The organism is Chitinimonas sp. (assembly GCF_041904975.1).
Taxonomy (GTDB): domain Bacteria; phylum Pseudomonadota; class Gammaproteobacteria; order Burkholderiales; family Chitinimonadaceae; genus Chitinimonas.
On record NZ_JAYRLZ010000002.1, the window covers coordinates 1 to 49,148 of the forward strand.

The 49,148-nt window shown below is 61.4% G+C and carries 34 protein-coding genes; 16 read left to right on the top strand and 18 right to left on the bottom strand.

Annotation, left to right across the window (positions count from 1 at the left end; genetic code table 11):
* Positions 1–55: 55 nt before the first annotated feature.
* Positions 56–1,066 (bottom strand): zinc-binding alcohol dehydrogenase family protein, encoded by a 1,011-nt coding sequence (locus ACE3OH_RS00225; RefSeq protein WP_374346982.1) that lies wholly within the window; start codon positions 1,064–1,066, stop codon positions 56–58.
* Positions 1,067–1,158: 92 nt separating this feature from the next.
* On the opposite strand from ACE3OH_RS00225, the gene ACE3OH_RS00230 reads away from it, so the two are divergent.
* On the top strand, positions 1,159–2,082 hold the full coding sequence (locus ACE3OH_RS00230; RefSeq protein ID WP_374346984.1) for a LysR family transcriptional regulator: 924 nt from the start codon (positions 1,159–1,161) through the stop codon (positions 2,080–2,082).
* 130 nt (positions 2,083–2,212) lie between these two features.
* On the opposite strand, the gene ACE3OH_RS00235 is transcribed toward ACE3OH_RS00230, so the two are convergent.
* The 7 genes from ACE3OH_RS00235 to ACE3OH_RS00265 form a co-directional block, all read right to left on the bottom strand.
* Positions 2,213–2,386, bottom strand: coding sequence for a hypothetical protein (locus tag ACE3OH_RS00235; RefSeq protein WP_374346986.1), 174 nt, complete (start codon positions 2,384–2,386; stop codon positions 2,213–2,215).
* A gap of 12 nt (positions 2,387–2,398) precedes the next feature.
* A complete protein-coding gene (locus tag ACE3OH_RS00240) occupies positions 2,399–3,763 on the bottom strand; it encodes a DEAD/DEAH box helicase (protein ID WP_374346990.1) in 1,365 nt (454 codons plus the stop codon).
* A 568-nt stretch (positions 3,764–4,331) separates the two neighbouring features.
* Positions 4,332–6,614: an NADP-dependent malic enzyme gene (locus ACE3OH_RS00245; RefSeq protein WP_374346992.1), complete on the bottom strand. Its 2,283-nt coding sequence runs from the start codon at positions 6,612–6,614 to the stop codon at positions 4,332–4,334.
* Positions 6,615–6,764: 150 nt separating this feature from the next.
* The gene (locus ACE3OH_RS00250) at positions 6,765–7,709 is read right to left on the bottom strand and encodes a class I SAM-dependent methyltransferase (RefSeq protein ID WP_374346994.1); all 945 of its coding nucleotides are present in this window, start codon (positions 7,707–7,709) and stop codon (positions 6,765–6,767) included.
* Positions 7,710–7,950: 241 nt separating this feature from the next.
* Positions 7,951–8,964, bottom strand: coding sequence for a nucleoid-associated protein (locus tag ACE3OH_RS00255; RefSeq protein WP_374346996.1), 1,014 nt, complete (start codon positions 8,962–8,964; stop codon positions 7,951–7,953).
* 82 nt (positions 8,965–9,046) lie between these two features.
* Positions 9,047–10,687 carry an electron transfer flavoprotein-ubiquinone oxidoreductase gene (locus ACE3OH_RS00260; protein WP_374346997.1) on the bottom strand — a complete coding sequence of 547 codons (1,641 nt, stop codon included), beginning with the start codon at positions 10,685–10,687 and terminating at the stop codon, positions 9,047–9,049.
* Between the two features lie 263 nt (positions 10,688–10,950).
* Entirely contained in the window at positions 10,951–12,867 is a 1,917-nt protein-coding gene (locus tag ACE3OH_RS00265; protein ID WP_374346999.1) for a diguanylate cyclase, read from the bottom strand.
* A 300-nt stretch (positions 12,868–13,167) separates the two neighbouring features.
* Here ACE3OH_RS00265 and speB point away from each other — a divergent pair, with 300 nt between their 5' ends.
* Positions 13,168–14,130 (top strand): agmatinase, encoded by a 963-nt coding sequence (speB, locus tag ACE3OH_RS00270; RefSeq protein ID WP_374347001.1) that lies wholly within the window; start codon positions 13,168–13,170, stop codon positions 14,128–14,130.
* Positions 14,131–14,503: 373 nt separating this feature from the next.
* A complete protein-coding gene (locus tag ACE3OH_RS00275; protein WP_374347004.1) occupies positions 14,504–17,923 on the top strand; it encodes a carboxypeptidase regulatory-like domain-containing protein in 3,420 nt (1,139 codons plus the stop codon).
* Between the two features lie 217 nt (positions 17,924–18,140).
* Here ACE3OH_RS00275 and ACE3OH_RS00280 read toward each other — a convergent pair whose 3' ends face one another.
* Together ACE3OH_RS00280 and ACE3OH_RS00285 are read right to left on the bottom strand one after the other, a co-directional pair.
* Positions 18,141–19,934, bottom strand: a complete 1,794-nt coding sequence (locus ACE3OH_RS00280) for a bifunctional UDP-sugar hydrolase/5'-nucleotidase (RefSeq protein ID WP_374347006.1) — start codon at positions 19,932–19,934, stop codon at positions 18,141–18,143.
* A 332-nt stretch (positions 19,935–20,266) separates the two neighbouring features.
* Positions 20,267–20,767, bottom strand: a complete 501-nt coding sequence (locus ACE3OH_RS00285; RefSeq protein WP_374347008.1) for an Lrp/AsnC ligand binding domain-containing protein — start codon at positions 20,765–20,767, stop codon at positions 20,267–20,269.
* A 220-nt stretch (positions 20,768–20,987) separates the two neighbouring features.
* Between ACE3OH_RS00285 and putA the strand changes: the two genes are divergently transcribed.
* From putA to ACE3OH_RS00300, 3 genes are all read left to right on the top strand, one after another.
* A complete protein-coding gene (putA, locus tag ACE3OH_RS00290; RefSeq protein ID WP_374347010.1) occupies positions 20,988–24,116 on the top strand; it encodes a bifunctional proline dehydrogenase/L-glutamate gamma-semialdehyde dehydrogenase PutA in 3,129 nt (1,042 codons plus the stop codon).
* Between the two features lie 319 nt (positions 24,117–24,435).
* The gene (locus ACE3OH_RS00295) at positions 24,436–25,038 is read left to right on the top strand and encodes a peroxiredoxin (RefSeq protein ID WP_374347012.1); all 603 of its coding nucleotides are present in this window, start codon (positions 24,436–24,438) and stop codon (positions 25,036–25,038) included.
* A gap of 114 nt (positions 25,039–25,152) precedes the next feature.
* Positions 25,153–26,106, top strand: coding sequence for a substrate-binding domain-containing protein (locus ACE3OH_RS00300; protein ID WP_374347014.1), 954 nt, complete (start codon positions 25,153–25,155; stop codon positions 26,104–26,106).
* 10 nt (positions 26,107–26,116) lie between these two features.
* Here the strand turns inward: ACE3OH_RS00300 and ACE3OH_RS00305 are convergent, their stop codons facing one another.
* The 6 genes from ACE3OH_RS00305 to ACE3OH_RS00330 form a co-directional block, all read right to left on the bottom strand.
* The gene (locus ACE3OH_RS00305; RefSeq protein ID WP_374347016.1) at positions 26,117–26,737 is read right to left on the bottom strand and encodes an alpha/beta hydrolase; all 621 of its coding nucleotides are present in this window, start codon (positions 26,735–26,737) and stop codon (positions 26,117–26,119) included.
* Positions 26,738–26,745: 8 nt separating this feature from the next.
* Entirely contained in the window at positions 26,746–27,054 is a 309-nt protein-coding gene (locus ACE3OH_RS00310) for a ferredoxin (protein WP_374347018.1), read from the bottom strand.
* A 1-nt stretch (position 27,055) separates the two neighbouring features.
* Positions 27,056–28,162, bottom strand: a complete 1,107-nt coding sequence (locus ACE3OH_RS00315) for a hypothetical protein (protein ID WP_374347020.1) — start codon at positions 28,160–28,162, stop codon at positions 27,056–27,058.
* 424 nt (positions 28,163–28,586) lie between these two features.
* Positions 28,587–34,769 carry a filamentous hemagglutinin N-terminal domain-containing protein gene (locus ACE3OH_RS00320; RefSeq protein ID WP_374347022.1) on the bottom strand — a complete coding sequence of 2,061 codons (6,183 nt, stop codon included), beginning with the start codon at positions 34,767–34,769 and terminating at the stop codon, positions 28,587–28,589.
* Positions 34,769–36,430 carry a ShlB/FhaC/HecB family hemolysin secretion/activation protein gene (locus tag ACE3OH_RS00325; protein WP_374347024.1) on the bottom strand — a complete coding sequence of 554 codons (1,662 nt, stop codon included), beginning with the start codon at positions 36,428–36,430 and terminating at the stop codon, positions 34,769–34,771. The genes ACE3OH_RS00320 and ACE3OH_RS00325 overlap by 1 nt, the downstream gene beginning before the upstream one ends.
* Positions 36,431–38,257 (bottom strand): adenylate/guanylate cyclase domain-containing protein, encoded by a 1,827-nt coding sequence (locus tag ACE3OH_RS00330; protein WP_374347026.1) that lies wholly within the window; start codon positions 38,255–38,257, stop codon positions 36,431–36,433.
* A gap of 266 nt (positions 38,258–38,523) precedes the next feature.
* On the opposite strand from ACE3OH_RS00330, the gene ACE3OH_RS00335 reads away from it, so the two are divergent.
* Together ACE3OH_RS00335 and ACE3OH_RS00340 are read left to right on the top strand one after the other, a co-directional pair.
* A complete protein-coding gene (locus ACE3OH_RS00335; protein WP_374347028.1) occupies positions 38,524–38,976 on the top strand; it encodes a cyclic nucleotide-binding domain-containing protein in 453 nt (150 codons plus the stop codon).
* Entirely contained in the window at positions 38,973–39,434 is a 462-nt protein-coding gene (locus ACE3OH_RS00340; protein ID WP_374347030.1) for a cyclic nucleotide-binding domain-containing protein, read from the top strand. Before ACE3OH_RS00335 ends, ACE3OH_RS00340 begins: the two co-directional genes overlap by 4 nt.
* Before the next feature lie 47 nt (positions 39,435–39,481).
* On the opposite strand, the gene ACE3OH_RS00345 is transcribed toward ACE3OH_RS00340, so the two are convergent.
* Positions 39,482–40,096: an FMN-dependent NADH-azoreductase gene (locus ACE3OH_RS00345; RefSeq protein ID WP_374347032.1), complete on the bottom strand. Its 615-nt coding sequence runs from the start codon at positions 40,094–40,096 to the stop codon at positions 39,482–39,484.
* A 128-nt stretch (positions 40,097–40,224) separates the two neighbouring features.
* On the opposite strand from ACE3OH_RS00345, the gene ACE3OH_RS00350 reads away from it, so the two are divergent.
* Complete coding sequence (locus ACE3OH_RS00350) at positions 40,225–41,133, top strand: LysR substrate-binding domain-containing protein (RefSeq protein WP_374347034.1); 909 nt, start codon at positions 40,225–40,227, stop codon at positions 41,131–41,133.
* Between the two features lie 37 nt (positions 41,134–41,170).
* On the opposite strand, the gene ispH is transcribed toward ACE3OH_RS00350, so the two are convergent.
* Positions 41,171–42,100 carry a 4-hydroxy-3-methylbut-2-enyl diphosphate reductase gene (ispH, locus tag ACE3OH_RS00355; protein ID WP_374347039.1) on the bottom strand — a complete coding sequence of 310 codons (930 nt, stop codon included), beginning with the start codon at positions 42,098–42,100 and terminating at the stop codon, positions 41,171–41,173.
* A gap of 199 nt (positions 42,101–42,299) precedes the next feature.
* Between ispH and ACE3OH_RS00360 the strand changes: the two genes are divergently transcribed.
* From ACE3OH_RS00360 to ACE3OH_RS00390, 7 genes are all read left to right on the top strand, one after another.
* Positions 42,300–42,980, top strand: a complete 681-nt coding sequence (locus tag ACE3OH_RS00360; RefSeq protein ID WP_374347041.1) for a hypothetical protein — start codon at positions 42,300–42,302, stop codon at positions 42,978–42,980.
* A gap of 146 nt (positions 42,981–43,126) precedes the next feature.
* Positions 43,127–44,350, top strand: coding sequence for an esterase/lipase family protein (locus ACE3OH_RS00365; RefSeq protein ID WP_374347043.1), 1,224 nt, complete (start codon positions 43,127–43,129; stop codon positions 44,348–44,350).
* 106 nt (positions 44,351–44,456) lie between these two features.
* Positions 44,457–45,782, top strand: coding sequence for a sensor histidine kinase (locus ACE3OH_RS00370; RefSeq protein ID WP_374347045.1), 1,326 nt, complete (start codon positions 44,457–44,459; stop codon positions 45,780–45,782).
* 3 nt (positions 45,783–45,785) lie between these two features.
* Positions 45,786–46,544, top strand: coding sequence for a LytR/AlgR family response regulator transcription factor (locus ACE3OH_RS00375; protein ID WP_374347047.1), 759 nt, complete (start codon positions 45,786–45,788; stop codon positions 46,542–46,544).
* A 160-nt stretch (positions 46,545–46,704) separates the two neighbouring features.
* Positions 46,705–47,805: an extracellular solute-binding protein gene (locus tag ACE3OH_RS00380; RefSeq protein WP_374347049.1), complete on the top strand. Its 1,101-nt coding sequence runs from the start codon at positions 46,705–46,707 to the stop codon at positions 47,803–47,805.
* 128 nt (positions 47,806–47,933) lie between these two features.
* Complete coding sequence (locus tag ACE3OH_RS00385; RefSeq protein ID WP_374347051.1) at positions 47,934–48,596, top strand: glycerophosphodiester phosphodiesterase; 663 nt, start codon at positions 47,934–47,936, stop codon at positions 48,594–48,596.
* Positions 48,597–48,779: 183 nt separating this feature from the next.
* Positions 48,780–49,148: dihydrodipicolinate synthase family protein (locus tag ACE3OH_RS00390; protein ID WP_374347053.1), on the top strand; the 369-nt coding region annotated here is incomplete at its 3' end.

Sequence of the window (49,148 nt, forward strand, 5' to 3'; positions counted from 1 at the left end):
GTGATGCATCACGGGCCATTTTCAACGCTGCAATTGCCCGAAAGGGCGGCCCTGCCTAAAAGCCGCTCAGTACGATCTTGCCGCGCGACTGGCCGCTTTCCAGCAAGGCATGGGCGCGGCGCAAATTGGCGGCATTGATGGTGCCGAAATTGGCATTCACGGTGCTGCGCAATTTGCTGGCGTCGGCCAGCTCCGCCACCCGCGCCAGCAGCCGGCCTTGCTCGGCCATATCGCTGGTCTGGAACAGGCTGCGGGTGAACATCAGCTCCCAGTGCAGCGACAGGCTTTTGGCCTTCATCTTCATGATGTCGAGCGTGGCAAAGTCATCAATCAGCGCCAGTTTGCCTTGCGGCGCCAGGCTGTCGATCAGCTGGTCAAAATGCTGCGCGGTATGGGTGAGCGATGCGGCCAGCTGCACATTGGCAATGCCTGCGGCTTGCAGCTGTGGCACGAACGGCTCGTGATGGTTGATCACATGATGGGCGCCGAGCGATTTGACCCAATCACTGCTTTCCGGGCGCGAGGTGGTAGCCACCACGGTGAGCCGGGTCAGGGTGCGCGCCAGCTGGATCAGGATGGAGCCGACACCGCCCGCAGCCCCGGTAATCAACAGGGTTTGACCGGCGCCACCCCCTTCGCCGATGCCGAAGCGGCTGAACAGGATTTCCCAGGCGGTAATGCTGGTCAGCGGCAGGGCGGCGGCCTGTGCATCATCCAGCTCTTGCGGTGCATGGCTGGCGATGCGCGCGTCGACCAGCTGGAATTGCGCATTGCTGCCCGGGCGGTTGATGGCGCCGGCGTACCAGACCCGATCACCGATGGCAAAGCCGGTGACGGACTTACCCAGTGCATCCACCACACCCACTGCATCCCAGCCGAGGATTTCAGCCTGGCCCGCCTGCGGTTGGCGGCTATTGCGGATCTTGGTATCCACCGGGTTGACCGATACCGCAGCTACTTTCACGCGCAGATCATGCGGGCCGGGCTCCGGCATGGGCAATTCGAGATCCAGCAGGGCGTCGTCGCGGTTAATGCTGCCGGCGTGGTGATAGGCGATGGCTTTCATGTCGTGTCCTTTGTTCAAGTCGGTAGGGCAATATTGACTTAATCTGTTTCAAAGAAAAATATGCGAAATATTGAATAACTTTCCGCAAAACCATGAAAATAACCCGGCTGGATGATTTGCAAGTGTTTGTCGCCGCCTGCGATGGCGGCAGCTTTTCGATTGCCGCGCGGCGGCTGGATATCAGCCCGGCGCTGGCCAGTGCAGCGATCAAGCGGCTGGAAGACAGCCTGGGGCTGAGGCTGTTCGAGCGTACCACCCGGCGCTTACGCCTTAGCGATGCGGGTGAGCGATTGCTACCCCATGCCCGCAGTGCGCTGGCCAGCCTTGAACAGGGCGAGGCGGCACTGCTGACTGATGGAAGCCGCCTCAGCAGCCCATTGCGCTTGACCATGCCGTCTGACCTGGGGCGCAACCATTTGCTGGGCTGGCTGGAGCGCTATTTGCAGGATCAGCCCGAACTCAGGCTGGAATTGCATGTGAGTGACCGGGTGGCCGATCTGTACCAGCAACCGATTGATATGGCGATCCGCTATGGGCGGCCCGATGATTCGTCCTTGATCGCTTTGCCGCTGGCTGCCGACAACCGCCGCGTGCTGTGTGCGACGCCCGACTATCTGGCCCGGCGGGGCGAGCCGACCAGCCTGACAGAGCTGAGCCAGCATGACTGCCTGTGCTTTATGTTCGGCGATACGGTGAATGATCGTTGGTCGTTCGGTCCGAGTAATGCGCGGCAACTTTTTCGCGCCCAGGGCCGCCGCGTCGCCGATGATGCCGAGGTGGTGCACCGCTGGCTGCTGGACGGGCAGGGGATTGCCTACAAATCCGAGCTGGATGTGGCTGAAGATCTGCACAGCGGCAGGCTGCGGCGCCTGTTGCCGCAGCTGCAGGGCGAGAGCGTGCCGCTGATGCTGCTGGTAATCAACCGCAATCATCTGAATGAGGCAGTACGCCAGCTGGCAGCGGCGCTTACGCAGCAATGCGCCGCCCTGACCGCACTGGCGCGGGCAGTCGGCTAGTGGCCTCCATGGATCAGGCCGATGCGGTGAGATCGGTGTCGATTGGCTGACGGGGGCAAGAGCTGCCGCAAGGCGTCCCCTGCCAGCTCACTATCAGGCAAGCTGCCTTGGCAGCCTGCCCTGTGACGGATTACTTCAGCGCGCCTTGTTTCTTGAGCAGGGCGCCCATCAAGCCCTTGGGGGCCGGCTTGGGTGCGTCGGCGCTGGAGGCTTTGCCAAAGCGGGCCTTGGCAGATTCGCCAACCAGGTCGCGGGCCAATTTGCGTTCGGCCATTTTTTCGAGGTCAGTACGTTTCAAGGTCATGGTGGTTATCGCTTAGTGATGGCGTCCGGTAGGACGACGACCAACCGTGATGCTGCTACGGCTTTGATGGTTGCCGGCTTGTGATACCGGCTGGCGTGCCTGTGGCTTTTGCTGACGACCTTCGCCACTGCCGGCTGGCTGGCGGCGATCGCTATTGCCACCTTGCCGGCCACGTCCTTGGCCCTGGCGCGGGCCGGAAGAGCGCTGCTGGATCGGTTCGGGCTTGGCATGCGGATCGGGCTCGAAACCGGGCACGATCTCCTTGGGCAGCTCGCGCTTGATCAGGCGTTCGATATCGGCCAGCAGCTTCTTTTCATCGACACAGACCAGCGATACCGCCTCGCCTTCGGCGCCAGCACGGCCGGTACGGCCGATGCGGTGCACATAGTCTTCCGGCACATTGGGCAGCTCGTAATTCACTACATGCGGCAACTGGTCGATATCGATACCGCGCGCGGCAATATCGGTGGCGACTAGCACCTGCAGGCTGCCATCCTTGAATTCGCTAAGCGCACGGGTACGCGCACCCTGGCTCTTGTTGCCATGAATGGCCATGGCGCTGATGCCATCCTTCAGTAACTGCTCGGCCAGGCGATTGGCACCATGCTTGGTGCGGGTGAATACCAGTACCTGGAACCAGTTGTGTTCCTGGATCAGGTGGGCCAGCAATTGGCGTTTTTTGTCGCGATCAACCGGATGCACCTTCTGGGCAATGGTGTCGGCGGTGGCATTGCGGCGCGCCACTTCGATCAGCTCAGGGGACTTGAGCAGGCCATCGGCCAGCGCCTTGATCTCATCGGAGAAGGTGGCCGAAAACAGCAGGTTCTGGCGGCTCGAAGGCAGCAGGGTGAGGATGCGCTTGATGTCGCGGATAAAGCCCATATCCAGCATGCGGTCGGCTTCATCCAGCACCAGGATCTCGATCTGCGACAGATCGAGCGTGCCTTGCTGCACATGGTCGAGCAGCCGGCCCGGCGTGGCGACCAGGATGTCGACACGGCTACGCAGCTGCTTGATTTGCGGATTGATGCTGACGCCGCCAAACATGGTCATCGAGGTCAGCTTCAGATACTTGCCATAGTTGCGAACCGATTCTTCCACCTGGGCTGCCAGCTCGCGGGTAGGGGTGAGGATCAGAGCACGGATCGGCGGACGGCCGCTGGATGGGCCCTTGGTTTCGCGATTGGCCAGCCGATGAAGGATGGGCAGGGTAAAGCCTGCGGTCTTGCCGGTGCCGGTCTGGGCGCCGGCGAGCAGGTCGCGGCCGGTCAATACGGCGGGAATGGCTTGGGTCTGGATCGGGGTGGGTTCGGTATAACCGAGCTCAGTCACGGCGCGAACGATATCGTCGGCCAGGCCGAGGGCAGCAAAAGACATGGAGAACTCCGAAGGACATCAACCTTGCCCGCTTGGGCGCCAGTCTTCGGTAGATGGAATATTCTGGGTTTGACGCTGAAAAGCGAACGGGTGCGAAGACTGGAGCGCACCCGGAAGACGCAATTGTAACAGGATGTCGCTCTTTTGTACTTTCTTGCACTGCAGCAATGCTGTAAAATCAATCTGTTATCTTGAAAAAAGGTAGCAAAAGTGCGGCGCCATCCGGGCGCTGTGGGCCGGAGCAGGCGAGGATTCGATTGGCTGAATGCCTGTGGCCGGTGGTTGTCGTTCAAATAAGGCAAGGGTTGCAACCGCCCGCGTACAGCTAAACGGTTCTGTGATTGGCAGACGCCGTGATGCCGAAAGTGAAAGGAGCGTTCATTATGGGTTGGCTCGTCTACCTGTTCCGACGTTAAGCCCTCCGGGGCCGTGTGGCGCGTGATGTCCGCCGCCAACACGTAGTCGCATTCCGGCGCTTGCCGGGTTCCGACAAAAAAGCCGCGACGGCATGGCCGCGCGGCTTTTCTTTTAAGCAGCGGGCGACACTGCAAGCGTCGCCCCAGCCAGATCAACCCTGGCGCTGTGCCGCTTCCACCACTGCCAGTGCCGTCATATTGACGATACGGCGCACCGAGGCGGTCGGGGTGAGGATATGCACCGGCTTGGCCACGCCCAGCAGCATCGGACCGATGGTGACACCGTCGGCAGCGCTGACCTTGAGCAGGTTGAAGGCGATATTAGCGGCGTCCAGCGTTGGCATGACCAGAAGATTCGCATCACCCTTCAGTGTCGAATCCGGCATCACCATATCGCGGATTGCGCCACTCAAGGCGGCATCACCATGCATTTCCCCGTCCACTTCCAGCTCGGGGGCAGTGCGCTGCAAGATGGCCAGCACTTCGCGCATCTTGATCGAGGTTGGCGAATCCACCGAGCCGAAGCTCGAATGCGATAGCAGGGCCACCTTGGGGACGATACCGAAATTGCGCACGGTATTGGCGGCCATCAGGGTGATCTCGGCCAGCTGCTCGGCGGTCGGGTTCTGGTTCACATAGGTGTCGGTGATGAAGATATTGCCGCGCGGCAACATCAAGGCATTCATCGCGCCATAGGTGGTACTGCCTTCGCTGTGGCCGATCACCTGGCAGACAAAATCGAGATGCTGCTGGTAGTGGCCATAGGTACCGCAGATCATCGCGTCGGCTTCACCGCGACGCATGGCCAGGGCGCCGATCAGGGTGGTCTTGCGGCGCACTTCGCGCTTGGCGAATTCCTCGCTGACGCCACGGCGCTTCATGATCTGGTGATACTCGCTCCAGTACTCGCGATAGCGTGGGTCGTTCTCGTTATTGACCAGCTCGAAATCGATGCCGGGGCGGATGCGCAGGCCGAGCTTCTCGATGCGCATATCGATGACATTGGGGCGGCCGATCAGGATAGGGCGGGCCAGGTCCTGGTCGACCACTTCCTGCACCGCGTGCAGCACACGCTGATCTTCGCCCTCGGCATAGATCACCCGTTGTTTGGCGCGCTTGGCGGCCGAGAACACCGGCTTCATGAACAGGTTGGACTTGTAGACGAACTGCATCAGCGATTCGACATAGGCGCCCAGGTCAGCAATCGGCCGGGTGGCCACGCCGGAATCCATGGCTGCCTTGGCCACCGCCGGGGCGATCTTCACGATCAGGCGCGGGTCGAACGGCTTGGGGATGATGTAGTCCGGGCCAAAGGTCAGCGACTGGCCGCTATAGGCATCGGCTACCACATCGTTCTGCTCGGCCATCGCCAGATCGGCAATAGCGCGTACGCAGGCGAGCTTCATTTCATCGTTGATGGTGGTGGCACCGACATCGAGCGCACCACGGAAGATGAACGGGAAGCACAGGACATTGTTGACCTGGTTCGGATAGTCGGAGCGGCCGGTGCAGATAATGGCGTCCGGGCGCGCTTCCTTGGCCAAGGGCGGCAGGATTTCCGGCTCGGGGTTGGCCAGCGCCAGAATCAGCGGGTGCGGGCCCATGCTCTTCACCATCTCGGGCGACACCAGCTTGGGGCCGGACAGGCCGAGGAAGATGTCGGCGCCGACCATCGCGTCTTTCAGCGTCCGGTGCGGCGTTTCGACCGCATAGCGCTTTTTCGACTCATCGAGCTTGTCCCAGTCTTCGCGGGCGGTATGCACCACGCCTTTGGAATCGCAAGCAATGATGTTTTCGGGCTTGAGGCCGAGCTGCACCAAGAGGTTGAGGCAGGCAATGGCGGCAGCGCCGGCGCCCGACACCACCAGGCGCACCTTGGCGATGTCCTTGTCGACAATGCGCAGGCCGTTGAGCACCGCCGAAGCGGTAATGATGGCGGTGCCGTGCTGGTCGTCATGGAAAACCGGAATGCCCATGCGCTCGCGGCATTTTTGCTCGACGTAGAAACACTCGGGCGCCTTGATGTCTTCCAGATTGATGCCGCCAAAGGTCGGCTCCAGCGCGCAGATGATATCGACCAGCTTGTCCGGGTCGTTCTCGTTCACTTCGATATCGAATACATCGATACCGGCGAATTTCTTGAACAATACCCCCTTGCCTTCCATCACCGGCTTGCCGGCCAGGGCGCCGATATTGCCAAGGCCCAGCACCGCCGTGCCATTGGAAATCACCGCAACCAGATTGCCACGGGCGGTGTATTTGTAGGCATTCAGCGGGTCTTCAACGATGGCGTCGCAGGCGGCGGCGACGCCGGGAGAATAAGCGAGGGCGAGATCGCGTTGGCTGGAAAGGGGCTTGGTCGGGGCTACCTGGATTTTGCCAGGCTTGGGAAACTGGTGATATTCGAGCGCGCTTTTGCGCAGTTCTTCATCCATCTTGGGCTCCAACATTGTCTTTTTTGATCGGTCGGGCCCGATTATATGCCGGCCGCCCCCCGAGAGCACTGTGGAAAGCCGCAGCTAGGCGCGATGCAGCAAGATTGCGTCGCGCCTGGCTGCGCTTATTTGCGGTAACGGCGGTCCGGATTACTTGCTGGACCACACCACGAAGGTCAAGGCGGCGCCGCTTTCCCAGTAGTTGCCGGCATCAATCAGGGCCTTCGTGCCGTGGAGGCGGGCGGCCCGCTGCCGGTGATAGCGCTCGATAAAGTCGCTTGCAGCGGGGTCGTGCAGGGCGCTTACCCAGGCGCGCACCTGGCTTTCCCATAGCGAGCCGCGTGCTTTGCCCCAGCAATCCAGCGTTTCGTTCAAGTTGGCTTGCGCCTCTTCGCCGCGATAGGGCGGCAACAGGCAGCTGGCCTTGTCCGACAGACAGCTGCGGATGTCGCCAAAGCCGGCCTGTTGCATCAGCCTTGCCAGCTGATCGCCCAATGACAAAGTCCCTTCCCCGGCCGCCTGCTTGCCTTGCTCGCATAGCAAGGCATAGCGAAAGGCGTCGCAGCGCTCCTCGATCGACCAGTCGGCATTCAAAGCATTGCGGATGGCGGTCTGCGCCAGATTGCACGGCTCCACGCACACCACCATCCCGCCGGGGCGCACCACCCGGCGCATTTCGCGCAAGGCGGCGAGCGGATCGGGCAAGTGCATCAATACGGTTTGGCAGCTGACCAGATCAAACGCATTGTCGTCAAACGGGAGCTGCTGGGCGTCGCCATGCGCGAAACGCACGCTGGCGCCGATTTGGCCGAAGGCTGCGCGTATCGGCTCGCTGCCTGCAGCCCATTTCGGGTCGCGGTCGTAGGCCGTGATCTGCGCATGCGGTGCCATACGCGGTGCCAATTGCCGGCTCCAGTGACACTGGCCGCAACCGATATCGAGCAGGCTTTGGTATTGCGAAAGTTGCCAGCGTTGCGCCAGCAAATCGAGAAAATCGGCGTTCCACCAGTAGTCGCGCTGGGCGCCGAAGAATTCTTCCGAGTGGGCGAGAGTAGCAATTGGCGCGGTTGCGCCTTCAGATGTGCGAAGTTCCATGATGTATCCATTCGATCAAAGCGTAACGATGCACGCCGCAGGCGGCGTGAACGGGTTTTCGTAACGGTGTGATCGGGATTTACATCGGAGAGCGCTCGAATAAGGCCTTGCAAACGGCGGATGTTAAGCATCAGCACACCGCCTGGCAAGTGCCGGGCATTCGCTCTGTCGAGACAGCCTCGGGTGCAAAGAACGAGAGATCAAGGCCGTGCAAGGCGTGCCGGGTATGACCCGGCGCTATTTATTCAGGTTGATCGGCCGACAACGCACGCTTGAGATCGTCCGGTACATTGAACAGCACGATGGTGTCATTGCTACGGTTGTAGATCACATCACCGGAGCGCAGGCTACTGCGGTTGAACTCCAGTTTCCAGTTCGGCCCTGCCGCCTTGAAGCGCAGCAGTGGCCGGATGGCGCGGCGATCGGGAATGCAGCCATCCGACAGACCCAGCGTTTCGTCCTGCAAGGCCGAGCGCAGGGCTTCTGGCGCTGCTGGGCTTAGCTCCTTCACCACCGTATCCACACTCCACGGCAGATCATGCTCCCCGAGGTCATCCAGATAGCGATGGGCGTTTTCGAAAAGCTCGTTACGGGCATCCGGCGCCAGCTGTTCGCGCTCGGCAAACTGGGCTATGCCCTTGATCAGCTTCTGGGTTTCCTTCAAGGCCGCCACTACGTCGTTACAGCCGAGGAACAGCTTGAAGTAATCGGCGACTTCGGTGCGCCCCTTCAGAAAGCTGATATAGCGGCCGCTATCACTTTGCCAGGCCGCCAGATCGATGCGGCCAGCGACGCGCAGATTGGCCAGATCGAGATAGGGGCTGGCCACCATCTCCAATTCGCCATTCAAGGCAGTGCCTTGTGCCTCGGCGATGATGGCAACCAACAGGCTGTCGGATGCTGCGCTGTGCCGTTGCCGGGCGAACAGCACATAGCCGCCTCCGGCCAGGGCTTCGGACTGCACCCGGCTTAGCAGCTGTTCCATCATCTGCTGGCTAAGGGCGGTGAAGTCGAGTGTGCCGTCAACCACATGCTGGCGCAAAAGGCGCGGCAAGGGGAACGCCTGCTCATCCTCTTCGAACTTGCCATAGCCCTTGCTGCTGCGTGCGGCATACAGATCGGCCAATTGCTCGACCAGCGCATTGCTGAGCGGCGAGGGCGCGATATCGCGCTGGCGCAGCTCGATCGAGGCGGGGCCATGCGGCATCTTGCACAGTTTGTGGATGATCAGCTGGATGGTGGTGTCGGGATTCATGGCGCAGGCTAGTCAGTAGGCATTCAAAACATAACGGCGGCCACAGGGCCGCCGTTGCTTGCCGGGAGCGGAGCAAGCGTTTCTACATATTCGGATAGTTCGGCCCGCCGCCACCTTCCGGCACTACCCAGTTGATATTCTGGGTCGGGTCCTTGATATCGCAGGTTTTGCAATGCACGCAGTTCTGCGCATTGATCTGCAGCCGCGGCTGGCTTTCTTCCAGCCCGACATATTCATAGACGCCAGCTGGGCAAAAACGCTGTTCCGGGCCGGCATAGCGCGTCCAGTTCACCGCCACCGGCACACTGCTGTCCTTGAGGGTCAGATGGCTGGGCTGGTCTTCTTCGTGATTGGTGTTGGAGATGAATACCGAGCTGAGCTTGTCGAAGCTGATCTTGCCATCGGGCTTGGGGTAGCTGATCGGCGTGCATTCATCGGCCGGGCGCAGGGCCTCATGGTCGGCCGTGCCATGGCGGAAGGTCCAGGGCAGGCGGATGCCGAGCGAATGGCACCACATATCGAAGCCGCCATAGACCGTGCCGCCCCACATGCCGAACTTGCTCAGCGCCGGCTTGACATTGCGCACCGCGTCGAGATCGTCCCACACCCAGGAATTGCTGAGTTTTTGCTCATAGGCCACCAGCTCTTCATGGGTATTGGCACCACCGGCCAGGGCGTCGAAGGCCGCCTCGGCCGCCAGCATGCCGCTCTTCATGGCGTTGTGGCTGCCCTTGATGCGCGGCACATTGACAAAGCCGGCCGAGCAGCCGATCAAGGCGCCGCCCGGGAACACCAGCTTGGGAATCGACTGGATGCCGCCTTCATTGATGGCGCGAGCGCCATAAGCGACGCGCTTGCCGCCTTCAAAGAACCCGGCAATGGCCGGATGAGTCTTGAAGCGCTGGAACTCGTCGTAGGGGCTCAGATGCGGGTTTTCATAGTTCAGGTGCACGACGAAGCCGACCACTACCTGATTGTCGTCGAGGTGATACAGGAAGGATCCACCGCCGGCATTGCTGTTCAAGGGCCAGCCTTGCGAGTGCATGACGAGGCCTGGCTGATGCTTTTTCGGATCGACCTTCCACAATTCCTTGATGCCGATGCCGAATTTCTGCGGATCGGCATGGCGGCGCAGATCAAAGCGGGCCTGGATTTCCTTGGCCAGCGAGCCGCGCACCCCTTCGGCGATCAGGGTGTATTTGGCATGCAATTCCATGCCGCGTGCGTATTCGGGCTTGTGGCTGCCGTCCTTGGCAATGCCCATATCGCCGGTGGCCACGCCCTTGACCGAGCCATCGCCATGGTAGAGCACTTCGGCGGCGGCAAAGCCGGGGTAAATCTCCACACCGAGCGCCTCGGCCTGTTGCGCCAACCAGCGGCACACATTGCCCAGACTGACGATATAGTTGCCGTGGTTGTTCATCAGCGGCGGCAGCAGGAAGTTGGGAATGCGATAGCTTTCGTCTTCTTCCAGGATCAGGAAGCGATCTTCCGTCACCGGCACATTGAGCGGTGCGCCGCGTTCCTTCCAGTCCGGGAACAGCTCATTCATGGCGATCGGGTCGATCACGGCGCCAGACAGGATATGGGCGCCCACTTCCGAGCCTTTTTCCAGTACGCAGACGCTGACGTCGCTGCCTTTTTCTGCCGCCAGTTGCTTGAGCCGGATCGCGGCGGAGAGTCCGGCTGGGCCGGCGCCGACGATCACAACATCGTATTCCATGAATTCGCGTTCCACGCTGCTTCCTCGCTGTGGTGACAGGCGCTTGACTGCGCCCCGATACGTAAAGTCCCTAATGATGAAGGACAGGTGGGGCAGGCGTCAAAGCGCAGCAAGCGTATCAAGCAGCACAGGCCACCGAAAATGCGTCGGAGAATCAGCCGGGTATCTGCGCACTGCTACAGCAATGACTGGTTTGATTGCGCTCAGCGGTGCGGCCTTGTGCCGGGGCCAGGAAGTGCGTGTGCGACACGTCAAGGTAGAGCCTAGCCGTCCGGCTCGAATGCCGATGGCGGGATCGGCGGCACGTCCGCCAGCACCAGTTGATCGCGTCCGGACTGTTTGGCGCTGTACATGGCAGCGTCGGCGCGCGCCAGCAGGCGCTCGAACGATTCGCCCGCCTGGGCCTGTGCTACGCCCATGCTGAAGCTCAATTCGATGTCGCTGGCGATGGATGCGGGGCGCAGCAGCTGGAATTCGCTGCGTAGTCGCTCGAATACGCGATGCAGCTCATCTTGCTTGGCCGACGGCATCACCAGCAGCCATTCTTCGCCACCGAGGCGCCCAAGGCGGTCGCCGCGGCGCAATTCGCCTTGCGAGGCCTGGGCAAAGGCCTTCAAGGCGGCGTCGCCTGCCTCATGGCCACAGCGATCATTGATCGCTTTGAAATTGTCCAGATCGATCACCGCCAGCGAAAAATCGCTGCCTACCGAGCGGCAGGCTTCGAGCTGGCGCTGTGCATAGGCGATGATATGGCGCCGATTCGGGGCGCCAGTCAGTTCGTCCAGCATGGCAAGGTCGGCATAGCGCCGCTTTTGCCGCACCTGATACACCAGCAAGAAGGCGACTGCGCTGAGCATGGCCAGGCTGCTGGCAAGCCCGATCAATAGCAGCCAGTGACCATTGCGGCTGGCGTGCAATTCGGCAGCCTGGCGGCGTTGTTCCGACTTCAGCAGTGCGTTTTCGATTTCCTTTGCCTTCGCATCGAAGCGTACCTGCATTTCGGTAGCAGCCTGGCGATTGAATTGGGCGTCATTGGTTTGATCAGCCCTGACCCATTGTTCAAGCTCGGCGAGGGCGTCGGCATAGCGGCCCATGCGCTTGTACATTTTCGATCCGGCATCATGCAGGTCCATGCGCCGATACGGGGTTTCGATCAGGTGAAGCAGGCGGCGCGCCTCATCGAATGCCGCCATTGCGGCCGCCGCATCGGGCACGGCGAGCAATTGTGCCCGGTGCGTCTGCACATTGAACTGCTGGATAAAGTCGTCTGACTTCACAAATGCCGGCAAGGCGGCATCGTAATAGGCCAAGGCGGTTTTTTCCCAGCCGCGCTTTTCGGCGATGGTGCCGAGTCGATAGCGGATAAAGCCGATCATGGCGGCATCGCGCAGCTTCAGGGCATTGGCCAGCTCGCGGGTGAGAATGCGCTCGGCTTCATCGAGCTGGTTCAGGTTGAACAGGCTGCCGGCCAGGTTATAGCTGAGATTGGAGCGCGACATGGCATCACTGGCCTTGGTCAGGCCGTCGATGGCGCGGCGGTAATAGTCGACTGCCTGGGTCTCGTCACCAAGGCGTGCGTAGGCATCGGCCAGGGCGCCAAGGGTTTTGCTGACTTCGTTGGCCTTGTGCAGGCGTTCGAATATGCCATGAGCTTCGAACAATAGCGGCAGGGCATCATTGAAACGGCTTTGTTCCTGCAGGATGCGCGCTTTTTCGATCAATACACCAGCACGTTCTTCCTCAAAGCCATGCTCGCGAGCAAGCTTGAGCGCGGCATCAAAGTCTGCCAGCGCGGCAATATGGTCGCCACGCTGTTGCCTGATCTGGCCATGCGACCAGGTCAGCGACAGCAGGACTTTGGGCGCATCGAGGCTATGTGCCAGAGGCAAGCCGCGCTCGACCAGGGCAGAGGCTGTCGCATAGTCATTCAATGCCAGATTGGCATCCACCAGCACGGCCAAGGCTTCCAGCTCCTGGCGGCGATCTCCTGCACGATGGTACTGGTCGACATACTGCTGGGCCACGCTTTTCACGTGAGCAGCATCCCTTTCGGTTTCGCGATCGAGTGCTTCCCAGTCCGGGTTGGCGGCAAGGGCTGGCGTGCACAAGGCAAGCCAGACCAGGCTGGCGAGCAGGCGGGTCTTTACGCTATGCCGGCGGGAATCGGCGGGGAACGTCATGGCGGGGCTAGATTAACTGGTGTTGCGCGCCATGTCCGGAGTATCAGCTGATGATGATGCAGAAAGCTGACAGCGTGTCGCCTTATCGTGGCTATCTATCGCGGGTGATACGGCTATGGCGTCGGCGCAGCAGATCAGTTACCGTGTCGCCGCCTTGCCGGGTGGCATCATACCCGCGTCGCCGGTGCAGCTCCGGCGGCAGCCTTTACCCGTCGGCTGCACAAGATGGACGGGAGTCGTCCGGCCCTGGCCGGGCGCAAGGGCCGGGCGTAGCCCCGCCCAGCCGGGAGACCGCAAGCAATGACCCAGACGATACTTGGTGACGGTGCGATCCGTCGCGACAGCCTGTATGGCAGCAGCATTGAAAACACCTATGCCGGCGTGCTGAGCTTTATGCGCCGCAAATACACACGCGATCTGAGCGGCGCCGATGTGGTGATCAGCGGCATTCCGCTTGATCTTGCCGTGACCTTCCGCCCCGGCGCTCGCCTCGGGCCGGCTGCCGTACGTGCCGCCAGCGTGCAGCTGGCCGAACTCAAGCCCTTCCCCTGGGGCTTTGATCCATTCGATGATCTGGCGGTGATCGATTACGGCGACTGCTGGTTTGATGCGCACAACCCGCTCACCATCACCCCGACCATTGTCGAGCATGCACGCACCATTTTGGACAGCGGCGCCAAGATGCTCACTTTTGGCGGCGACCACTATGTGACCTATCCGCTCCTGAAAGCCCATGCCGAAAAGTATGGCAAACCATTGAGCCTGATCCATTTCGATGCCCATTGCGATACCTGGCCTGATGACAGCCCGGATAGCCTGAACCACGGCACCATGTTCTACAAGGCGATCAAGGAGGGTCTGATTGATCCGGCGCGCTCGGTGCAGATCGGCATCCGTACCTGGAACGACGACTTCATGGGCATGAATGTGCTCGATGCGCCGTGGGTACATGCCAATGGGGCACAGGCAACATTGGAGCGGATCATCGAAATAGTTGGCGATCATCCGACTTACCTGACCTTCGACATCGACTGCCTCGATCCTGCGTTTGCACCCGGCACCGGCACGCCGGTGCCGGCGGGGCTGAGCAGCGCGCAGGCCTTGCATATCATCCGTGGCATGGCACCGGTCAATCTGGTCGGCATGGATGTGGTGGAGGTGTCGCCACCGTTTGACCAGAGCGAAATCACCGCGCTGGCAGCTGCGCATATCGCGGCGGATCTGCTGTGCGTATTGCGCAATCAGAAACTGGCTGCAGGCTGAACTGCAGAAGCGGGGTAGCAAAAGGGACAGCGCTGCTGTCCCTTTTTGCATTTTCAGTGCGGGAATGGCGTGTTTCTGTCGCCCAAATGCGACATGCGCCGGAACTGTGTCAAAGCAGTTGAAATTCACAGCAGTGCGTTGGGTGGCTGCTTGTGGAGGGTTTTCTAATGCTTTGTTTTATAAGGATTGAATGGTGAGTTCATGTGTTGGCTATATGTTGCAAAAACGCTGTTGCACTGCAACATTTATCGCGCCAGACTGCATGACTATTAATATTTTTGTAATGTTTTCTGTAGAGTATCGGCCGACTTTCAGGTAACGCGCCCCCACGGCGCGGTGCACGATCCAATTTCCCGCCGGAGAACTTAGTACCATGAATCAATCTCACCTATTCGGGTTTTCCCGAAGCGCTATCAGCATTGCCGTTGCGGTGATGGTTGCGCCAGCCTTTGCGCAAGACACCACCTCGGCCCTCGGTGGCCGCATCACCACGCTGGATGGCAAGGCCATTGCCGGCGCGGCGGTGACGATTGTTCATGTGGAATCCGGCTCGACCACCACCACCAATACCAATGCCGATGGTCGCTATGTGGCCAAGGGTCTGCGCGTTGGCGGCCCGTACAAGGTGACGGTGTCCAAGGACGGTGCCAGCGATAGCCGCGACGGCCTGTATATCGAACTGGGTCAGTCGCTGGAAGTGGATGTGGCCTTGGGTCAGGCTACCGAGAAGATCCAGGTGACCGGCAAGGCACGCAGCGACAAGTTCAATAGCAGCAATATGGGCGCAGGTACCAGCCTGGGTCGCCGTGAGCTGGAAAACCAGGCCTCGATCAACCGCAATCTGCAAGACTATGCCCGTAACGACCCACGCCTGGCGCAGACCAGCAAGGATCGCGGCGAAGTGGCGGTGGCTGGTCAGAATAGCCGCTACAACTCGGTAACCGTTGATGGCATCACCATCAGCGACACCTTTGGCCTCGAGTCGAACAATCTGCCAACCGCCAAGCAGCCGATCTCCATCGATGCCATCCAGTCGGTACAGGTCAATGTGTCGAACTACGATGTGACCCAGGTCGGCTATACCGGCGCCAATATCAATGCGGTGACCAGGTCCGGCACCAATGATTTCAAGGGCAGCGTCTACTACGTTTACCGTGATGACAGCCTGGCTGGCGATCGCTACAACCGGGTCACCGACACTTATTTTGCACCGTCCAGCTTCAAGGAAGACACCAAGGGCTTTACGTTTGGCGGCCCGATCATCAAGGACAAGCTGTTCTTCTTTACCAATTACGAAGAACTGATCAGTACTCGCACCGCCCCGTCATTTGCGCCACTCGGTGTCAATAATGGCGGCACCACCGTTGGTATCACTCAATCGGCCATTGCCGGCGCACAGCAGATCGGCAAGCAGTTTGGTTTTGACGCTGGCTCCTTCGATGGCGCCAGCGCCAAGCTCAAGGTCAAGGACTACCTGGCCAAGCTGGACTGGAATATCAATGCCGACCACCGTGCAAGCCTGCGTTACACCAAAACCGAGCAGACCGAGCCGATCTATCCGAACTTCTTCCCGACCACCCTGTCGCTGAACAGCAACTGGTATACCCAGAACAAGACCATCGAGACGACGGTGGGGCAGTGGTTTGCCAACTGGAACGAAAAGTTCAATACCGAGGCGAAGCTGTCGCTGCGTGACTACGACAGCGTACCGAAGAACAATGCCTTCCTGCCGCAAATGACCCTGTCGTTCTCCGGTCCCTTGCCTGATGGATCGCCAGCCGGCACCGATAGCAGCCGCGCTCGCACCTTGATTTTCGGTACTGAACAGAGCCGCCATTTCAATCTGCTCAAGACCAAGACGCTGGATGGCTACTTTGCTGGCAACCTGCTGCTGGGCGAGCATGAAGTGAAGCTGGGTACGGATTTCAGCCGCAATGAAATCCAGAATGCCTTCCTGCAGAACACCTACGGCACTTACACCTTCAGCTGTCAGAACAGTACTGCAACCTACACCTATAGCTTCGGTGCGGTGAACTGCGGTACGGCCAATGCGAAGTTGATCGAGCAGGCAACGCTGGAAAACTTCCGCCGTGGCCGCCCCAGCGGCTACACCCTGCAAGTCGGCGCACCTGGCTATACGCTCAATGATGGTGTTGCCAACTGGACGTTGAGCAATACCGGCCTGTTTGCCCAGGATACCTGGACCATCAGCCCGAAACTCAATCTGCTGGCCGGTATCCGTATCGACAAGCTGAGCACCGGCGACAAGCCCTTGGCCAACGCTGCCGCTGCTGCACCGATGGTGCCGGGCGTGCTGGCCAGCAATACCCGCCAGAGCGGTGGCTTTGGTCTGAATAATGCTGAGACCATCGATGGCGCATCCCTGGTGCAGCCGCGCCTCGGCTTCAACTACCGCTTCAAGAACACCCTGCAAACCCAGGTGCGCGGTGGCTTCGGTCTGTTCCAGGGCGCCGCTGCCAATGTCTGGCTGACCAATCCTTACCAGAACACCGGTGTCGCCACCCGTATCGTCGGTTGTGGCGGCAGCTTCCCGGCTTGCCCGTCCACTGATGGTCTGTTCAACGCCGACCCGAACAAGCAGGTTAGCAATCTGGCCGGCAACCCGCCCGCTGCCAATGTCGACTTTATCGAAAACGGCTTGAACCAGCCTTCGGTCTGGAAGGCCAATCTGGCTATCGAGCAGGAGCTGCCATGGGGCGGCCTAGTGCTGAGCGCCGAGCATATCTACACCCGTGTCAACGATGGCCTCTACTATCGCCACTTGAACCTTGGCACTGCCACGCGCAAGGGTAGCGACGGCCGCGATCTGTACTACACCGCCCAAGGCTATGACACCGCTTGCTGGACCAGCACCGGTGCTTCGATCAGCAATGGCGCGTGTACCGGTTTCCGTACCCGTGCGCTGAACAATCCGCTGTTCAACGATGTGCTGATCGCTTCCAAGACCCATAAGGGCGACGGCAATGCCACTACGGTGCAGCTGAGCAAGCCATTCAGCAAGGGCTTTGGCTGGTCGCTGGCCTATACCCGCACTTCCGCTACCGAAGTGAGCGGCTTGACCTCGTCGGTATCGCGCTCCAACTGGATTGGCCGCGCATCGTTCGATCCGAATGCCGAAGAGGTGTCGGACTCGGCCTCGTTGATTCGCGACCGCCTCAGCGGCTCGCTGAGCTTCGAGCGGGTGTTCTTCAGCAATCTGAAGACCAAGATCGGCGTGTTCTATGAAGGTCGCACCGGTCGTCCGTACAGCTGGACCTATAGCAATGACTTGAACGGTGACGGTATTTCGGGTAACGACCTGATGTTCATCCCATCGGGTCCGCAGTCCGGTCAGGTGGTGTTCAAGGGTGATACCGCGGCGAGCCACCCGAACGAAGACCGCTTCTGGGCGATTGTCGATGCCAACGAGGGACTGCGCGGTTCCAAGGGCAGCCTGGTCAAGCGCAATAACGACCGCTCCGGCTGGGTCAATTCCATCGATATGCGCGTAACCCAGGAATTGCCGGCCTTTGCCAGCACCCACAAGGCCACGCTGACTTTCGACTTCCTCAATATCGGCAATATGCTGAACAAGAAGTGGGGTCGTATCGACGAAGTGGACTTCCAGGGCGTTGGCGGCGGCACCTCGCGTAGCTTTGTCAGCTATGCCGGTGTCGATGCGCAAGGCCGTTACATCTACAACGTCTTGCCAGCGGCAACCGACCAAGTTACCCGTCAGGCCAAGGGCGAATCGCAGTGGGCGGTACAAGCCACCATGCGTTACGAGTTCTAAGGCCTTACGCAGGCATGAAAAAGGCATGGCGCAAGCCATGCCTTTTTTGTTGCCGGTATTCTGTGCGTATCAGAGCGCTGCCGGGCAGGGGGGGCCGTACCGGGGGTATCTTGGATTGGTGCGAATAGCTTGCATCAAATGGGGCTGGGATTTCTTGCCCGATCGGCAAGTTTGTCTTGCCGATCGGGATGAAGACGGCAGCAGGAGTGCCGCAAAACTAGTCGAGCCGGCGAATCCGCTGGTCGTTCGGCGCGGCGACAAAGCCGCCACGGGCCTTGGCTTGGGCTAGCAGATAGCTCTCCAGCGCTTCGACATCGCCACCGAAATCACGTCGATCGGCACCTTGCCGGAACACGGTAAAGCCGTCACCGCCATCGGCCAGGAAGCGATTGACCACCACCGTGTAACGGGCCTGCCGATCGATCGGTTTGCCGTTTTTCAGCACTTCCACCACCTTGTTCCCGCTGCGACTGAGTTGCCAGCTATAGCTCAGGCCGGCTACATGGAGCTGTGGCCGCAGGTCCGGGTCGCTGGCGCGATTGCCGGAGAATTCCTGTTCCAGTAGCTCGTAGATTTGTTGCCCGCTCAGCGTTAGCTGGGTGAGGGAGTTGCCAAAGGGCTGTACGGCATACAGGTCGCGGAAGGTGACCGCACCCAAGGGGAGGCCGGCCTTGCCCAGGTTGGTTTTGGCACGCAAGTCATCGCGCAAGCTGCCGCGATTCAGGAAAGCGAAGTCGGTGCCGGCAGCCGCCAGTTGGGCGTCGACGGCAAGGCGCCCAAGGGCGGATTCGCCATTGCGATCCTGCTTGCGGTCGATATCGGACTGGATACGGGCTACGAGGCGATTGGCGGTCGGTCCGATCAAGGTCTCGGCCTTGGCAACCAGTTCGGCAGCCTGCGGGTCGGGTTGCAGGCCGGGGCCGGCATCGGCGTAGGCGGGAATCACCTCGGCGGTTTTGCTGAGCACGCGCTTGCTGACCGGGTCGATGGTCAGATCGATGCGTGCAAAGGCTGCGCTGTAGGAGAAGGCCTGGGTAACCAGCACCGGCTTGCCACTGGCATTGGGCAGCATGGCATTGCTGAAGGCATGGCTATGGCCGGAGACGACAACCGCCACATCGTCCTCGAGGCGCTTGACGATATCGACTATGGCACCGGTCAGGGCGGGCTTGCTGCTATCGGTCGGACCGGCATAGGGCGTCTGGTTGCCGCCCTGGTGAATCGTCAGTACCACCGCGTTCACCCCCTTGGCGCGCAGTTCCGGCAGGTAGTGGTTTACCGCCTCGGCTTCGTCGAGAAAGCGCAAGCGCGTGGTTGCTGCAGGCGACGTCAGCAAGGGGGTGCCTTTTACCGTGGCGCCGATAAACGCGAGCGGGACATCGCGCTCGCTGCCGTCAGCATCGCGGTAGCGGATCTTCTTGATCACATAGGGCGGCAATACCGGCTTGCCGCTATCTGCCCACACCACATTGGCCGACACCAGCGGAAACGATTCGCCCAGCCAGGGCTCGTTCCAGGCCTGCTCGCCATTGGCGCGGGGGCCGCCCAGATTCAGGCGCAGCAATTCCTGTAGGCCTTTGTCGAATTCGTGATTGCCCAGCGTGCCGACCATATTGCAGTCGGGGTCGAGCCGCTCGGCCGCCCGGCAGTGGCGATTGGCCAGCTGGTTAAGGAACTGGATGGTCGGTTCATCACGCAGCAGGGCCGAGGTGATCGGTGAGGCGCCCACCATATCGCCGGCATGCACGATCAGGGTGTGGCCCTCGGCGCCCCGCTGCGCATCGCGCAGCCAGGCCGCCAGCACTGCCGCGCCGCCAACCGGCCGATTGTCCATTTTGCGACCGGCCGGCAGTTGGCCGTGGAAATCATTCATCGCCAACAGGCGCACCGGAACAGGGCTTGGCGCCACCAGTGGCGCATTGGCAAGGCGCGGCGGTGTTGTCGTCGCAGGTGGCGTGGCGCAGGCGCCGAGCAAGGCGGCGGTGAGGGAAAGCAGGATAAATCGTGACATGGGGAGTGGGTCGCTTGAACGAATGGGATGGGTGCGATGCTAGCAAAGCTTGGCGTAAGGCGCGCTAGGCTCTGTTAACGTTTTGTCGACGGTCGCGCCGGGTCGAGTTTTGCGGCAAAGCAAGGCGGAATGAGCGCCGCATGGCGGGCCATGTCAGCGAATGACAACGCAGCCTTGCCGCAAAAATCGTCCCGGCCCTGTGGGTTTCGTCGGAAAACCGCCGTTTGCTGCGTTGTTGCACGCTGACGTAGATGAATACGCTGCGCATGCGACGCCTTGCACTCGGCGGTCTTCCGACGAAACGCGATCCGCCGACAAAACGTCATCAGTGCCTAGCTATGGGCGATATGAATGGCACTTTCGTGCTTGACCTCCTCCATTACCGCGTAGGTATGCGTCTCGCGCACGCCGGGCAGGCTGAGCAGCGCACTGCCGAGCAGGTCGCGATAGGCCTTCATATCGCGCACCCGAGCCTTGATCAGATAGTCAAAGCCACCGGCCACCATATGGCATTCCTGCACCTCGGGGCGATCGAGCACCGCCTGCTTGAAACGCTCGAATACCTCGGGTGTGGTGCGATCGAGCACCACCTCGACAAACACCAGCAGGCCGGCATCGAGCTTTTCCGGGTTGAGCCGTGCGCCGAAGCCGACGATATAGCCATCGCGGGTCAGTCGCTTGACTCGTTCCAGGCAAGCGGTGGCCGACAAGCCGACCAGGCGGGCGAGGTCTACATTGGCGATACGGCCATCGTCTTGCAGGGCACGGAGAATTTTGCGGTCGATCCGGTCAAGTTCAATGCTCATTGGATGAATATCCGGTGAATGCGTCATTTGCCGGATTTTATCCGGATGACGGGATGAAAAATAGCGGCACATTTGCCCGAACGCGCAGTACGATGCACGCCGTCCATTTACCGTTGTACGCCATCCGGCGGGCAATGATGGGCGAGGGCGGCGCAGCCACAAGCGCGCAGTGCCGATCGCGCTATGCCCGATGCCCAAACCTGCCGGCGCCACTATCCGCGGCGCCGGTTTTTACCTAAGGCAGCCTATGCAAACTCTTTATTCCGACTTGCCGACCAGCCTGCCGAGCTTTGCAGCCATATCAAGCAATCTGTTCCGCGACGAAGTCGAAGCGGTCAATGCCTTGCTGCCGCACGCGCGGCTCGATGATCTGGCGGAAAAAGCCGTGCATGTGCGGGCGCTGTCGCTGGCCCAGGGCGTGCGTCACGCCGCCAGCGGCAACCATTTCGAAGGCTTTTTGCAAAGCTATGGCCTCGGCAGCGAGGAAGGCCTGGCCCTGATGGCCTTGGCCGAGGCCCTGTTGCGCATACCCGATACCGATTGCCAGGACCGGCTGATCCGCGATCTGCTGGAAAACAAGGACTGGCGCCGCTCGCAAACCGCCACCTGGCTGGTCAGCGCCGCCAGCCGCGCCCTGCTGTTCACCGATAGCTGGATCGAGGCATCGGAAGGTCGGCACTGGTTCGACCGCCTGTTGCGCAAGATGGGGGAGCCGGTGCTGCGTACCGCCATGAAGGCCGGCATGAAGATCATGGCCGAGAATTTCGTGGTGGGTGAGACCATCGAGTCGGCCATGAAAAACGCCGACCCACGCTGGCGCTATTCCTACGACATGCTCGGTGAAGCGGCGCTCACCAATGCCGATGCCGAGGCCTATTTCCAGGCCTACCACCAGGCGATTGCCGCACTGGCCCGCAACCCCGACCCGCAAACCGGTTTTGCCCGCCAGTCGATCTCGGTCAAGCTGTCCGCCATCCATCCGCGCTATGAATTCGGCCAGTGGGAGCGGGTACGCACCGAGCTGTATGGTCGCCTGCTCGATCTGGCCCAGGCCGCAGTCAAGGCCGATCTGGTATTCAGCATCGATGCGGAAGAGAGCGAGCGGCTTGAGGTATCGCTATGGCTGTACGAGCGCCTGCTGCGCGAACCCAGCCTGAAGGACTGGCGCGGTTGCGGCCTGGTGGTGCAGGCCTATCAGAAGCGTGCACCGTTTGTGCTGGACTGGCTGGCCGAGTTGGCAGCGGATACCGGCCGGGTATTGCCGATCCGCCTGGTGAAGGGCGCCTATTGGGATAGCGAAATCAAGCGCGCCCAGCAAAACGGCCTGCCCGGCTACCCGGTGTACACCCGCAAGCATCACACCGATGTGGCCTATATGGCTTGTGCGCGCAAGATGCTCGATTACGGTAGCCAGCGCTTCTACCCGCAGTTTGCCAGCCACAATGCGCAAACCCTTGCCTGGATCATGGAAGCCACCCGTGGCGATGTCACCAAGCCAGGCGGGCGTCAGTTTGAAATCCAGCGCCTGCACGGCATGGGTGAGGCACTGCACGCCCAGTTGTACGAGCGCGAAGGCGTCGCCAGCCGTGTTTACGCACCGGTTGGCAAATTCCACGCCTTGCTGCCCTATCTGGTGCGCCGCCTGCTGGAAAATGGCGCCAATTCCTCATTTGTGCACCAGCTGGCCGATATTCGGGTGCCGCTGGAAAGCATCGCCGAAAACCCGGCGCAGCAAGTTGCCCGTCACGCTGTCAGCCCCGGCGTGAAAGCCCCTAGCGAAGTATTCGCCCCGCGTCAGAACAGCCAAGGATTCTCCATGACCGATACCCTCGCCCTCGAGCCACTGCGCCAAAAGCTCAATGCGCTGGAAGACCGGCAGTTTCATGCCAGCCCCATCGTTGGCGGCGAACGCCTCAGCGGCAATGCCCAGCCGCGTGTCAGCCCGATCAATAGCCAGCGCCAGATCGGCACCTTGGTGGCCAGCGATGCGGCTGCCATCGATGCCGCGCTGAGCCATGCCGATGCCGCGCAGGACGAGTGGGCCGAGCGCCCGGCTGCCGAACGTGCTGCCTTGCTGGACAAGGCGGCCGACTTGCTCGAAGCACGCCAGGATGAATTTTTGTGGCTGCTCAGTCGCGAAGCCGGCAAGACCTTGCCCGATGCACTAGGTGAGTTGCGCGAAGCGGTGGATTATTGCCGCTTCTATGCTCACGAAGCGCGCCGGCTGTTCGGCACACCGATCAGCCTGCCCGGCGTGACAGGCGAGTCGAATGAATTGCGCCTGACCGGCCGCGGCCCGTTTATCGCCATTGCGCCGTGGAACTTCCCGCTGGCGATCTTCCTGGGCCAGATCACCGCTGCGCTGGCCGCTGGCAACACCGTGATCGCCAAGCCGTCGCGCCGCACCCCCTTGATCGGCATGCGTGCCATCGAGGCCCTGCTCGATGCCGGCATCCCGGCCAAGGTGCTGCACTACCTGCCGGGCGAGTCCGGCGGTTTGTCGGACAAGCTGCTCGGTGACGCCCGCGTGGCCGGCGTGGCCTTTACCGGCTCGACCACTGCCGCCTGGAAGATCAACCGCACCCTGGCGGCCCGCAATAGCTGTATCGCCAGCCTGATCGCCGAAACCGGCGGCCTCAACGCCATGATTGCCGACAGCTCGGCCCATGTTGAGCAGCTGATCATCGACGTACTGATGAGCGCCTTCAATTCGGCCGGCCAGCGCTGTTCGGCCCTGCGAATCTTGCTGGTGCAGGATGATATTGCCGATAACGTGATCGCCCGCCTGGGCGACGCGATGAAGGAATTGCGCCTGGGCGACCCGATCTTCCTGGCCACCGATATCGGCCCGACCATCGATACGCTGTCGCAGCGTGATCTGCAGGCTTACTGCGACAAGCTGGCGCAATCTGCCCGCCAGATCGCGACTACGCCGTTGCCGGCTGGCCTGGAAAATGGCTGCTTCTTCGCACCGCATGCCTTTGAAGTGGCGCTGGATGCCTTGCCGACGGTGGAAACCTTCGGCCCGGTGCTGCATGTGGCCCGCTTCAAGAGCGACGGGTTGGAAGACGCGATCAAGCGCGTCAACGCCTTGGGCTTTGGCCTGACCATGGGCGTGCATACGCGTCTGGACAGCACGGTAGAGCTGGTGCGCCGCCATGCCAAGGTCGGCAATCTGTATATCAACCGTAACCAGATCGGCGCGGTGGTCGGCAGCCAGCCCTTCGGCGGCGAAGGCCTTAGCGGCACTGGCTTCAAGGCCGGCGGCCCGCACTATCTGCTGCGCTTTGCCTGCGAGCGCACCGTGACCATCAACACGGCGGCGGTGGGCGGTAATGTGAAGCTGATGGCGGGTGGCGAGGGCGAGAAGGCCTGAGCCAAACCGTGAGCAAAAGGGGCCAGCATGTGCAGGCCCCTTTTGTTTTGGGGAACACGCTGCCGCACCGGGTATGAGGCTGGCGTGGCCTTGGCAGCATCTGGGCACTGCACCCGGGTAAGGTTTTGTGCCCCGCGTGCTTGGCTGTTCAAGAAGCTGCTGCGAGCGCGCCCGAACTGACTAGAGACAGACTCATGGCGCACGCAGATTGCCATAGTGTCTTTCTATCGCAATCTTGGGCTGATTCAATTGGACGTGAGCGCGCTCTAGGCCTACATTTGAGCGTCTTTGTCCAACCCTGACACCGGAGAATCAAAAAATGGCCGTTCTCGTAAACAAGAAAGCCCCAGACTTTACCGCAGGCGCCGTATTGGGCAACGGTGAAATCGTTGATAGCTACACCCTGAGCGCCGCCACCAAGGGCAAGTATGCCGTGGTGTTCTTCTACCCGCTGGATTTCACCTTCGTCTGCCCGTCGGAGCTGATTGCCTTCGATCACCGTCTGGAAGAGTTCAAGGCACGCAATGTGGAAGTGATCGGCGTGTCGATCGACAGCGTATTCACCCACAGCGCCTGGCGCAACACCCCGGTGGAAAAGGGCGGTATCGGCCAGGTTGGCTACACCCTGGTGGCCGATATCAAGCATGAAATCGCCAAGGCTTACGATGTCGAGCATGACGATGGTGTCGCACTGCGCGGCTCCTTCCTGATCGACAAGAATGGCGTCGTACAGCACCAAGTGGTCAACAACCTGCCGCTGGGCCGTGATATCGACGAAATGCTGCGCGTGGTCGATGCGCTGCAGTTCACCGAAGAGCACGGCGAAGTCTGCCCGGCTGGCTGGAACAAGGGCAAGGCCGGCATGAAGGCCGACGCCGCCGGCGTGGCCAAGTACCTGGCCGAAAACGCCGCCAAGCTGTAAGTCGCAGCTGTCGCCTTAAACGATGCCCCGCTGGTCGGGGCATTGTCATTTGTATCGCCGCTTCGCTTATGTCTGCGCTTGGCTATGATGGTTGGGTCGGGGGGGGTGAGGCAGATGAACAAGCTCATGTACATTGCATCGCTGGCGGGTTGGCTGTTGCTGGGCGCCGCTGGCGCACATGCCGATGAAGCGCGCCCGCTTCGCTCGGTGGCCTTCAGTGTCGGCTCGATTTCCAATCCTTTCTTCGGCGCGCTGATTCGCGGCGCCGAAGCCAAGGCGCGCAGCATCAACCCGACAGTCAAGTTCGAGGTGTTGTCCAGCGACTACTCGATTCCAATCCAGTTGGCCCATCTGCAGAAGTTCACCAATGAGCATGTCGACCTGATACTGATCAACGCGGCCGACCCGCATCGGCTAAGCGCCGCAATTGAAAAGGCGCGTACTGGCGGCGCGGTAGTGGTGGCGGTCGATGTGCTGACCGATGGTGCCGATGCCTCGGTGCTGACCGATAACCGGCGCGCTGGCGAGTTGGCATGCACCTATCTGGCACAGGCGCTGGGCAAGCAGGGCAGGGTGGTGCTGCAAAGCGGACCGCAGGTATCGTCGGTGCTGGACCGGATGAAGGGTTGCCGAAGCGTACTCGGCAACTATCCGCAAATCCGCATTCTCAGCGACAGTGGCAATGGCATGGGCTCGCGCTGGGGCGGCATGCGCCAGATGCAGGCCGACATCAAGCGCTTTGGCCAGATCGATGGGGTGTTTGCCATCAATGATCCGCAAGCCATCGGAACCAATGAGGCGGCTCAGCAAGCCGGCATCAAGCAGCTGGTGGTGACGGCGGTCGACGGCTCGCCCGATATCGAAAAAGCGCTGCGCAGCCCGAGTTTCGTTGCCGCTTCCGCCAGCCAGGCGCCGTATCTGATGGCGCAGCGGGCGGTGGAAATCGGCTTTGACATTCTCAATGGTCATCGCCCGCCTTCACCGACCATCCTGCTGGAGCCGGGCCTGGTGGATCGCGACAGTATCAGCCGCTACCAGGGCTGGCAATCCAGTCTGCCGGTCCGCTGAACCCGGTCAGCTATAGCAGGCGATTGGCGATATCGGCCAGCAGGGGCAACTTGCCATGGAAGAAGTGCCCGGCACCGGGTATCACCATGACCGGCAAGCCCTGTGGCCGGGCCCAGTCGAACACCGCGGCCAGGGGCGCTACATCATCCTGTTCGCCATGTATCACCACGGTGTGTGGCGGCACATCCGGAAACGCCCACTTCTCGGTAGCAGGTGCAACCAGTAGCAGCCGGTCGATCTCGCCGACAGGCAGACGGGCGTAGAGCTGGCTCTGCACGAAGGTGCCAAAGGAAAATCCGGCCAATACCACTGGCAGGCCCGGGAACTGCGACTTGGCATGATCGAGGATGGCAGCCATATCGTCGACCTCGGCACGGCCGTGGTCATGCGCGCCATCGCTTTGGCCAACACCGCGCAGATTCGGGCAAAACACTACATGGCCGCGCCGCGAGCACACCTTGGCCAGGGTCTGCACCACCTTATTGGTATTGGTGCCGCCCTGGGTGGGATTCGGGTGCGCCACCAGGGTGATGCCGACCGGCGGACCATCGAGGGCACTGTCGAGTACCAAGGTATCGAGGCGGCCCGCCGGGCCGGCGATGAATTGCTGCAGAAATTGCGGTGACTTCACGACATGCCTCAGATCTTCAGGCGCTCGACTTCGCGACCGTGGACCAGGTGCTCCTGGATGATCTCTTCGACATCTTGTTGATCCACATACTGATACCAGACATTGTCCGGATAGATCACCATCACCGGGCCCTGGGCGCAGCGGTCCAGGCAGCCGGCCTTGTTGGTGCGTACCTTGCCGGGGCCTGCCAGGCCCAGTTCCTTCACCCGGTCCTTGGCATATTTATGCATGTCGGCGGCGGCGAAATCGGCGCAGCAGCTCTCGCCATTGGGGCGCTGGTTGGTGCAGAAGAATACATGGTGCTTGAAATAGCTCATGTCAATGCCTCGTCAGCGAGTCGGGCAACTCGGTCGGAATGGGGAAGTAGGGTAGCTGGTCCTTCATGGCCGGCAGTACATCGGGAATGATGCGGATATCGCTCTGGTGGCATTCCTGCAGCAGCTTCACCATATTTTGCTGAATCACGCCAACCCGATCGGAAGCGCCCAATGGCCAGATAAAGCCGGCCCATTCCTCGCCATTGCGCTCGGCACCGATGGTGACGCGCAATTCCTTGCCCTGGTGAGCCGATAGCACCGCCACCGGGGTTTCGCCTGCCTCGCGCAATTTGCGTAGTGCATTGCTGGCAAACACTTCAAAGCGGATCTGCTGCTGGGCCACCCGGCCATCGTCCAGCGCGGCCAGCCAGGCCTGCGGCGCACGCGGCAAGGGGAACAGGGTCAGGGCATCATGCTTGAGCTGCTCGCCCAAGAGCTTGCTCAGTGCCATCGCCCATGGGCCGGGGGCGGCATTGAGCTGCACGACTGGCGCGGCATCGCGCGGCTGCATGGCCACCCCGAGCAGGAAGCGCAGATACACGCCATCGCCATTGACGCTGATCGGGCTTTCCTGGAAGTCGTGCGGCAGTCCGGCGGAAGCGTATTGCAGCGCATCGCGCCAGCGCAGCAACTGGCTGGCGCTGATCTGTGCCATCTGTTCGGCATCGACAAGGCGTGCCGACAGGTGCAGGTCGGCTCCGCTCGCAAAAATGCCGTGTTCGATCAACAGGCTTTGCACGGCTGCCACATCGGGCAGTTTGCCGGGCAGGATATGCTGACCACGCACGCCGGCCACCAGCACGATAGGCAGGGCAAAGATCAGTGCGTGGTGGTCGGCGCCGGCTGCCGGTCGTGTCAACAGGGCGGCAAGGCGGCTGCGGATCACCTGCTCGACTGCCTGGTCGGGCATGCCATCGTGCATGGCTTGCCAGTCCATGGCTGCTTCGCTGTTCAACAGCTGCCACAGGGCTTCATCGAGCTCGGCCTCTGCCGCGACCATGCGGCCCAGTTCGCGCTCGGCAAGCACACGACGCGCACGCTCGTGCAGCGGGTGGCTATCACTACCCGGGTAGTGGCGTGGATCGGGCAAGGTGTTCAAGTCAGACATGGGCGTGCATCAGCAAAAAAGGGGCAAATTATAGCGAGGTTGCGATAACGATACTGTGTTTACTTGGCTGAGCTGCAGGTGGGGTGTTTGAACTTGACTGATGCATTGGGGTATGGCAACGACCATGGCAGGCAAGTCATATATGAATCAATTGATTAGCGAATTCTTGCGGCTATTAATTGGCATGAATACAACATTGCGGTTTTCCCGATTTGGCATTCTTGAATGGTTTTGTTTTGGCGAATCGCCGGAAATTCAATTGACACATTTGTACTAATAAACCGAAAATATCATTGTCGGTGAGTGCTCTAGGGCATTTATCGATGTTTCTCCTTTATTTCTCCTTTGTACTGACATGGTCTGGCCGCAACGCCAGGCCATTTTTTTATCCTGACTGCGGCCACCTTGCTTGCCGAGCCGCGCATCAGCGCCCGCGCTCGTCCTGCCGTATCGCGCCATTGCCTTTTCCGCGCTGGCAATCGCGGCGCACATTCACGCCGTCGCCTTGTACCTTGATCAGCCCGCTGCCATCGCTGAGATCAAGGCTGCCAGCATCCTTCTCGTCGACAATGCGGCGATTGAGCGGCATTTCCTCGCAGGGCAGGCCGGCTTGGCCGGCGCCGGCATTGCCGCCACCGTCCTGGCCGCCGCCTTGCCCATCCTTGCCTCCGTCGCCGCCATTTTTGCCAGAGCGGCCACCGGATGCGCCCTTGCCATCGCCACCACCTTGCCCATCGCTACGGCCATCATTGTCTGATTGACCGGATGGGCGACCGCTGCCGCTGCCAGCGGCGCCACTGCCTTCGTCGTGACCGGTGCCAGCCTGGCCATCCTCCTGGCCATTGATGCCGCCACCCTTGCCACTGCCGGCCTTGCCGCTGCCACTTCCGCCCTGATCCTGGCCTGTGCCATCTCCGGCTTGTCCGCCATCCTGGCCAGCGCCACTGCCGGCAGAGCCCGCTCCGCCGGTGTTCTCGCCGGGCGCACCGGAGCCTGATCCTTGCTTGCCCGACCCCTTGCCCGATCCGCTGCCGCCATCATCGCTACCGCCCGAGCCGCTACCATTGCCGCCATGGTCATTACCACCGCTGCCGTCACCGCTGCCGGAGCCGGCGCTGCCCGAACCTGCGTCGCCTTGCGTATTGCCATCGCCAGACCCGGCCGCGCCGGCACCGCCATTGCCGCTACCATCGCCCTGCGCATTGCCGGCTGATCCAGAACCGGAGCCACCATCTCCATTGCCACTGCCGCCGCTGCCGGCACCGCCATCGCCATTGCCGGAACCGGCATTGCCGCTACCCGAACCGCCACTTCCTGCGCCGCCAGCGCTATTGCCATTTCCGCTATCGCCGCTGCCCGAACCGGCTCCGCCGCTACCACCCTGGCCGCTGCCATCGCCATTGCCGCTTGCGCCGGAACCATTGCCATCAGCACCATTGCCGCTTCCGGCGCCGCCGGCGCCACCACCATTCTGATTGGCGCCATCGCCGCTTGTGCCACTGCCCGAACCGGCGCCGGAGCCTGCTCCGCCGGTTTGGTCCGAGCCGTTGCCGCTGCCATTGCCCGAACCGCCTGCTCCCGAATTGCCGCTACCATTGCCACTATCGGCGGTGCCGCTGCCACCGCTTCCCGCGCCACTAGCTCCCGTGCCGCTACCATCTCCGCCATTGCTGCTGCCATTCCCACCATTGCCAGAACCGGCAGCGCCGTTACCTGAGCCCGCGCCACCACTGCCCTGACCACCGCCGCCATCCCCTGCGCCGCTGCCATTGCCTGCACTGCCAGATCCGGCACCGCCCGAACCACTTCCATCGCCGCCGCTGCCGCTGCCGGCACTACCGGCTCCGCCACCACCGCTACCGCCGCCGCCATTGCCGCTGCCACTTCCGTCATTGCCATCACCGGCGCCTCCCGCGCCGCTGCCATTGCCGGCATTGCCATTGCCTGTGCCGCTTCCGCCCGAGCCGGAGTTGTCTCCACTGCTGCCGCTGCCCCCGCCATTGCTGCCATTGCCGCTATTGGCGCTGCCGTTGCCGCTGCTACCGGTATTGTTGGCGCTACCGCTGCTGCCATTGCCATTCGGCCCGGCGCCGTTGCCGTTACCGCCATTGCCGGTTCCGCTGCCACTGTTGCCGTTGCCACTGCCGTTGGCGCCGCCATTGCCATTGGTATTGCCAGTGCCAGTGCCGGAGTTTCCCGTGCCATTACCGGTATTGCCGGCACTGCCGCTGCTATTGCCGCCGCCGCTGCTGTCCGGGCCGGCGCTGGGGCCGGTATTGCTATTGTTGCCGCTACAGCCGCTGGCATTGCAGCCACTGGTGCCCGAGCCATTGCTGCCGCTGCCGCTGCCATTGCCGCTGGAGCCATTATTGTTGTTGCTGCCACTGCTGGCGCCGCCGCCCTTGCTGCCGGCACAGGCCGCATCGCCAATCGCGCAGCCCGAGGTATCGTAAAAGCCGCCCCACAGCCCACCGGCGGTACCGGTGTTGCCCTGTTGGGCAATATGGCCGACGGTCCAATTGTCGCTGGTGATGTTCTGGGTGGTGTCGAGCACCAGCTTGCGATTCCCGAGCTGTGCCATGGCACCATCCTGGTTCAGGTGGATATCGCCATAGGCCGGGTTGACGATCTTGATCGCGCCACCCTTGAATTTCATATCGGTGGTGCCGCTGATGATGATGGTGCTGCCGTCCCGGAATTTGCTGAGCAAGTCGCCTGAATACTGGGTTTCGCTGCCACTGGCGGCGCTGCCTGGGCGGATGCCCAGCCAGATGGTCTGATCGGTGGTATTGCGCAACACGATCTGGGTATTGGCGCCGGTCTGATAGAAGCTCGAAGCGCTCGATGGCATGCTCAGGGTGTTGCTGATGATATGCAGCTGGTCGCCGGTGGCATTGAAGGCATCGGCCACTACGTTTTCGGCGAAGAAACGCAAGTTGTAAAAGGCCGGTGTGTTATAGGCATGCAAATCGCCCAGCGTCTGTAGCGACAGGCTGCGCAAGCCCATATTCAGGCTGCCGACGCCATCCTGGCCGACCTGGATGGTGCCGCTTGATTGCGGAAAGTTGTAGCCGCGTGCCAGCAGGTCGGCGACAAAGCTGTCCTGGCGCATCGCATAGGGCAGGGCGCCAATATAAATCGTGGTGCCATTGAGGAATTTGCTGAGCAGATCCCAGGTATAGGTGGTGTTGCTGGTCACCCCGGTCTGGTAGCCGGTACCGACGATATATTGCTTGCGCAGATCGATGCTGCGATTGTCGTCAAATGGCGCCAGCAGCACGCGCTCATTGTCCTTGACGCTGACATCGAGCACCACGCTGACATTATTGGCGCGCAGCATGATGTTATTGCCGGTGCTCTTGAGGCGGATGATGCGCAGATCATCACCGGTGGTCAGGTAGAAATCCCCCACCGGCCGGTTGATGGCATCGATGGCCTGATTGGTCTGGTTGCCGCTGCTGTTTACATAGGTGATGTTCTGCGAGTCGCCCACCGCGCCGATGCCGAATGCCGACAACAGGCCTTTATAGCTGCCGTTGTCTATCCACATGTATTTGCCGCCACCGGCAAACAGTCCGCCCACCGTGGTCTGCAGATTGAAGGTGCCCTGGCCGGTCTGGCCGAGCACGCCGAGATTATTGGCGAGGATCTTGGCGCCGCTGATGGTCTGTACCAGAAAATCGCCGCCGAGGCCGATGGTGGTGGTGCCGCCCTGGTTATGGCTGTTGCGGCTGTCGATATTCTGGCTGATATCGAGCGGCGATGAAGAAGACAGCGAAATATCGTTGGCATTGTACAGCGCCTGCTGGGTGAGCTTGCCGCTGCCATCGTACTGGGCGGCTTTCACCAAGGTGTTGGAGGTGGTGGCAATGCCAGTAACGCCGTTGACCGTGCCGATGGTCAGCTTGCTGGCTGAATTGGCGCTGCCGGAGAAGCTGAACGAGCCATTGGCACGGCCGGCAATCTGGTCGGCCTTGTTGTACACATTGGTCAATTCGATATTGCCGGTGCCGCTGCCATTGATCAGGATGCGAGAGGCGCGGATCGCGCCATCCTGGGTGGATTGATTATTGGCATCGGTGCTTTGCTGCAGCACGCCGCCGCTGACATTGACGGTGAGCTGGCCAATGCTGCCGGCAGCCGCTTTCTGATTGTCCTTTTCCGGCCCGGCGCCATCGAACAGATTGACGAGGCCCGAGAAATACAGCGCCGCCGGGTTTTGCGAGCCATTGAGGAAAGGCGTGGTCTGCGGCTTGGTAAAGTCCTGGCTGGCGGTCAGCGTTGGCGTGCTGGTGGTAATGGTCAGATTGCCGTAGTCGAGTTCCAGTCCGGGCAGATTGACCACGACGCCCAGAATCGGCGCGGTGACGGTACCGATTTCCAGCCCGCCGCTTCGGCTGATGACGAGGCTGCCGTTGTCCAGCTTGCCGCCGACCTTGGTAAAGGTATTGCCGGGGTCGGTCAGCACCATCGATGTGGCGTTATTGCGCGCCGAGGTGCTGTTCCACAACTGCAAGGCATTGGCCCTGATCGGCGCGGTCTGGGCCAGATTGCCGCCCTTGGTGACCAATAGCGCATTGGCGGTGCCGGCGTCCACCGTGCGATCGATCTGCAGGCCGGCGCCTTCCAGGCGCATATGGTTATTGTGGCTGTTCACCCCGCTGATGCCGTCGACCGTGCCTATGGTCAGGCTGCCGCTGGTGGCATACCAGACCGAGCCGTTCACATCGGCGGCAAAGGTGGTATTGCCCGAGCCGCCACCGATGGTGATGGCGCCATTGCCGCGCATCACCACTGAGCCCGCATTCACGCTCAGGTTGTCGCCTATGATCTTGCCGCCATTGAAGTTAAGCCGTACCAAGCCAGAGCCGGCATTGAGCAGTCCATAAAAACTGGTGGCAGCGCTGCCGGCCGACTCCATGGTGATGGTGCCACCACCGGAGGTGATCTTGCCGATATTGCTGAGCACGCCGCTGCCTTGGGCACGCAGGGCAATGCTGCCGCCGCTGGTCTTGATTTCGGTGTTCTTGTCCTTGAAGGTAATCCCGCCGCTGCCGGTGGAAATGAATTCAACACTGCCGCCGGCCGGACGCGCCAGATCCAGCCGGTTATTGCTGAAATTGCTGTCAAAGGTGATCTGGCCGCTGGCCTGTACCGAGATATTGTTGCTGGCGGCCGCAGTTTGCAGTGCCGTTTGCGACAGGGTGCTGCCGGCTGCGCTGTCGGTGAGGCCGCCACTCGCCAGATTGGCATCGGCATCGCCCGCTGCATTGGTGATCAGCAGATTGGCCGGGTCGAGCAGCAGGCTGCCGAGCTTTCCCGCGCTGGCACTGGTATCGACCTGGCCGGCAAAACTCAGCCGGTGGCCGGAAACCTCCACCTGCCCGCCATTGCCGCCGGCGGCGCCGCCTCGGGCAAAGATGCTGCCCTGAAAACGGGTCTGGCCATCCGACCACACCACCACCTTGCCGCCATTGCCGTGCTCGCCGCCATCGACCAGCAGTCGGGCCGAGCCGGCAATATCGGTCTGGCTGGCATGGGGCGCACTGCCGCTACCCTGCCAATCGCCGCCGACCAGGATGCTGCCACCGCCGCTATTACCGCTGGCATCAAGCAGCGCGCCGTCGTGCAACGCGACCTGCTGGCCGAACAGGCTGATCTGGCCACCACCCGCCTGACTGCCCCGTGCCAGCACCGTGCCGGATATGCGGCTACCGGCATCGGACTGCAGGGTCACGTTTCCGCCGGCCGCGCCGGACACATCGATGCTGCCGCTGGAATCGACATCGCCGCCACTGGCCAGCAGTTCGACCACGCCATCATGGCTGCTGACGCCCCGCGCCTGGATCACGCCGCTATTGTTGACCGCACTGGCCGCCAGCTGGCGGGCAGTACGGGCGCTCAGCACCACCTTGCCGCCATCAGCCTCGATATGGCCGCTATTGATGGCGCCAGCCAGATGGCTGCCGGCTTCTTGCGTGAGTGCGTAGCCGATCAAGCCATCGCCGCTCAGATCCAGCTGCACCTGCCGGCCTGCCGCCAGCAAGACACTGCCAAGCCGCGCCTCTATGCGCCCCTGATTGCTGACTCGCTCGCCGAGCAGCGCAATCCGCCCGCCGGGCTGGCTGCGTAGCAAGCCTTCATTGCGTATTTCGCTCGTCTCGCCATTGCCGGTAAACAGATAGCGGCCGGCCAGGAAGTCGTCATTACGGATACCCAGGGTGCTGGCGATCAGGCCGTGCACATCAACACTGGCGCCAGCGCCGAAATAGATGCCATGCGGATTGACCAGGAACACCTGGCCATTGCCGCGCAGGCTGCCGAGGATGTGTGAAGGGTCGTTGCCCACCACCCGGTTCAACACCACCGAGTTGGCGCCGGGCTGCTGGAAAGTGAATTGTTTGCCGGCGCCGATATTGAACTGCTGCCAGTCGATGATCGCCTTGTCGCTGTACTGCAGCACCCCATTGCTGCCGATCTGTGCCTGTCCCGCCACCAGCGCGGGGCCGGCCGGCAGGCTGGATGCCGGGTCGGCCGCCACCCAAAGCGCCGCCAGGCAAGCGAGCGCCAGTAAAGCCGGGCGGGCGGGAAGGGCCGGATGGGACATCAGAAACTCGCGCTCAGGTTGAACCACAGGCGGACATGCTTACCATCGTCGGCACGGCGGCTGGTAAACGGCGTGGCGATTTCCACTTTAGCCGTGGTGGTCGCGCTCGGGTACACCGCCAGTCCGAGGCCAGCACCGCCGATTTCATCATTGCCATTGCGCAAGCCGGCCTGCTTGTAAACCACATGGGCATAGTCGACAAAGGCGGTGGCCTGCGCCATGCGGCCGAGAATGCTGAACGGCCGGCGTAGCTCCAGACTCAGCAATTCGCCGCTATCGCCGCGCAATTCCGATGGGCGATAGGCACGCACGCTGTCGGGGCCGCCGGCATCGAATTTATCGCTATCGGGCAGGCGCTGGCGGCTGTACACCGAATTGACCTTGGCAAACAGATCGAGGCGCGGCGCAATATTGGCGCTGGCATCGGCGGAAAAGTCGATGCGCAGCTGCTCGGCATCTTGACGCCGGCTATCGGCATTGGAGCGGCCATTGCTCGATAGCGCCAGACGCGTGCTCCAAGCGGTGCCTTCCTCATCGAACCAGCGCTCATTCCAGCTGGCGGTATAAACCGGCAGGCGGGTTTGCGAAATCACGACGCCGAGTGCGTCCTGACTGAGTTTGCGATAGCTGGCAGCAAGGCTCACGCTACGGTCGTGCTGGCGCGAGCGGATCAATGGGTGGTTCCAGCTAAGCTCCTTGGTGTCGGCCAATCCGCCCAGTTGCAGGGCGCCGACAGCACCGGCCACCCGGTAGCGCACTTTGGAGTAAGCCAGGGAGAGACGATCGCCACCGTGGCCGAGTGGCAGGTTGTAGCTGGCCTTGCCGTAATGCAGCAGCTTGTGTTCGCTGACTATGCCGCGCAGTGCCAGCTGGTCGCCGATACCGAGCGGGTTGTTCCAGCTCAGTGCGGCGTCGATACGGGTCTGGCCGATATCTTCGCGCGCCGCATTGGTCAGGGTCAGGTCCAGCGCCAACGGTCTTTCCACGATCTGCAGCAACAAATCCGAGCTGCCGTAGTCGCTACCCGCCTGCAAGGTGGCGCGCGCCTGCAAGCCGGGCTGATCATTGAGCAACAGCAGCTTGCGCTCCAGCAGCGGTAGATTGATCGGCTGGCCGGTCTGCAGGCTGCCACCGCGCTGCAGCAGGGTGTCGCTGCCATAGCGGCGGTTGCCGGCAAGGCGCACCTTACCCAGCACCCCTTCGGCCACTTCGATGCGCACCCGGCCATCGACCACTTTTTGCGCAGTTACCAGGGCACGCGCCAAGGGGTAGCCACGTTGCTGGTAAAAGGCATTCACCGCATCAGCCGCGCGCCCCAGGTCGTACAGATTCAGTTCGCGATCGACAAAGCGCTCTACGACGCGTTTGAGGCGAAAACCATCGAACACCGTGTTGCCGTGAAAATCGATGGCATTGATGCGAAAACGCGGGCCATTGGGGTCGTGTTCGCTTTCTGTGCCATCGCGGCGGAACAGTACTTCGGCCGGCCGCGTGCGTTGCGGTGGCGTTTGTTGCAGTGACTGCACCACGCTGCCAGGCGTGCTCGCCGGTATCGCCGCCAGGCTGGAAATCAGGCAGCCGGCCTGCAGCAGCAAGCGGTGATGGCCTGCTGGTTTGCGTCGCGCCTGATGGGCGCGGTACGGGTGTTTGGCTGCTGGCATCTAGTCGGCCCTGGAAATGGCGTACACATCGGTGGCTTCGCGGCGGCCCTTCAGCTGGTGGCTGCCCATGCCGGCCACCCGCACTTCCGGACGATTGGCAATGCCCTGGTAGGTGGCGCCGTTGACCAGGATGTCCTGCTTCAATTCCTTGGTGAGCGCTTCGAGGCGCGCTGCCACATTGACCGCATCGCCAATCACTGTGTACAGAAAGCGGTCCATCGAGCCGACTTGCCCCGCCACCACCGAGCCGGTGCTGATGCCGATGCCGCTTTCCAGTTTTTGTTCGCCACGCGCCGCGCGTGCAGCATTGAGTTGAGCCAGCCTGTCGCGCATATCCAGCGCCGCCGCGACTGCCGCCCATTCCCGGCCGGGTGCGGCGATGGGCGCGCCGAAGATCACCACGATGGCATCGCCGATAAAGTTGTTGATATACCCACCCCAGGGTTTGACTGCCTCGGCCATTTCGGTGAGGTATTCATTGAGAAAGCTCACCACCTGCTCGGCGCTCATCTGTTCCGAAATGGTGGAAAACTCGCGGATATCGGAAAACAGCACAGTCACCTTGAGGCTCTCGCCACCCAGCTTCACTTCGCCGGTCAGCAGCTTTTCGCGCACCTCGGGCGACACCACCCGGCCGAAGATATCGCGCTCGCGCTCGCGCTCCTTCACGCCGCGCACCATATCGTTAAAGGCATGGGCCAGCGCGCCGACTTCGTCCTGCCAGTAGCTTTCGGCACGCGCCTTGGCATAGTCGCCCTGGCGCATCGCCTCGGCGGCATCGGCCAGCGAATGGATGGGGCGCAACACTAACCGCGCCAGCAGTAAGGCCAGCAAGATGCAGACGATGGCAAGCACTGCCACCGCCGCCAGCACATTGGCGGACAGCCGCCGCAAGGGTTGGGCAAAGACCGATTCCGGCTCATTGACGCCAATAATCCAGCCATGGTGCAAGGGGGCATAGCCGGCAATTTCCAGCTCGCCACTGGCGGGCGAGCGATACACCACATTGCCGGGCTGATCGGCCGGCACCATGGCGCGCGCCAGTTCGGTCATGCCCAGGCTGTCGATCTTGTCGAGCATGAATTGGCGGCCGGCAACAATGCGCTGCTCGACCGATTCCGGCAGCGGCATCAGGCTGCGGTATTGCAGGCGAAAGTCCGGGTGACTGACGATGATGCCATCGCGATTGACCATAAAGGCATAGCGAAAATCGCTGTGCGCGGCTTCCAGTATCCGGGTGATGGCTTCCCCGCGCAGTTTCAGCACCGCCACGCCAGCCGTCTTGCCGTCGGCTCCGGGCACTGGCGCAGAAAAAAATACACCGGGTTGGCGGGTAAGGGCGCCGACTTCGATGTCGGAGATATACATGCTGCCGCGAAAGGCTTGCTGGAAGTAGTCACGATAGCGAAACACCTGGCCGAAAAACTGCGGTTTGGACGCGACCAGGGTGGTGCCCTCATGATCGAGCACCATCAATAGTTCGACATCCTTATTGGCATTGGCCAGCTTGCCCATCTCGGCAGCCACCACCTCGCGATTCGCCGGGCTTGGATCATCGATCAGGCGCGTGACCGCTTCGTGGACCGACAGATAGATCAGAAAGTGCTGGCTGTCGCTGATCAGTTGGTCGATGCGGCCGGCAAGGCTTGAAGCCAGTTGCTGCAGATTGCGCTGCTCGGTCGCCTCGATGCTGGCCAGGCTACCACGTAGCGTGTAGGCGGCACCGAGGCTCATCGGCAGCAGCGATGCCAGCAACAGCAGGCAGGCGAGCTTGGCGGCAACTGGCCAAGTGGTCGGATGGAGGAGGCGGGTGGCGGGCTTGATCACCGGTTTGCTTGCTAAGGCTAGTGTAGGTGCGTGGTAAGCACTGGCGCGGCAGGGGGCTGACCCTGCGCCGCGTCTGGCGTCAACCGTGCCTTTTTAGCTCAAATCGGCTGCGCATGCGCGCTCCGGCTGGATTCACTGCCGCGCTGTACCATAATTGACGACAATTGCCATCAGGCAAGCAGCCGTCCCGGTATCGCGCCGGCTTACCGACACCCGCTGTGCGGCATGATTCGCTGCAATGTTGAACCGTGCTCAGGAGTCAGATCATGAAAGAAGCGTTTATGAACGCCTTTCCCCGCTTGGCCAAGTCGCTGGGGGCCAGTCAGGTGGATGCATTGCTGCGTGTTACTCGCCTGGTCGATCTGCCGGCAGAGCGCATCCTGTTTCGTGACCGCATGCCGGTCGAGTCGATCTTTATGGTGCTCAGCGGCCGCCTGGCGGTAACGGTGGGAGAGGGCGAGCGCTCGGTAGCTCTGGGGGAGGTGGGCGCCGGTGAGTGGCTGGGCGAGGTGTCGGTGTTGTCAGGCAGTATGACTGCGGCGGCGACCGTACGCACCCTCAGCCCCTGCCGCGCCTTGAAGCTGCATTACCAGGATTTTGACCGGCTGATACGCGACAACGACCAATTGGCGAGTACCTTGCTTGCTGATCTGATCGAACTGCTGGCGGCCCGTTTGCGTGTATCGGCTGCGGCTACCGGCCAGCAATGGGGGGCATGATGGAGTTACACGCGTTTTTGCGGAATCTGCCGGCGTTCGAAGCGTTCAACGATACGCATCTGCACGCCTTGATGGCAGCCTTGCAGGTAGAGGACTGCCCTGATGGCTATGTATTCATCCACCAGGGCGAGAGCAATGGTGCCATGTTCATGATCTTGTCCGGCACCGTCGGGGTGATACGTGCCGATGCACCGGGCGAAACGCGCTATGCGGTCAGGGAGCTGCGCGATGGCGAAGTGTTCGGCCTGTTATCGCTGATTGACGATATGCCGGCCGCCGCTACCTGTGTGGCACAAGGTGCAGTGACCATCGCCGCCTTGACCCGGGAAGCGTTTGACTCCCTGGTCGAGCAAGCCCCGCCCATCGCCCACCAGCTGCGCTATATGATTGCGGTGCAGCTGGCGCGTGACCTGCAAGAGCAAAGCGAGTTCTTGCGCCGGCGCATGGCTGGCCAGTAACCCGGTCCTGCCCGGCAATGCCGCGCAGGCTCGGGTTGCCATCTGCCTCAAGCCGCTTGGGCAGCGGTCAGCGCAGCAATTTGTACCCGCGCAGCGGCAAACGCTGCATCACGCGTCTCGGCCCCCATGGCCAAGCCCTGGGCGTGGATTACCGTAATGCTGCGGATACCGACGAAGTTCAATACCGCTTTCAGATAGTCCTCATGTGCTGCGGCGCTTGGCGAGCCAGCATGCTTGCCGCCAGCTGTGGAAACGATAAACACCTGCTTGTCGGCCACCAGGCCTTCCGGGCCGTTGGCGCCATATTTGAAAGTCTTGCCGGCCACTACGATGCGGTCGATCCAGGCGCGCAGCTGGCTGGGAATGGCGAAGTTATACATTGGCGCGCCGATTACCAGCACATCAGCCTGCAAGAACTCGTTCAGCACCTGCTCGGACAAGGCTGCCTCATGCTGCTGGGCGATGGTGCGCAATTCGGCCGGGGTGCCGTTTGCGGCCAAGGTACTGCCGGCCAGGTGGCTGATGCTGTCGGCTGCGAGATCGCGGTAGTTCAGCTCGATGCCGCTATGGCGGCTGCGCAGAGCGGCAACGACTTCATTGCCGAGTTGGCGAGAGGCCGAGGCGTCGCCGAGGATGCTGGAGTCGAGGTGCAATACTTTCATGATGTTCTCCTGAGTGGTGCCGAAGTGGCGATTGGCTATGAACGAAGCTTACTGATGTGATGAAAAGCTGATTAGTCCGCAAAAATGCGATAGATTGTTCTACTCATGGGACAATAAGAGTGGTCGTCATGCAGGACCTGAATGATCTGCACTACTTTGCACGTGTGGTGGAGGCGGGCGGTTTCAGCGCGGCAGCCAGATTGCTTGGCCTGCCCAAATCAAGGTTGTCGCGGCGAGTAGCCGAGCTGGAAGTCAGGCTGGGCGCGCGTTTGCTGCAAAGAACAACAAGAAAGCTAGTGTTGACCGAGGTAGGCGGGCGCTTTTACCAGCATTGCCAGGCGATGTTGCAAGAGGCAGAGGCGGCCGAGCAGACCATTGCGGCCCTGACCGAGGTACCGCGTGGTCGCTTGCGCGTTTCGTGTCCGGTGGCTTTGGCACAGGGCGAGTTGTCGCGCTTTCTGCCTGAGTTCCTATCGCGCTACCCGCAGGTACGGCTGGAAATGCTGCTGGTCAATCGGCGCGTCGATCTGTTTGAAGAGGCGGTGGATGTGGCGCTACGGGTGCGCGCCGAGGGCGATGAAGATCCGGCCCTGGTATCGCGGCGCCTGCGGCCGGCGGAATCCATCCTGGTGGCGGCGCCCGGCCTGCTGGCCGGTAAAGCCATATCCACGCCGGCTGACTTGCAGGCTCTGCCGGTGCTCGGGGCGATCGAGGCGGATCGGCGCGTGCATTGGCGACTATTCGATGCTGATGGCGAGGTCGCCGATATCGCCGCCGAACCGCGACTCGCTGCCGACGATTTTGTCCTGCGCCGGGTGGCGGCTGTGGCCGGCCTGGGAGTGACCATGTTGCCAAGGGTGCTGTGTGCCGATGAGCTGGCCCAAGGCACGCTGCTGCAGGTATTGCCGAATTGGCGGCTATCGGGCGGCAATCTGCAGGCGGTGTATGCGCATCGCCGCGGCCTGTTGCCGGCAATGCGCGCCTTTATCGATTTCCTGGTGGAAGCCTATTCACGCGAGCCGGGGCGGGCGGTGTAGCTGCAAGCGCAGCTACAGTCCCGCTTTCCTTGCCGCCTTAGCTCAGGCCCTTGGGCAGCGAGAACACGATGCCCTCGGCAATGCCGTCCATATCACGCACCACCTGCGCGCCCAGCGCTTCGATGCGGGCAATGACCTCCTGCACCAGTACTTCAGGCGCCGATGCGCCAGCTGTCACGCCGATATTGCGCTTGCCGACAAACCAGGCGTCTTGCAATTCACCGGCATTGTCGACCAGATAGGCATCGAGGCCAGCGTTGGCTGCCACTTCACGCAGGCGGTTGGAATTGGAGCTATTGGTGGAGCCGACCACGATCACCAGATCTGTCTGGGTGCTGAGTTTCTTGACTGCATCCTGGCGATTCTGCGTGGCATAGCAAATATCGTCCTTCTTCGGTCCGACGATATGCGGGAAGTGTTGCTTCAGGGCGCTGACCACGGTAGCCGCATCGTCCACGCTCAAGGTGGTCTGGGTGACATAGGCAAGCTTTTCCGCGTTGGCCACCTGCAAGCTAGCCGCATCGTCGGCCGTTTCCACCAGATACATGCCGCCGTCCGACTGACCCATGGTGCCCTCGACTTCCGGATGGCCCTTGTGGCCGACCATGACGATTTCAAAGCCTTGCTCGCGCAGACGTTTGACTTCCAGATGCACCTTGGTGACCAGTGGACAGGTGGCATCGAACACGGTGAGTCCGCGTGCTTCGGCGTCGCGGCGCACTGCTTGCGGCACTCCATGCGCCGAAAAAATCAGGGTGGCGCCGGCTGGCACTTCATCGAGCGCTTCGATAAAGATGGCGCCTTTCTTTTTCAGGTCTTCCACCACGAATTTATTGTGCACCACCTCATGCCGCACATAGATCGGTGCGCCAAAGCGCTCCAGCGCCCGCTCGACAATGGCGATGGCCCGATCGACCCCTGCGCAGAAACCGCGTGGATTGGCGAGGATGACTTGCATGGTGCTCATGGTGGAATACCGCTTGCAGTGAAAAGAGCGCGCATTTTACCGGAAGCTGCGCGGAGGGCGGCAATCATTGCTGCTGGCGCAGCCCTGCATAGTTTAAGCAATCCACGCATGCCGATGGTTTGTGGCAGTAATACCAGCGCGCCGATACGGCTAGCCGACTAAAGTCAGGCTTCGCGCCTACTTCTAGCCGGATTTCACCATGTTCAAAGCCTCACCCTCTCTTGCTCTTGCACTGGCCAGTCTGGGCAGCTTCGCTGATCTTGTCGTTGGCAATGCCGCGGCGCCAGTTGACTTCGGCGCCTTGCCGGTGGCGCAAACCAGCATTCAGCAGCTGAGCATCAAAAACAGCGGCACCGCTGCCGAGACCATTGCTGACGCCACCATCCTGATCGACTTCGCCACCTGTTTGTCTACCGATTGCCCGGTAGGCGATGCCCAATCGTTCTACCTGCCAGGCAAGGGCAGCTCATGTATTGGCCAGAGCTTGGCCCCTGGCGCCAGCTGCGAACTCGCTGTGGCTTTCCGTCCGCGTCAGTCACGCAAATTGCTTGCGACGCTGGTGATCAAAGGCAGCAGCCAGACTGCTCGTGCCACGCTTGCCGGCACTGGTCAGCCCAATGATGTGGACTGTGTGCTTGACTGGGCCGAGCGCCAATACGCCAGCGCCTTTTCCGAGCCCTTGCAAGGCGTGACTAGCCTGCGCGAGCCGTTTTATGGTCGCTGTTACCTGAATGGCGCGCTGTGCTTGGGCGCAGATGTGTTCTACCCGCCAGGCGTGGCAACTTTTGCGCCACCGACCTTGTTTCTGGCAACGCCGCAGGGCAGCCAGCGCCTGGACTGGCTGGGGACCTTTGCCAAGGCAGCCAGTTGCAAGCAGTAGCAGTACAGCCCGATGCGAGCTGATTGTCGTGGCGGTTCAGGCGCCAGCGGCCACAGGCAAGCGCGCAAGTTTGCCCCCGATGGGCTGGTAGCGGGTATGCTGGCGCTGGCAATTGTGCCAGCCCGCTCGCGAATGGGTGGTAGACCATGGCAAAACCCGCGCACCTGCATGTATCGGACCTGCACCACGCCAGCCGTCTGGCGGTGGACGGCATTATCGGCGTGAGCCATATCGTCGAGTCCATGCATCGCAATATTGCTGCCCGACCCGGCTTGCTGGCGCCGATGCTGACCGGGCCCAGCAGCGGGCTGACCGGCTTTGTGTACCGCAGCATTCGTGCCATCACCTCACTAAGCGGCGGGTTGCTCACCCAGATATTGCGTCGCCTGCCAAAGCTTGAGCGCAGCGCCACACCGGAGCGTGATGCAGCGCTGTCCATTCTCAATGGCGTGATTGGCGATCACCTGGCCCACAGCGGCAATGCGCTCGCCATATCGATGCAATTTCGCCGCCAGGGCGAGGCTCTGCCAATGCAGCGCGAGGCGCTTTCCGCGCTATGGCCTGAGGCGAATAGTCGTCTGATGGTGTTTGTTCATGGTCTGTGCATGAACGATCGGCACTGGGCAAATGCGAGCGGCTCGCCGGCAGCGCGCCTGGCGGCAGATGCCGGCTTTATCGATATCTACCTGCACTACAACAGCGGTAGGCATATCTCCCACAACGGCCGCGACTTCGCTCGGCTGCTCGCTGCCTTGCTGGCGCAGTGGCCGAAGCCGGTGAGCGAATTGGTCATTATCGGTCACAGCATGGGCGGGCTGGTGGCGCGTAGCGCCTGTCATCATGCCAAGCAGGCACATCTGGACTGGCTGACCCGCTTGCGCGCGATGGTGTTTCTCGGCACGCCCCACCATGGTGCGCCCCTGGAGCGTGGCGGCAATGTCGTGGACCGTCTGCTGGCGGCCAGCCCCTATTCCGCACCGCTAGCTCGTCTTGGCAGGCTGCGCAGCGCTGGCATTACCGACTTGCGCCATGGTTATCTGCGCGACAGCGACTGGCAAGGCGAGGCGCCAGGCAGAGGGGCCGACGCGCCCAGCTCACTGCCCTTGCCGGCCGGCATTGCCTGCTTTGCCCTGGCCGCCACTTTGGGCAAGCGGGACGCCAGCCTGGCCGGCCGTCTGCTTGGTGATGGCCTGGTACCGATAGACAGTGCGCTGGGGCGGCACCAAGACCGCGCCCGTCAGCTGGCCTTTACTGCCGATCACTGCGCAGTCGTTCCCGAAACCGGTCATCTTGCAATGCTTGGCAGCGAAGCGGTGTTCGCGCAACTGGCGCGCTGGCTGGACGCGACATTGCCCGACACGGCGCGTTGATACCAGCATTCGCCAGTTTGGTAGCGGCAATGGCGCGTTCCATCGCACGCTTCCCCCAAGGGGCTGACGCATCTTATCCTTGGCGCCTTTCCTGACTTTGCGCGCCATGACTCAATCTGCCATTACTCTGAATGACCAGCCTATCCCGATGGAGGCCTCTGTCGAGGCGGCGGGTTGGCTAGGCCGCGCGCGGCATTACCCGGTGTTCAGCGTTACCTGGTATCGCTACCGGACGCTATCTACGGTTGCGCTGATGGTTGCACTGGAGTGCATCGTTGCCGTGGCGGCGGTGGCATCGGGCAGCGATGTGCAGACGGTGCTGGCTGTTCTGATTCCATCGGGTCTTGCTGGAGCCTTGTTGTGCGCTGTGGCGCCTGGCCTGGCCGTGTTGGTCAGACGACAACATCTGGCTCCGCGCAAAGAGGCAATTTCCATTGTTATGGCATTGGCAATCGGCTTCACCATTTCCGATCTATCCGGCGACGCCATTCACTATCTGTTCAAGCTGGGATTGATGGGAGATGGACATGCGCGCGCCCAGCTGGTCGGTAGTGGCTCGGTCAAGATCACGCCCGAAGCACCTGCGGCGAAAGCTGCCGATGTTGTTGGCCCGCCAGTGCCGGCCAAGGTATTGGCGCCTCGCGCTGAGCTGGCCGCCGAGGCAAGGAGCAATTACCTAGGTGCAGCGATCACCTGGGCGCTGAAGGTCTGGCTTGCCGGCGGCTGGAGCTTGATTGCCTATTTCGGCCAACGTCGGCGCATTGCCGAAGCCTTGCGCCAGCAAGCGCTGGCCAAGGCGCAGGCTGCGCGCAATGAAGCCGAGCTAAAGCTGTCGGTACTCGCCGCGCAGATCGAGCCGCACTTCCTGTTCAATACCCTGGCCGGTGTGCGTTCGGCGGTCGTGTCCGACCCGGAGCGAGCGGTAGTGATCATCGATCATCTCGTTGCCTATCTGCGCGCCACCATTCCCCAGCTGCGCAGCGAAGGCGGCAGCACCCAGGGCCGCCTGGGGAGCCAGGTGGATGCCGCTCGCGCTTATCTGGGCTTGATGCGGGCACGCATTCCACGGCTGGCATTCGATTTCGAGGTGGATGCCTCGGTCAATGATGCTCATTTGCCGCCGCTTACCCTGATTTCCCTGGTAGAAAATGCCGTCAAGCATGGCATCGAGCCGAAGATAGGACCAGGCCATATCACGGTGAGCGCGAAGCGCCTGTTCGACGGCAGCGCCGCCTTGCTGGTGGTCAGCGTCAGCGACGATGGTGTCGGATTTGGCGGCACCACAGCCGGCTCGGGCATCGGCCTTGCCAATATTCGCGAACGCTTCCGGGTGATTTATGGCGAAAAGGCCAGCCTGGTCCTAAAGGCCCGCCCCGATGGCGGCGTCATCGCCGAAGTACGCCTGCCTTTATTCATGGATTCGAGGAGTTGATCTATGCCAAACGCCATCATTGCTGATGATGAAGACCTGCCGCGCGATGAGCTGCGCCGTATGTTGGCGCAAGCCTGGCCGGAGCTAACGATACTGGCCGGTTGCGAGCATGGCGAAGAGGCCTTGCAGGCCATCACCCGCTTGCAGCCGGATATCGCCTTTCTCGATATCCGCATGCCTGGCCTATCCGGCATGGATGTGGCGCATGCGGTGCAGGGGCGTTGTCAGATCGTGTTTACCACGGCTTATGATCAGTACGCCGTCAATGCCTTTGAGGCGGGCGCGATCGACTACCTGCTCAAGCCGATTACCCAAGAGCGGTTGGACCAGGCGATCGCGCGGCTGAAACGTCGCCGCGCCGAGCCTACTGGCGCCGACAGTGATCTGTCGCAGCTGATGGCTGAGCTGGATCGCCGTCTGCGTGCGCCAGCGGCCGAGCGCATCCGCTGGATCAGCGCCAGCGTTGGCGACACCATCAAAATGTTTCCGGTCGAACAGATCCTGTTTTTCGAATCCGATGAAAAGTACACAAGGGTGGTGAGCACGGAAGACGAGGCTCATGTGCGCAAGCCGCTCAAGGAGTTGATCAATGGGCTGGATCCGGAGGATTTCTGGCAGATTCACCGTGGCGTGGTGGTGCGCGCCGATGCGATTTCACGGGCGCGGCGTGACGAGTTGGGCCGCATCACCGTGGAATTGCGTGGCCGCGATGAAAAGCTCAAGGTCAGTCAAGGCTATGCCTGGCGCTTCAAGACCATGTAGGGCTGCGTGTATTGCGACAGTGCGAATAAAATTTGCGCGACCGGCCCGTGCTTCGCATGGTCTAATACGGCCCGCCGAAAAACCGCTTCGGCACTGGTTCAGGGGGCACTACCGGGTGAGTGCCTTCCGGTTTGCAGACTCTTTTGGAGCAATTTACGCCATGACTCAACGCCGTCCCTCGCCGAAGCTGATCGGTCTCGCCCTCTCGCTTGCTTGCGCCTTCAGCGCCCAGGCCGCCGGTACGCTGAATGTGTACAACTGGAACGACTATATCGCCGATGACACCATCGCCAATTTCGAAAAGGCGACTGGCACCAAGGTGCATTACGATATGTACGACAGCAATGAGGTGCTGCAGGCCAAATTGCTGACCGGCAAGTCCGGCTATGACGTGGTTTACCCTTCGGCCGACTTTGCCGGCAACCAGATCAAGGCTGGCGTTTACCTCAAGCTCGACAAGTCCAAGCTGCCCAATCTGGCCAATCTGAATCCGGAATTCCTGAAGAAGCTGGAAACGGTAGACCCGGGCAACCAGTACCTCACGCCGTATATGTGGGGCACCATGGCTTTCGGCATCAATGTCGACAAGGTGAAGAAGGCGCTCGGCAATGAGCCGATGCCGGCCGATAGCTGGGAGTTGGTGTTCAATCCCAAGTACACCAGCAAGCTCAAGAGCTGCGGCATTTCCTTTATCGATATGCCGAAGAATCTGTTTGCCATGGTCAATGTCGCCAATGGCCGCAAAGCCAACGATTACTCGTCTGCCGCCATCGCTGCGAACCTCGATATCTTGAAGAAGGTGCGCAAGGACATCCGCGTGTTCAATGCCTCGCCGATCGATCTGCTGGCAAATGGCGATGTCTGCGTAGCCCAGTCCTACAACGGCGATGTCTATCAGGCACGCGACAAGGCTGCCCAGGCCAAGAAGCCGCAGAACCTCGAATACATCGTGCCGGAGAAAGGCACCATCCTGTGGATCGACGCCCTGGCGATTCCGAAAGACTCGAAGAACGTCGCCAATGCCTATGCCTGGATCAACAATGTGCTCGATCCCAAGGTGGTGGCCGGTATTTCCAACAAGGTCAACTATGCCAATCCCAATGCCAAGGCGACCCCGCTAGTCGACAAGCGCCTGACCGGCGACGCCAAGATCTATCTGGCCGCCGATCAGCTGGCCAAGCTGCAACCGCTCGCTGCAGTGGACCAGCCTACCCAGGCCGCGCTGACCAAGGCGTTCGAGCAGTTCAAGACCGCCAAGTAAGCAGCAAACGAACGAGCCGGGCTTGCCCGGCTTTTTTGCGCCAATCGAAATGGCAAGCGGCGCTTACGCGGTTGGCCTAGTCTGCCGCCGCCGGCTACACTGCCTGCTTGCCAACAGGGAGCTGCCCCATGTATTTGCTTGCGCATCGTGGCTATCACGCTGAGTGCCCGGAAAACACCATGGCGGCCTTCGAGGCGGCGCTGGCCATCGGCTTTGAAGGCATCGAGACCGATGTACGGGTGTCGGCGGATAGCTTGCCCATCTTGTTCCACGACCGCGTCGCCAAAAATGGCGAGCCGGTGGCTGCACTGACCCGCAAACAGCTATCGCAGCTGGCCGGCTATGAGGTGCCGACACTGGAAGAAGCGCTCGATGCCTTTGCGCAGTGCTGGTGGAATATCGAGATCAAGACGCCGGCTGCCGCCAGCCTGGCGCTACCGATCTTGAGCCGCTATGAGGACAGCCATCGCCTTTTGGTCACCTCGTTCCGTCACGATGTCGTATTGGCGGCCTCCGCACATTTGAGTGCAACTGAATGCGGCCTCCTCAATGCCCATCGCCCGGCCGCGCTCAACAGTCTTTTGCATGCTGCGCTGGATCATCGCAATATACGCACCCTGGTATGGGATTGCGAGATCGTCGATGCCGACATGCTGCGCCAGGCCAATGCGCTGGGGTTTCGCAATGCGGTGTACGGCGCCAAGACGGCTTACGAGCATCAATTGATGCGCGAATTCGGCGTACATACGCTGATCACCGACTACCCGCGCCACGCGGGCCTGCTGCAGTAAGGAAACACGGCAGGTTTTTCTGGCATGAAATCAGCCGCTTGCGCGCGCCTGCGTTGGCGGCTGCCCGCGTGAGCCATGATGGCAGGGCAGGGAACCGGCAAATGCGTGCGCTGTCCTTACACCGCGCGCGGGCGATTCGGTTAGAATCGCCGTCTTCCATCCCACCGCTTACGGATGCACAACATGTTGAAAGGCAGTCTGGTCGCCCTGGTGACCCCGATGTTCGAGGACGGCAGCCTCGATTTCGCCAGTCTGAAAAAGCTGGTCGAGTTCCATGTCGAAGCTGGCACGGTCGGTATCGTGGCGGTTGGTACCACCGGTGAATCGGCCACCCTGAACGTCGATGAGCATATCCAGGTGGTGAAGGCCACGGTGGAAGCCGCAGCGGGGCGCCTCAAGGTGATCGCCGGTACCGGCGCCAATTCCACCAGCGAAGCCATCGAGCTATCGCGCCTGGCAAAGGCCGCCGGCGCCGATATGTCGCTGTCGGTAGTGCCGTACTACAACAAACCCACGCAGGAAGGCATCTATCGCCATTACAAGGCGATTGCC

What these genes read in the sequence shown, in the direction of transcription:
- ACE3OH_RS00285 (WP_374347008.1), bottom strand. Translation starts at nt 20,767, where the DNA reads ATGACGCATTCACCGGATATTCATCCAATGAGCATTGAACTTGACCGG.
- ACE3OH_RS00240 (WP_374346990.1), bottom strand. Translation starts at nt 3,763, where the DNA reads ATGTCTTTTGCTGCCCTCGGCCTGGCCGACGATATCGTTCGCGCCGTG.
- ACE3OH_RS00315 (WP_374347020.1), bottom strand. Translation starts at nt 28,162, where the DNA reads ATGTCTGACTTGAACACCTTGCCCGATCCACGCCACTACCCGGGTAGT.
- putA (WP_374347010.1), top strand. Translation starts at nt 20,988, where the DNA reads ATGCAAACTCTTTATTCCGACTTGCCGACCAGCCTGCCGAGCTTTGCA.
- ACE3OH_RS00375 (WP_374347047.1), top strand. Translation starts at nt 45,786, where the DNA reads ATGCCAAACGCCATCATTGCTGATGATGAAGACCTGCCGCGCGATGAG.
- ACE3OH_RS00250 (WP_374346994.1), bottom strand. Translation starts at nt 7,709, where the DNA reads ATGGAACTTCGCACATCTGAAGGCGCAACCGCGCCAATTGCTACTCTC.
- ACE3OH_RS00350 (WP_374347034.1), top strand. Translation starts at nt 40,225, where the DNA reads ATGCAGGACCTGAATGATCTGCACTACTTTGCACGTGTGGTGGAGGCG.
- ACE3OH_RS00360 (WP_374347041.1), top strand. Translation starts at nt 42,300, where the DNA reads ATGTTCAAAGCCTCACCCTCTCTTGCTCTTGCACTGGCCAGTCTGGGC.
- ACE3OH_RS00380 (WP_374347049.1), top strand. Translation starts at nt 46,705, where the DNA reads ATGACTCAACGCCGTCCCTCGCCGAAGCTGATCGGTCTCGCCCTCTCG.
- ACE3OH_RS00340 (WP_374347030.1), top strand. Translation starts at nt 38,973, where the DNA reads ATGATGGAGTTACACGCGTTTTTGCGGAATCTGCCGGCGTTCGAAGCG.
- ACE3OH_RS00225 (WP_374346982.1), bottom strand. Translation starts at nt 1,066, where the DNA reads ATGAAAGCCATCGCCTATCACCACGCCGGCAGCATTAACCGCGACGAC.
- ACE3OH_RS00275 (WP_374347004.1), top strand. Translation starts at nt 14,504, where the DNA reads ATGAATCAATCTCACCTATTCGGGTTTTCCCGAAGCGCTATCAGCATT.
- ACE3OH_RS00335 (WP_374347028.1), top strand. Translation starts at nt 38,524, where the DNA reads ATGAAAGAAGCGTTTATGAACGCCTTTCCCCGCTTGGCCAAGTCGCTG.
- ACE3OH_RS00295 (WP_374347012.1), top strand. Translation starts at nt 24,436, where the DNA reads ATGGCCGTTCTCGTAAACAAGAAAGCCCCAGACTTTACCGCAGGCGCC.
- ACE3OH_RS00255 (WP_374346996.1), bottom strand. Translation starts at nt 8,964, where the DNA reads ATGAATCCCGACACCACCATCCAGCTGATCATCCACAAACTGTGCAAG.
- ACE3OH_RS00300 (WP_374347014.1), top strand. Translation starts at nt 25,153, where the DNA reads ATGAACAAGCTCATGTACATTGCATCGCTGGCGGGTTGGCTGTTGCTG.
- ACE3OH_RS00365 (WP_374347043.1), top strand. Translation starts at nt 43,127, where the DNA reads ATGGCAAAACCCGCGCACCTGCATGTATCGGACCTGCACCACGCCAGC.
- ACE3OH_RS00280 (WP_374347006.1), bottom strand. Translation starts at nt 19,934, where the DNA reads ATGTCACGATTTATCCTGCTTTCCCTCACCGCCGCCTTGCTCGGCGCC.
- ACE3OH_RS00235 (WP_374346986.1), bottom strand. Translation starts at nt 2,386, where the DNA reads ATGACCTTGAAACGTACTGACCTCGAAAAAATGGCCGAACGCAAATTG.
- ACE3OH_RS00325 (WP_374347024.1), bottom strand. Translation starts at nt 36,430, where the DNA reads ATGCCAGCAGCCAAACACCCGTACCGCGCCCATCAGGCGCGACGCAAA.
- ACE3OH_RS00320 (WP_374347022.1), bottom strand. Translation starts at nt 34,769, where the DNA reads ATGTCCCATCCGGCCCTTCCCGCCCGCCCGGCTTTACTGGCGCTCGCT.
- ACE3OH_RS00245 (WP_374346992.1), bottom strand. Translation starts at nt 6,614, where the DNA reads ATGGATGAAGAACTGCGCAAAAGCGCGCTCGAATATCACCAGTTTCCC.
- ACE3OH_RS00370 (WP_374347045.1), top strand. Translation starts at nt 44,457, where the DNA reads ATGACTCAATCTGCCATTACTCTGAATGACCAGCCTATCCCGATGGAG.
- ACE3OH_RS00265 (WP_374346999.1), bottom strand. Translation starts at nt 12,867, where the DNA reads ATGACGTTCCCCGCCGATTCCCGCCGGCATAGCGTAAAGACCCGCCTG.
- ACE3OH_RS00345 (WP_374347032.1), bottom strand. Translation starts at nt 40,096, where the DNA reads ATGAAAGTATTGCACCTCGACTCCAGCATCCTCGGCGACGCCTCGGCC.
- ACE3OH_RS00230 (WP_374346984.1), top strand. Translation starts at nt 1,159, where the DNA reads ATGAAAATAACCCGGCTGGATGATTTGCAAGTGTTTGTCGCCGCCTGC.
- ACE3OH_RS00385 (WP_374347051.1), top strand. Translation starts at nt 47,934, where the DNA reads ATGTATTTGCTTGCGCATCGTGGCTATCACGCTGAGTGCCCGGAAAAC.
- ACE3OH_RS00310 (WP_374347018.1), bottom strand. Translation starts at nt 27,054, where the DNA reads ATGAGCTATTTCAAGCACCATGTATTCTTCTGCACCAACCAGCGCCCC.
- ACE3OH_RS00260 (WP_374346997.1), bottom strand. Translation starts at nt 10,687, where the DNA reads ATGGAATACGATGTTGTGATCGTCGGCGCCGGCCCAGCCGGACTCTCC.
- ispH (WP_374347039.1), bottom strand. Translation starts at nt 42,100, where the DNA reads ATGAGCACCATGCAAGTCATCCTCGCCAATCCACGCGGTTTCTGCGCA.
- speB (WP_374347001.1), top strand. Translation starts at nt 13,168, where the DNA reads ATGACCCAGACGATACTTGGTGACGGTGCGATCCGTCGCGACAGCCTG.